Below are 56887 nucleotides of genomic sequence, written 5' to 3'. Positions count from 1 at the left end.
TGCCTCGAAACGAATAGTCACGATTGAGACGGGACCCGGTCCGGTTCAAATCAAGTTGCCGGTCCCGAAACAGGATATTTCAGGTTTCATGATCGAAGCGGACGGTGCCGAGTTCGTCCACGTCCCCATCCTCTAGCAAAAGCATTCAATTGATGCGGCGCATCAAGCTGACATCATTAGAACCGTGGGGTCGAGGCGCTGGAGCTAAGCGCAGCAGATCCGGCATGCGACTCATCATCTTCAGGACGGGTGCGAAAGTGCGCGGAGTCTGGGATCTCACGATAGGCGTCGGTCGGCGAGAGGTGTCGCGATTGGCCGACCAACCGTATCTGGCGACGTCTCTTGCCGGAAGCAATGACAGTTTGATGAGGGAATGTCCGGTGTCCACGACCGCCGCGGACGGGTATCGAAATAAAAAAGGATCGTGAGTGCGAAAGAGAGCCTTCATGGCGCAACTCGACATCTCAGCGCATTTGGCCCAATGACTCGCCCGCAGACGATCCTGTCGCAAGACGTTTCCCGCGAGGGACAGCATTGGAGACAAGCATGTCAGATTTTGACGACAGGGACGATCTTGACGCTCGACTTGCGCCCTTCATGATATCTCCCAAGTTGATGGAGCGCTTCGCTCGCGATGACAGCCCACGTCGCAGAGGGGGAGCTTACGAGCAAAAATCGATGGCACCGAGAGGTGGCGAAAGTGATGATCGGTATTCAGACGAGGTCATAACGACGCCCGTCATAATACAACTCGATCCGAAGTTCGCCGCGGGACTGGATGAAGCGCGAGAACAAACAATCTCGATCCTCCGAGACATCGGTGTAAGTGGAAACCAGCTTCGCAAGCCTAATAGCCGCTACTACGTCTTCGCTGACCTGCAACTCGCCCAGTTGAACCGGCTCGCTTCGATGGACGGCCCGCAGCCCTTCGAAAAAATCTGGGAAGACGAGAACGTGAAGCCTCTTCTGCACAGGTCGTCGGCGACAGTGAAAGCCGATGCCTGCAGAGACACCTTCGGTGCCGATGGCCGAGACATCGTCGTGGCAGTGGCAGACAGTGGTATCGATGGCTCTCATCCGCACTTCTCGCTCTACCGGAACCTGGATTTGCCATCCGGCCTTGGCCACGCAGATCTGACTGGAGAGAACGGTGATCCACTGACCGACGAACTCGGTCATGGCACACATGTCGCGGGGATCATAGCAGGAGAGACCGACACGGATGCCTTCAAGGTGGTCAACCTGAGCAAGGCAAGATCCGATGGCAAGAAGGTCGAAGTCATCGAAGAGGCAGTGAGCGGCATGCGCATACTCGGCCTTGCACCCAAAGCGAAGATCGTCAGCCTCAAGGTCGTGTCGAAGAGCGGAGAAGGTCTGACGAGTTCTCTGATCGGAGCTCTGGAAAAGGTCGAGGAACTGAATGACTACGGTCGCGAGCACCGGATCCACTGCGTAAACCTGAGCCTAGGTTACTCCTTCGACGCCACTTGGTATTCTGCGGGGCAGTCTCCGCTTTGCGTGACCGTTGACCGACTAGTCCGAACCGGTGTTGTCGTTGTTGCGGCGGCAGGGAATGACGGTTCCGCCATGGTAGTGACCGAGGGACGGTCGACCTATAGGCGCATATCCGTTCAATCCATCAACGACCCCGGCAACGCACAGAATGCAATCACTGTGGGAGCCACGCATCGTGACTCGCCCCATACGCACGGAATTTCGTATTTCTCGTCTCGAGGGCCTACGACCGACGGGCGTCCGAAGCCCGATCTCGTGGCACCGGGTGAAAGGGTCATGTCGTGTGCTGCAGCAGGCTCACGCGAACTTGGTAGGCTCCTGAAAGCCAGTGCTTCCAAAGAGAAGAGCGATGTCGTCTATTTCCGTGACGATAGCGGAACGAGCGTGGCGGCACCCCATGTAACCGGCGCCGTTGCCGCCTTTCTCTCCAAGAAAAAGGAGTTCATCGGGAAGCCCGAGGAGGTGAAACGGATTTTCGCGGAAAGCTGCACCGATCTCGGCCGGTCTCGCGAGTTTCAAGGTGCAGGCCTTGTCGATCTCATGCGCGCATTCCAGTCGGTCTAGAGACGAACCCATGTCGGTGATCGCTGGACTTCCGTTTCACGAACTGCATGTCGATGCTTCAGGCAAAATCGCGACACCCGGTCTGCCGGCCTTCGATAACGGAGTGACCGATGTGATCTTCCTGAGCCATGGCTGGAAGAACGATCACGACGCGGCGACGAAACTATACACCGACCTAATTAGCAACATGGGCTCGATTGCCCCTCAAAGGTTCAAATCTCCAGAAGTTGCGATCGTGGGAATCTTCTGGCCTGCGTTCCGTTACCGGCCGGACATGACGCTACTGCCGATCGAACACCAGTCAGATGATGCTGGAGGCGTTGCAGGATTCAGCGACGACGAGATCGAAAACGAAAAGCTAGAGGCCTATGCCAAAGGCTTCGCAAGGCATATGGGGCTGGACGCAAACCACTTTGCCGCCCTGGCGATGAGGGCAGCGGATGGTGGAGAGGCTGCTGAAAGCTTTCTGTCAGATATCAGAAAGATCCTGCTCGAGGATAGTCCCGATGCCGAGGTGAAAAGGCAACACGCTGCGCTCCTGGAGGTGCCGGGAGACGAGCTACTGGAGATACTCGCTACCGGAGGCGAGCTCACGGTCCATGATCCGGCAAGCGGAAACGAAGAAACCTTGGCGGGATTCTCCGATCGCCGACGCGGCGGATGGTTTCGGCTTTCCGGAGCAAAGGCGGCAGTTGCTTCCATCCTGAACCAGGCGACCTACTTCGAGATGAAAAAGAGAGCGGGAACCGTTGGATCGCAGCTCGGCCTCCTGTTGAAGAAATCCGGTCTTTCCGAAAAGAGGATCCATCTGGTCGGCCATAGTTTCGGTGCGCGTGTCGTGACATCCGTTGCGAACGAAATGCCCGCGAACTCAATTTCCACCCTTGCGCTGCTGCAAGGCGCGTTCTCCCACAATGGATTTGGCCGACAGATCGGGGCTGACCTTCTTGACGGGCATTTTCGCAAGGTCGTTTCCGAGAAGGTCGTCTCGGGACCGGTGCTGGTCACTCATACGCACAAGGATACCGCTGTAAGTCTCTTCTACGCTGTCGCGTCGACTGCGGCAGGCGACGTCACCGCAGGTTTTACTGGAACATCGCTGATTGGAGGACCGGACGATCTTCATGGCGGGATCGGAGCGAATGGAGCGCTGAACCTCGACGAAAGCGAGGTCGTCGATCATTCCGTAATGAAAGGCGGACAGATCGGCCTGGTCCGCGGAAAGGTGAACAACGTCATGGTTGACGAGATCGTCTCAAACCACAACGATGTGACCAATCGCGAGGTGGCGGAACTCGTCGCATCGGCCATCAGCAAGACGATGACATGAAACTGCCTCAGATGAGCGCCCATCTGTCGGACAATGACCGACAAAAGGTTGGCGCCTACGCCGATGAGCTTGGCCTGGACGCTAGCGGCCTGCTCAATCTGCTGATACGTCGTGAATTGCGACTCAAGCGAAATCTCAAGGATGTCGCAAGCATTTCGACGAACTCGGGCTCAGCGAAGGTGACAGCTCATCGGGTCCCGGAAAAATATCAGAAGGCTTTCAGGCGTCATGCCAAGAAGGCAAAGTTGAGCGTTTCAGCGGCATGCCGAGGAATTCTTCTGCGAGAAGTGGATGCCAGAGAGCTGGCCCAATGGGTTGGAATGGGTGACTCAGCTTGAGTCAAACGTGTTTTGGAGCTAGTATTGGGAAAACGGAAAGAATGAAGCGAGACTGTCATCATGGCTGATACGGTGCTGTCCAAGTTCGCGATCGGAAGCCTCGCGCTCAAGTCAGCTATTCAGATGGAACATCTGCGTCGGCAGGAGAGGGCCAACCTTTCGCCGATAAGGTTGCTTGCGGACGCGCTCGACGAAACCACTCTCGAGCGATCCGATGGGTCAGAGGCCTACGGTCTGCGCGTCGGTTTTGTCGAACCCTACGCCAAGGTCTACATTTCGTCAGGAAAGACCGCAAGCAGTGAAGGCGATCTTCAGACCTTCATCGACGGAGCCGTGGGCAAGCTGCGCAGGGTTGCCGAAGAAGATGTCGATCCGGGTCATGAAGGCCTGTCAGAGATGGTGAAGCTCTGTCTCTTCCTGCACGAGGAATTCACTCAGTATCCGGTCGAGAGGGGCAGGGATGGTCGATCAGACGACAGTCTCGAAGCTGAGACTTGCCTACGCTAGGCGCCGGATTGACGCCTTTCTCGCGCAGATCGATCAGCTGAGAGCCAGCAGCTTTCCACACAAGGATTTCGAACTCGCTCTGGACGGGCTGGAAGAGTTCGCTCGGAACGAGGCGGCAAACCTCGAACTTCCTCCCAATTTCGATGAAGAGGTCATCGACAAGGCATGTTTCCAGATCATGGAAGTCGTGGAAAGGCACACGCATTTTCTCGGTTTCATCCTTCGATCGACGAACGTGCGAAATGCATTCGAGCTTCATGATCCGCTCCGTGCGCTCATCAGGAAGGTCATCGGCGATCAGGCGCGTGTGCTGATATCGGCCGAGTGGAACTTCATACCGTTCACATATCCGCGCAACATCGACAGTCTGCCAAACTTCGTTCTCATCGGAACCCCGGCGACAGACGCTGGCAACATGCTGGTCGCCCCGCTTGCCGGTCACGAAATCGGTCACTCGATCTGGACCAGACACGATTTCGCCGAGGATCTCGAACAGCGGATTCGCAAGGAAACCTCGCAAGTTCTCGAAGCCGACGAGGCGCGGACCAGAAGGCTTCTCGACGAATTCGGCATGAACGATCTCGGAATTTCCATCGTTCAGGACACTTGCGCAAAGCGCGCACTCAGACAGCTCGAGGAAATCGCTTCCGACCTGCTCGGTCTTCAGATCTTCGGTGCTTCCTATCTGTATGCCTACGAATACCTTCTGGCCCCTTCGGGCTATCCGCAGGACCTGAACTATCCGAGTGAACGAAAAAGGCTGCATATCTTGCAGGAGCAGTCGGAAGCGCTCGGAATTGAGGTCGATGGCGAGGTCTACGAACGCTGGAAGGAGAAGCCCGTCGATTCGAGAAGGAGGGACATGTTCTCAGTCGTGAACGAGATCGTCGATGCATGCATGATGCCGCTCCGGGCCAAGCTCACGAAAACCACAACCGAACTCTCCCTCGACGCACCAACAGATGAGGACATCGCGCCAGTCCTTTCCGCCTTCGAGAAGGGCGTGCCGTATAACGGAAAGGCTTCGCTGGGAGCGATAGCAACCGCTGGCTGGAACTACACGAGAAAAAGATCGGGTCTGGCCGGCGATGACGAGGAGAAGGAGCGTCGCCTGGTAAACGACCTGATGCTCAAGACCATCGAGGTGAACGAATACAACTCGCGGATTGCAAATGCTTAGCGTAGTCCAGATTTTCGAGCGACTGAATCCCGATGCGCCGGACAATTCGCGTATCTCGATCGTTCCAGCTCCCGACAGCACTCGAGCCGTCAATCGCGGCGGCACGTCCGTAGACCTCAGGCTGGGTCGCTGGTTCCGTTCCTTCCGACAATCACAGGATCGATACTACCCTCTCTATCATTCGACTGAGAAGCAAAGGTCCACCCATCGGCCGATGAACACGAAGGAGCATTTCGTGCCTTTCGGCGAAGAATTCGTGCTCCACCCGAACCGGTTCGTGCTCGGCGTCACTCTCGAATGGCTTAGCCTGCCGGCAGACCTCTCTGGATATGTCACCGGGAAGTCCTCTCTTGGCCGTCACGGACTGGTGATCGAGACTGCCGCAGGCATTCATCCACGCTTCTCTGGCTGCCTTACCCTCGAACTCGCGAATGTCGGCGAAGTCCCGCTTGTTCTCTCGCCCGGCATGGAAGTCTGCCAGATATTTCTGCACGAAACCGCCGCGGCTGACAGTGGCACTGTCGGCACGTTTTCCGGCAGACGCAAGCCATCAGTCGAGCTCCCCAAGAAGGACGAGATATTTGACCGATTGCATGGCAGGACTGTCGACGACAGTCCTGCAGAGTGATCGAACTGTCGCGATCGACATGACGTAGACAGGGGTTTCTGCCAATTCGTAGTCGAGATGTGGAACATGCAGGCGCTCGAGAACCGACCCGATAGGCCTCGGTCGATACGATCGGCATTAGCGAGCGACCCGCCGGGCTCCAATGCGCAGATCAGCCTACTCAGCGGAGGCAAATGCCGTTTGGCGAGCGGATAAAACATTTGGTGCCCAGTGTCGTGATAGCCGTCTTCGATGGCACCCAACCGGCTGGGCTCAACAGCAAGGTGCTGTTGAATTCGAACGTTCCGACGGACTGGGCTGTGCAACGCAAGCTATACGGGTTCCCCGAACCCGAGCGCGCCATCAATCCCCGGAATCTGTTCGGTCGCGGAATGTGGCCGATCCTTGGTGAGCCTTGAGCGAGAAAAAGCGCCAGTTGGATCGTTCGTCCACAAACCTGCGAGAAATCGTCTTCAACGATCAATCGTCCTCGAGCCGGAGACTCCGGGCTCCGGCATCATGCCTCGGAGGATCGCAGATCGGCATGATCTGTCTGGAAACTTCTTCAGAAGGAAGGGGGTGGCTCTCCTGAAGAGAGCGGAAAAGGACACGCGATCCCCGCGGTCCATGGAGAAGACATATGATCTACGACGAACAGCAGGTGAAACGCATCGCAAACTATCTCGCCGGCCTTGCCCACATCCTGGGTGGCGGACCGGGGCAATTCGCCGAATTCACAACCAAGGTCGACCTCATGCTGTGTGGCCCCCTGGCCAGTCTGGCTGGTCTCATGCACTTCGCCGAACAGGTCAGGGACTCTGGCAAGCCGCTGCTGTGGATCCACCAGTCGACGGACGCCCCACAGGTTCCCCAGATCGGCGTCGTCGTGGAGATCGCCGGCCAGATGCGCTTCTACGAGAACACCATGCTCTGGCTTGGCGAGAACGACGACCGGGCGGTGCTCGTGCCGGACGGCTTCAGCCTAGGGTGTTTGCGATTCGACGACGACCACCGTCTTCATCACGTAGCGGCTTCGCCAGCGACTAACTTCGAGGATGGCAAGGAAGGGATGGTGCGTGCCTGCAACCGGCTCGCCACGATCCAGCTCGAACAGTGGAACCGCGGCGACGTCTTCGACCTCCCGCAACGAGCCATCGCTGCCTGAAGGGAAGAAGCTGCCGGGTCGTCAGAAGGCGACCCGGCGTCGCTTGCTCGCCGAGTGATCTTCGTTGGTCGAATGCCCTGAGCATAACGAAACTGCGACCAAATAGCTGCCAGAACGTTCATGGCTCAGGTTAACCGATCGCAACCTTCTGCAAGGGAACTGCCGACGGTCCCCGAAACTGTATCCAATCAGTCGGATTCCCGAAGGGCGAGAACAACGCTGTTCCTGTCCACGCCGACTTCGTTGGCGAACGCAAGAGTGAAGGCATCCACCAAGGCAGAGACGTCGACGAGAATGTTCGCGTATGATCTGAAGCCGTTCGGCTCCGAGTGCGCGGAAAGCAATTCTGCATGGTCCCGCATGATGCGGCTGCCTTCAGTCAGGACTGCTTCTCGAGATCTGTAAATTCGCAGTTCCGATCCCGGCACTGCAATCGTTGCACGACCTTTACCGCGAACCGCAAGGTCGAGCGCCTCTTCAAGATCGGCAGATCCAAGTTTCAAAGCCTCGCAGGCCGCGTGGGTTGCCATGCCTGAATCCAGCATGGCGAACCCGACCGCAAGCCGAGCCGCCTCCCGTGGGCCATAGGACACATTGAACCCTCTTCCCCGTCGTTCGGGCAGCGGAATTCCATTCTTCTTGAACTGCTTCACGCGCGCGACCAGCCGCGTCTCGCTGTCTGCCTCCCACCCGAAGATTTCCTGCAGGACGCGCACCATGCCGGCACTGCCCACTCTCAGCTGGGCGGAATCCCTCACCACGAAAATTGCTCCGAAATCAATTCACGATCGAAAGGATACATTGAATGTCGTCATCCCAACTATGCAGGTCGGGCGTCATGCCTGACAGGATCTGCGTGCTGGATCTCGAGGTTTCTCCAGACCCCAGCGCTGCCATCCTCCTCAACTCGCGCAAACCAATCCGGGAATCAAGCTGGGCGGTCTCGAGAATAGATGTGGCAACAATCCTCGTTGCTGAGAGAAAAGGCCCGAAGTGGTCCGTCGATGATCTTCTCACGATAGTCGTGAGCGATGTCGAGATTGGCCACGTTGCGCAGCTGCCAACAGAAGAGGATCTTCTTCGAGAGCTCGTCCGGCATCTTCGACCACTCCAGCCCGATCGCCGACGAGACGCGAAGCTCGTGACCTACAACGGAGAGGCGTTCGATCTACCGATCCTTAGACGGCGGGCCATAGCGCATGGGCTTTTCGACAAGGCCGGTCTCCTGAACGCTCGCAGCTTGGGCTCCTTCGATGTCATGAGGCACCTCGCTGGCGGAAGGGGAGCAAGACATCCCAAGCTCAAGGAAGCAGCAGCAGCGCTCGGTATCCCCGCAACACATCAGGTGGAACGCGGACCTCGCCTCCAATACGATCCTCGCGCGGCCAAGTGCGAGACGGACGTGTGTGCCACGTTCCTTCTCTACGCATACGAGCTGGCAGCGGCATGCGGGGACGGAAGCGTCATCGCGACGCTGTGGAGAGCGCTGGCTGATCACATCGGATACGATCGGATGGTGCCGGGTCATCTAGCGCAATTCGCGCGGCATCCGCGGTTGAGGACCATGCCATGATAAGAAGCCAAGAAACCTCAGAGAAATGCAGTGTCACTCAACCCACTGAAATGATAGTGATTATGTAGGTCGAGTGTCACTGGCTCTTCCCGATTCGCAAAAAAATGACCGCTGGAACAATCTAGGCCTCAGCACGCTTGTAGATATCTATATCTCTACCACAAGCGTTTCATGGGTGACAGATTCAACATATTCCGCTTCGACCATCGCTGGTTTGTCTCGCTGGACGATCAGATCGATCAGCAGCTCACTCGAGCCGTGAACAAATCGCTGTCGAGGCTATCGAGGGCCTGCGAGCAGTCCAATATCACGTTCCTTCAGCAGTTTCTCAATTTCAAACTCCCGTCAGACGATAAGCCTGACGCTCTCATCGCCGAAGATTTCGCCTCCGGTCGAGAGCGCATCACGGCCTTTCTCGAGAATCAGGGCTTCGAGGTTCTGCCCAGTGACAGGGAGGATTTTGCCGATTGGGTCAATCCGGGTTCCGGCAGAAACTTCGGTCGGCTCTCAATGCATCTTTCGTCCCTACACCGGGTGTATCGCGATCTGGCGGACCAAGGACTTCGCTCGAAGGTTCTCCCGACCCACGTCGATGACTTCCGCGAATGGAGCACGACCGAGAAGAACGCCAGAAAGATCGCGATCTACGGAAATGATGCCGCAGAACGCGTGAAATACTCGGGCATGCAGTATGTGATGGCCAACCTGCCGAGTTACGCCATCAGGATCGAGGATCCTCGCGAACTCAAAGCCTTGATGATCTCTGCCGCGAGGGCTGACGATTGGTGCGCTTCTGCCTTTGCCCTCCTCAACGTCATCGGAGACGCGGGAGCGAGGTTCGCCGACGCTGCTCCGACAACCGCTCTGGACTGGTGGCTTGGGAGCAGGTTCGGCGACATCATCGAATGCCCCCTGAAAGGCTCGAAAGGCGAGCGGCGCGGGAGATTAAGGCTTTCACCAGCAACTCGGCGGTCGTTGATCGAAAACTTCGATGCCGATCCCCGACGGCCCAATTTCTGCGAGCTGCAAGCCATGGCAAGCGGCGGTCTGGCCGACAGTCTGAACGAGATATTCCTGTTTCCGTCTGCAGGACAATGTCCGTTCTCCTCGCATACTTTCATAAATGATTATGTCAGGCCGACAATGGAGCGACACGCCGTGCGCATCCGGTCAAGGTGCGGTCTGATTTCCTCGATCGCAACCTTGCATCGCCTTCGAGCAGCGAGCATTCAGTGCGCAGTGGAGCGAGCATTTCACGTTTTCGAGAAGCGTGGTTTCGACGACCGAAGCAGGATTCGTCTCGCCGAGGAAATCAACGCGATCAGTCGGGACCACCATATCTACTCGAAGAAGGCGTTCGCGAGATATCTCGGCGAGATCGTAGCGGAATTCGCCAAGAAGGGCCTGCGCGAGCGATCCGATCGACGAACTGCAGCCATCGATGATCAGACCATCTTCGACGGTCTTGTCCATCACAATGGGCAGGCCTCCGTCGCGCAGCAGAGAGCGGCGTCATTGTGAGCGATGTCAGATCCCCCAGCTCGAACTCAGGTGCAATGCAACCTTCACTTATGCCGAACTCAGCGCATCCAGCAGATGATGAGGCCATCGATGCCATTGCGCTATCCTGCCAGGTGTCGTCGTCCGGTTTCAAAGGGTTCATCAACGACGGCGTCGTTCCGAAGGAAACCCTTCCTGCCTTGCTGGGCGCCATCGCGAAGGCTGCAAATCCAGAAGAGACAAGGTCATCAGTCTACGACGCGGTTTGCAGTCAACGAGATAGCTTCGCTGACTACGCAGCGTTGAAGCAACACAGGGATCTCTCGAGATTCCTCGGCATCGACAGATATCATCCTAAGGTTCTCGTCGGAATCCACGAGCTCCTGGCGCCATTCGGCGAACCCAAGATGCGTGAGGTCGAGCAGCTCATCGATGTGGCAGACGGAAAATGGCGCTCATTCAAGAGGGACATGGCATCGGCAAGAGGCGTCCTGCCTGGCCTGCTTGATACCGAGCCACGCCGCGGTAGAGCCACCTTCGAAGAGCTCCTGATCAATCTGCCATTCGACCATCGGATGCTCAAGAACACGTGCGCCGACCCGGTGAGAGGGCATAGGTTTGATGACGTCGAGCCAAACTGGTGCGATAGCGCCTCCTCCCTCCGCACCTTCCGAGATCTCGCCGTAGTCGGAATGATCGTGCTCGCTGCCCGCGGCAAGAAAGCCTGCTGGATCAACCGGTTCATTCGCGCTCTGCGGAGGCTGGATATCCTCGCGACTATCTACTCCGACGAGCTCACCGACGATCAAGACCAATTGTCGAAGCTCTGCGAAATCTACGTTCAGCGCCCGGTTCACGGCGGAAGCTTCGACAGTGACCGAACGAGGGCGGATACGATTGCTTCCCTCAAGAGGGACATTCCCGCGATACATGATTTCTTGAGTCGTAAGAACTTCGATCCAATTCGGGGAGAACTTGATTTGATAGTGCCTCGCGAGATCAATCTCGGGACGGCCACGGGGATCTACAGCGAACTCAGAAAAAGGACGCAAGCCCAAGGTTGGGATGCCCGAAAGAAGGTCACCAACCCTCAGAACGATACCCTCAACATGCGTTTTCGTTCAATGAAGGCGAGATCGTCAGTCATGAGACTGATAGGCGATGCGATCAGATCGCGTGTCGCTGACGCGCTGGAAACCGGGCGCATTGTGGACTGCAATGTGGTCGTGCCCACCCTGGACGATCACGGCGTTCCAACTATCAGCCGACAAGTCGAGCTCTTCCGAATCTGGCCGACAGAGCTCGCCATGAAGCAGTTCGGCAAGAAGCCTCGCCGCTTCGCCCCTGATGCGCCGATCACGGAACACTACATCGTAGAACATGTCGGGACCGAACCTTTCGGGTCACATCCCGAAAACGAGACTTGGACGATCACTATTGCCAAGGCGCGTGTCCATGCGAAAGTCGCACGTGCCTCTGCCGAGGTCCAGGCTGCCAGACATGAAGCGATGAGACGCTTCAACCTTCCCGGCGGTCGTCCCACTCATCGCGGCCTTTGCGTTTTCGAACGCTGGAAGGCCCAACTTGCGATCGCAGCGAAAGCACGTGGGACTATTTTCGTGCAGGTGGAAGAGATCGAGGCAGCCGTCAGGCTCGCTGCCCTCGCATGCGAGATATCCGAGCAGTCGAGAGCGAGATTTGAAAGCATCGCGCAGTTGCGACCGAAGCGTTTCAAGAGGAATGACAAGGGCGCCGCCACACCGCGTCATTCACAAGACGTCCTCCCGAAGTGGACCAAAGGGGGCAATCCGCGATCCATAAAGCCGATGGAGATAAATATTTCCGAGGCAAGCTTGGATGAGATGGTGAGCATCTGCGAGTTGCACATGCGCGCGGCAGGGTTCGATAAATTCCCGGTCATGAAGCCGCTCAAGAGTTTTGAGTGGAAGATTCCGTCTGATCAGTATGCCTTTAGCTGGAACGGGCGAGTGCTCGACCAAGTCACAGTGTCACACTGCCTCGACCTGCTGCAGGCTGGGTGGAAAAGGCTGAGTGTGCATGATCTGCGTTATTGTTTGAGCGAAGAAGCGGCACTCGATGGCGAGAGTGAGTTCGTCGCTCAGAAAAGCCTCGGACACGCCTGCGAAAAGCATACGAAGGATTATCGATACAGCGTGCAGCTTGCTGCGGTCATGCAGGCCGAAATCGACCTCCGCAGGGACGGCACGGCGGGTGCATCATGAGCGCAAACAGGAACAGGCGCCCTTCGCATGGCAAGGTTTTCGCGTCTGGAAGAGAAAGGGCGGTCGAACTCGGTATGCCCAACGGACGTTTCGGCCCGACCGTCGCCCAATCGCGCCATTCGCAGGAGGAGTATCTCGACCACGTCAGAGCGGAAACGCTGGCACGGGTCACGCAGGCAATTGCTCGAATGGTAGCAGAAGGAGTTTTTCCTTCAGCACGTGCGGTCTCGAGACTGGCCGGTTGCTCTCCAAACCTTTTCGACAGCGCGCCAGTGCACGAAGTCTATCGCAAGTCACTGGCCGATGAGCAGCGCAGGTTCGTGGAACTGCATCCCGACGCTGGCATAACCGAAAACCGGTTCATCGATCATGCGATAAGAAAGAACGCATCGGGCCAGAAGGCGTCGTCTTCCAAGGAAAACTGCAAATGTGCCGTAAGCGCGCGGCTGCGGCGAGAGAACGAAGAACTCAAACGACGTCTCAAGGCCCTGCTGAGCGACCCCATGCCCTTGCGCGAAAAGTTCGACCCGGCAAGACGCTAGATGCCGGGACCATCCTGTCGGGATGCGCATTCGCCGGCAATCACGCCTCGGGCTCACCTTGCTCGTTCCGACCTTCGTTCTCCGGAAAATACCCTCTCGCCAAGTGATGCTCGCGAAGCTGCACGGGGCGGTAGCTTCGCGATTCGTCATGCTGCACGACCGGATGACTGGCCAGCCGTTCGACCACGCTCGGGTGGAGATCAGCTTCCGGATGAACCGACCTCAAACCTTCCGGCCAGGTGATCCTGAGGTTCGCCGGCAACCACTGCTGCCAGCCTGCTTCGGCAAGTGCCTTCCTTGCGTCGTGCTGCATTCCGGCAGGATCCGGCCACAGCCTCAATCGATGACGATCAAGCAGTATCGGATGCTCGAGTTCATCAAGTTGCTCGACCATCCATTCAAGAGCGATGTCGGACAGGCGCGACTCTTCCTCCGGATGGCTTCCGCCGATGTCCGAGTGGTTGCCGGCAAACCAGACCTGACGCAGCCAGGGAGGATCGAGGCCATCCATACGCTGCACATCATGTGAGTAGGCCCAGCCTGCGACAGGGAAATGCTTGCGGTTCTCGTCGATGGCGCGAGCATGGCGTGCATAGCTTACGTTGGTATCGAGGAAACGGTCGTAGTTCTTCATTCGCCAGACCGCATAATGGACCTGCTTGTCCCCTTGCTTCGGCCAGTCCTTGATGACCTTTCGCTGGCGCAGCCGCGTCATCAGCAGCTTGTAACCGATCCAGAGCACGGGGATCGCAAAGGCAGCGGTCAGCAGTGCCGATTTCCATATGAATGCGGCCAGAGCGACGAGCAGCACAAAGGTCAGCAGGCCGACGACAATGATGCTCAGCGCACGCCCGGCTCCGAGCGAGGCAACCGTGTCGAATACACCAACGAAGTATGGAGCGACGTTGCCCTGCTCCTCGCCGTCCAGTCCCTCTCCACAGCAGTCGTGCCGGGCCCGGAAGCGTCTGGCCTTCTCCTCCCGCTCCGCCTCGTATTTCTCGCGTGGATGGCCTGAACCGTGCTCGTAGATCTCGAAAACGGCCTCTTCGGCGAGTTCTCGAACCGCGCGTCCACCTCGCGGAACAGGTGACCCGTCCGGCATGCGTGACGGCACGCCGCACAGGTTCATGACGTTTGCCACGCAGCGCGCGGTATAAGCACCTCGACTGAACCCGAAAAGGTAGACGCGATCGCCTGGCTCGTAGGCCTTGATTATCGCCTCGTAACAATCCGCGATGTTGTCGCTGATCCCGGTTCCGAACGCCGCTCCGAAAATCCGCGAGATCTTCTGCGCCCAGTTTGCACCACTCTCCCCTGTGCCAAGGCCCGCATCGTAGAAAGCCACCTGATTGGATGGATTGATCTCCGAGTCCGCGCCAGGGCGGGAAGCCCTGTAAAGCTTATAGATGTTAGAGAGGCGCTGGTCGGGCTTGAGACCACCGAACTGCCCGGTTCCGTCCGAAAAGATTAAAATGTTCTTGCTCATTTGAGCTCGATACATGCAGATCAAAAGAGGAACAAGCTGGCGACGAAAAATCCCCTGCCGTTCAGTCAAGGAGAAACACGATGGTCGAGAAGAAGACCCCTCGCACCGCCGCCGAAATCATGAAGTCGGTGGAGCGTAACGCCGCGCGGAAGAAGAAGGATCGGGAAAGGCGCGCTGCCGAGGTTGCTGCGCGCAAACCGGGCGAAGGCTACGAATCGTGTATCGTGAGCTTCATCGATATCCTGGGGTTCCGCGATCTGCTGGCGACGCGGCACGCCGACGACATCGTGGAGATACTGCAGATGCTGAGGGAGTTCACGAAGCCGGACGAAAGGAAGCCGCGACGCATGAAGGATGCTCGCCTGCACAGCCGATCGTTTGCTGAATCGGTTTCCGACGCAGTCGTTCGTGTGCGGGTATTCGATACCCAGTATCGCGACGGCGCCTTCTTCCATGAAGTGCTTGACCTCCTCCATGCTCAGGTGCGCTGCGTCGGAAATGGCGTTCTGATACGTGCCGGCCTCACCATAGGAGATGCACATGTGGGGCTTGATGGCACGGGACCCGTGTTCGGTCCCGCGATGGTGCGTGCATACGAGATCGAAAGCAGCGAAGCCGTTCAGCCGCGCATCGTGGTCGATGAAGCGGCCTACGAGATGTTCGAGACAGACGCCCGGCTGCACAAGGAAGGACATTCATCCAAGGAAGAAGCTTCCTACGTCGACAGGATGCTTCGGCTGGATGGCGATGGGACCCGGTTCATCGATTACCTCTGCGCCAGCGAATCCGAATTCGATCACGCATTCGAATATTTCTCGTTCCTCGAACAACACGGCGAGCTTGTGCGAGAAAGACTGGCGGTCGCAGAGGGGAGGGTCAGGACGAAGTTCGAGTGGCTGGCCGCATACCACAACGAGGTCGTCGACGACGTTCGCAAGGAGTTCTCCGACGGCGTCCGGTCGGCCGAAGCCTTTGGAGTTGAGACGGGGCTGGATGCAGCTTCATACTTCGAGAACATGCGGGTGACTGCATGACGCATCTCGATAACAAACTGCGTTCCGATCAGGAGGTTCAGCTCTCCCTTGCGATTACTCAAGGCGGCACCAATCTCATGCTGTGGCAGTTGCCACCGTTAGCCGAAATGCCCGCACAGCGGCGGCTTTCGTATCGCACACGGGAATCGCGAGATAGGGCGCATTGAACATACGCGATGATAGAAGACTTGCAGATGCCGTGCTCATGTTCGCTCCTGAGCGCTGGGGGCAAGTCGAGCGCTTTGCGAATCTTCATTCGGGAACATACAGCTTCACCGCTCGCGAGAGCAGTGCTCTTTCAGGCGTATCTGCGCACTTCGAAAAGGCACAGATCTTCCTCGCACTTTCCGACGAGCTAAAGTTAGGTCTGATGCTGGATCGTGACGAATTGAATGCTCACGGGTTCACCCCGGCCAACCACTCGCGGAAGATGGCAGCGGTCGTCGAAGCGTTCGTCGCGGAACTCTATTCGTCCATAGATTGCACTGCGCAGGTTCTGCGTGCCGTTTTCGGTCGCGAAACCCGCGGTTTCAGATCGTCGACCAGCTACCTTTTCACGAACTGGGACAAGATCGACGGCCTACCCCAGGCTATCACGGATGCGATCAGGGAAGCCGAATGGTATCTTCCTCTGCGTTATCTTCGCGACGAGCTCACGCATTGTGCCACAGGGCACTGTCGGCTCGATAACGAGACAGAGCTCGTCGGCTACGCGCATTACGGCATGAAGAAGGGCGACAAGCCTCTCATCTACGACGACATTCTTCGCACGATGAAGGAGAATCTGGATGCGGTGAACCTCTTCCTCGGCCAGATCTTTCACTATCTGGTGACCACTTTCGGGGACACTCCGGTGCCGCAGGTCTGTGGAATGACAAGGGGCCGCATACTGATGCGGGATGTCGTGCCTCTAGAGCCGCTCAGCTTCGATAGTGGCACCTGCAAGTCGTGGCACTGGTTCGAGCTTCCTGAAAATCCGGATTGTCCATTCGCTAGGCAATGCGGTGCCTACGCGCGGACGAAGGATTGCGATCCGCCCGAAATCTGCTCGTAGAAAAAGCTCCCGAAATCGGATGCCCTTTGGACGATCAGCTTGGAGAAGCAGCGCTTCTCAAATCGGGAAGATCCGGCCGTCCTTCCGATCGGGTGTCCAGCGGATGCGCGGTTGGGTCAACATGAGCAGGCAGTGGTCAAGAGTTTCTCTCATCGTCTCGCTCGACCACAGACCAGCTTCCGCCGCATCTGCAAAGACGCGGATGAAGGCGTCCTCAGCTACTGCAAGATTGCTTTCGTGTCGAATGGCCTCGATCCATCCAGACGTCCGCAAGCGCCGGAGCGGGAAACCCGAGGACATTGACCATTGCGCGAGATCCGCGAGGGTCGTGTGAAAGGTCCAGATAGCGGCACCGGATGATGAGCGTATGCGAATTTCCTCATCGATCGCCGGAGCCGCCTCATCGAGCAGTCGCGATCGTGCGAGTCCCGGCGCTGTGGGAGACAGCATGCGAAGTTCCGGGTTCTCGAGGTCGCCGGTTCTCCAGAAAGCCGACCAAACTTCATTGCCGCTCCTATCGAACTCACCGGAGGCATGGCTGATGGCGCAAGGGTCAGCGCGCGGCTGCGACAAAAAGAGTTTCTGGGTTATCATGATCGTGACGGCCGGACCGGAAGCAGGCGCGCATTCAGCCTGGTTCGCCCATTATGACTTCGGAATGCCGCAATCTGGCGGCCGCAAGCATGGCAGATCGTTCTTCGCGACCCAGCGACATGAAGCGAAGAGGGGCAAGCCCCGTTCCCTGATCGTCTCGTAGCCAAGCCGGTATGGACTCCCCGCCGATGAGATCTCCCATCAGGCGATCAATCTCCACAAGGACACGGCTCGCGTGTTCGCGGGCCTTCGCGTCCTGATCTCCGAGCAGGGCTTCGACTTCCGGACCCGTCAGACACCACCGTCCTGCAAGACAGTCGAACTGCCTCTGCAACGCATCGTGCTCGAGCTCGCGTTCCAACTTCATTCCAATCTCCTTGAGTATACTAAAAAGTATACTAACTACTTGGAGATCCGGTTCCCGCCGGGTAAGTGAGGATCGACCAAGGGGGCGCCGTCATGAAGGATACGACACAGATACTGACCAAGTCCGGCTTTCTCGACTTCCTTCATTGCCCAACCAGTTTCTGGCTCGCGCGGAGGCGACCTGATCTTTACGTGGCACCGGCACCCAGCGAGTTCGATCGCCTGTTGATGATGGATGGATACGCCGTCGAAGCCGCGGCGAGGGACATGCTCGGTGCAGGAATTGACAGTGAGGCCTTCGATTTCCAGTTCGATTTTGCGAGCGATGGATGTCTGGCGCGTGCCGACGCGGTGCGCCGTCTGGAAGATGGCAGGATCGAGATCTACGAGATTAAGTCGTCGACATCTGCGAACGATCACATTCAGGACGCTGCGTTTCAGCGGATCGTCGCCGAGCGCAGTGGCCACCGGGTTGCCGCTTCCTTTGTCGTGCACGTCGAAAAGAACTATCGACTTGACGGACAGCTGGACCCGGAAGCGTTCCTGACCATCACTCCGGTCGACGAGGATATCGAGCAGATCAGACATGATACCGAGACGGCCATCGACCGCGCAATGAACACGCTGGCGGCCACTGATGTCGATCTCGATGGTTGCGATTGCGTCTACAAGTCGAAGGCGCAGCGATGTTCGGGCTTCGATCAACTCAATCCCGAGGTGCCGGATCCGTCTGTCTACGATCTACCGAGGATGCACGGTGCCCGGCTTGCCGCTCTTGTCGATGACGGGCGCCTGGACATCGAGGACGTGGTCGAGGAGGATGTGACCGCAAGCCAGCTCCCTGTGCTTCGAGCATTGCGGTCTGGTGAATGCATCGTTGATGCAAAGGCCATCAGGAAATTCCTCGGCGAACTCGAATTTCCGCTGCACTTCTACGACTACGAGACTGCAGGGGGAGCGATCCCCCAAGCCGAGGGCCATGGACCGCATCAGCAGATCCCAACCCAGTTTTCCTGCCATGTCGTGCACGAGGACGGGAGCACCCAGCATCACGAATTTCTTGCACACGGGCATGGGCAGGAGGCGCAGCTGGTCGAAGCTCTGAAGGCCTGTGTCGCGAGTTCCGGGTCGATGATCGTGTGGAACGAGACCTTCGAGAAAGCCTGCAACCGCCGCATGGCTGCATTGCTACCCCAGCACGAGGAATTCCTGTTTTCGCTCAATGAGCGCACCGTCGATCTGATGAAGCCGTTCAAGGCGCACTACGTGCATCCGGACTTCCGGGGGTCGACGTCGATCAAGCGTGTGCTGCCGGTCCTCTGTCCGGAGCTCTCGTATGACGAGGAGGCGGTGCATGATGGAACCGGTGCAATCCTCGCTTTCAGAGAGATGGTCGAGAGCACAAGCCACGAGCAGGTGACCGAACTGCGTCGCCAGCTTCTCGGCTACTGTAGGCTCGATACCGAAGCCATGGTGGCGATCTACAGGAAGTTGTGCGACGCGGTTGCCTGAACCTGCTGGAATCGAGCGATCATTGACAGGATTGGGGATTTGTTCGGCAGGCCGCTCGCCTCTGCTCCTGAACGATGAGGTCACTCTCCAGCTTCAGTGCCGCAAGCCTTTCCTCGTCAGACTGAACCAGAGCGTCACCGGTCGAGGCGAGGGCACCGAGAGCGGAGGATGAGCCATCAGTCGCGCCATATGTCAGGTTCGTGAGGGTCCCGCTCTCGTCGAGAGCAAGCACGAACTCGGTGTTGCCGAACAGAGCCCCTTTCGGGACCGGGACACCGTAGGTCGATCCTAGTTGCGAGACCAGGATGCGCGATGATGACAGGTCCTCACCATCCCGTCTGATTGTCGCCGAAACCATTGCCGGATGGCGTAGTTCGAGACAGGCTTCACCTGTCGGACAAGGCAGAACGGCACGCTCGTGCATTGCGCCAGCTTCCCCGAGTGAACCTGCACGAACCGGCGCATCGAGTGCTCTGACGTCGCTCAATGCAAGGACGAGAGCGCCAATGCTGGATTCGAGCTCCTCATAGTGCATCCTGGAGGTCGGCAATGGATTGAAGCTCGCTGATGCGGGCGGGTCGGTCTGGGGGATCAACGACGCGGTTAGAACGACAGTCACGGTGCGACTCTTGGGGTCCTCACGAGCGATGAAGGCGCAAGCGTCGGGTTCCCGCTGGTCCTTGATGCCCGGGATCGGAAGGATCTCGAGGGCCGCCTCGACGATTGCCTGACCACGACCCTTGGATGAGGCGTTCACACCTTTCAAGCGACCGTCACCAAAGAACTGGAAACCTAGGGTGTTGTCGTTTCCGGGACCTGTGACACTTCCCGTTTCGAAGTATCCTCGGGAATCGAGATCAGCGCGGTGCGAAGTCTCGATGACTGGGACAAGAGACACATGAACCCGACCGCCCTCGGGACAGGATACGATCGCAGTCACGCGGGCATCCATCATGGTCTCGGCGTGATAGTAGGTCATCGTGGCGTCTGGAATGGAAGCGCACGCTCCAAGCATCAGTGCTGATACCGCCGCCGCAAGAACTCTTCCCATCAGACTGCCCCAAAAATCAGATCGAGCCACAGTAAAGCCAAGGAATAGCCGGACGCAAGAAAGACGCTCGCCCGTCGATATCCACCGTAGCAAAATCGACTTGCTCATCACCAATCGGTAGACAGGCGCCATGAGCAGCAACGAGTCGCAGAAGCCCGGGAAGGACGCTCTTGCCACGTCGCTGGCGGCGGCGATCGTGAAGCGCAGGGAAGCCGCCGGACTCGGCATGGCCGAACTTGCGAAGCTGGCCGGAATGGCACGCGCCTACCTCTGGCGCGTCGAGCATGCCGAGACGATCCCCAGTGTTCGCAATCTGGCAAGGCTTGCTGTTGCGCTGAACCTCACGCTCTCCGATCTGCTCCAGGGCGTCGACACTTCGGAAATCGAATTGCGAAATCGACCTTACGACAACTGAAGCTTGACCTTACGTATACTAATTAGTATACACTTCCGAAAGGAGATGGTCATGTCATGCAATTGTCAGAGGCAGATGCGGGGCGGTTCGGATATTCCCGCACCCGTCGCTCTGCACGAGCTTCGCCATCGTTTCGCAAACGAGCTCGCCGCCACCCTTGCCAGTCTTCAGATCGCAAAGGCGCGTGGAGACAGTGATCAGCTCATCGCGGAGGCAATCGAGCGGATCGAAGCCCAGGCCAAGCTGGCACGGTTCCTCATCGAACCCCACGGTCCGCGCTTTCAGGTTGTCGAGGGCATCCTCAACATCGGGGTCCTTCTTATCCGATCCCGGTTCAGCGGTCCCGACGTGACCATTCGCGTCAAAACAAGTCCGGTCACTCTCGATACGCGGGAGGCTGCAGACTTCCTGCCAGTCGTCAACGAGCTGCTCGTGAACGCCCTCAAGCACGTGAGTGAAGGGGTCATACATGTTTCGGTGAGGAAGAAGGAAAACCGCCTGATTTTCGCGGTGCGAAACCAGGCCGGGATTCCAGCGAGCGAACAAACGCACGAGGGTCAGGGTGTCGCGATCCTGCGCCGTTACCTCAGGCACAAGGGCGCCCGGCTGAACATCCGAGCGAGAGATAAGAATTATGCAGCCACCGTAACCTGGCCGCTGTAAGTTACGGGAAAGCAAAAATTTTTGCGGAGGTATAAATGTATTACGAGATCAAAGGAGAGCTCGGAGCGCTGGGAAAACGAATTTGCTCGACTGATCCGGAGGAGCTGGCCGAAATTGTCATAGCTTCCGGCCTTAACATGACGACCGACGTCGACGTCTCTATTGTCTACTGTGGCACGCCGTTCGCTAGTGTGAGGACGATGCTGTTTGAGGTCGCAATTTGGCGCACCGACATACGAGCCCTCCCTCGGCCGTCTTTCAAGAAGCCCATGGGAGTGAAACCGCCCTCGCGGTCAGCGTAACTTTTTTCCTGGCCGTCGCCGCGTAGTGTAGATCGCCGGCACGCTTTCGATGCGGTCTCCGTGGAAGGTATTTAGCCATTCCCGAACGACCTCCCATTGACGATGTAACGGCAAGATCTCATCGGTCGGCATAGAGGCAATTCGATCCATAGCAGCGTTGTCATCGAGCTCGTCACCCTCAATTTCGTTCAGCAACGATTTGATGGCGGGGGCCTCTGCAAAACGAAGAGCAACCTGCTGTTCAAAATCCTCACGGCTCAGACCCGATGGGACCGCAAGCGCCGTAAGGTCCTGCTCGGCTGCCGCGATCAGCGCAGAAGGTAGTCTCGATTGCAGTTCTGGGCTGTAGGCATCGTAAAGCTTTTTCGGAGCGGCCATGACGGGTAGCCAGAGGCCTGGTTTTGCCCCGTCTTCGAGATCCTCTGCCATTCCAATGGGAATATCCTTGATAGCTGCTGCCTCCGCCTCAACCCGGGTGCGCTCCTCAGCGGTTGCCAACCTGGCGCTTTCAAGATCGGACAAGCAACGCGTAATCTGCTCGGTATCTTTTCCAACTCTGAGAAGGATCTCCAGATTGCTGGGATGCGTCCATCCAAGAGCTTTCGCAGTAAGGTTTGATGACCCTACGAGACCAACGTCGTCAGCGAGATAAAGCTTAGCATGGAGGTTATCGAGCAAAAGCAATTCGGTGTCGGGCCGCTCTTGTGCAATATCGAATACCGCCAAGTCGGTCACTCCTAGGCGAACCTCGTCAGCATGCCAGCGTGTGATCATTTTTACGTGGACTGAGACCTCAACGGTTTCGAGCAAGCGTCGCACGGTGTGAAACTTCATAAACGGCGCGCAAAGCAAAATTTCTCGTTTTGCATTCGCCAAAAGCATCAGAAGTTCATCGCCTTGCGACCCCACAGCGCCTCTCACCGATCAGAGTCTTCTAAGAAGTCGCGTGCTAGTTTGCCCCAATCTTCTCGCACCCTTTCGTAAGTGCGCTGATTAGCTGCGTCTTCCCTCTCCATCCGCGCCCAAGCGGCAAAGAGTATGTGAACGGCACTGCTCGCCGCTCCTAGACGGTTTTGCAGGTCAGTCGTCGACATTGAATCAAGATCCTCGTCCATCGAAATGGTATCGAAAATTGTCTCGAACGCCGGATGCAAGCGGTTGAAGACAACCTCCGTAGCCCCCCCTCGCGGCCGGATCGTGAACAGCTCGCCAGAGCTTCCAAGCTCTTTGTCCACGAAGAGGATCTTGAGATCACCCGATTTGACGCGAGCGATGAGGTCTTCGCGCTCTGCATCGGTGCGACCATCCTCCTGAAGGTCTTCATCGAGATTTTTTACATCGTCATCAGAGGGCTTTTCATCAGTATCTGGAAGTGGCTTCTCCCTGTCTCGGTCTTTCCATTTTTCATTCGCCTTGTCAGTGGGATCGCCCTCGGGGTGGCGCTGCTTGCTTCCGCCGCGATTACCTTTGCCCTGTGCTTTCACCTTCTCGCGTAGCTGCTTGAGGTTTCTCTTGATCGTTTCGCTAAGGTTCAGGAGCACACCACGCGGATCGCCTTCTTCGTCGAGCCGGTCCTTCACCTCTTGTATGGTCGTCTCACCACCTTCGAGAAAGTCAGACCACTCGAGTTCGGCGAGTTCGGTGAAGTGCGTCGCCGCCTGCTTGTTATTCGTGACACCAAAAATTTCGTCGAGTTCAGGCGGAAATTCCACTTCACAGCCCCACCAGCGCTCGCGTGGATCATACCGAATGGTCCAAGAGCGATCGAGGATCAGCTCGCGTCCTGCCCGCATGACCGAAACCCCCATGTTGCGGTCAGCGTCTCGCCCATAGGCAGTTTTACCACGGTCATTATTCGCTTGCTCGACTGTAGCGGGGCGCGCCACCGAGTAACGCGTGGATACGGTGTGCTCTTCTCCGTTCAGAACGATGATCACGTCTTCGGTCAACGCCTGTTCGAACATCGGTTCTTTGTCGAACGGAGGAGGCAGGTTGGGAGAGGGCATGAGATACATGGGATCGTTGATTGGAACATCAAATTCCTCCTCAACGTCGTCATCCAGCACTGTTACCATCCGAACGCGAAGCGAGCTGTCGTGGATGAAATTGCGATGGGTCCGCCCGATCAGCAACGATGTGTTGCGTAATGTTGCCTTGGCGCCCTTCCAAGTAAGCCGCCCCATGCTAAGATCCGACCAAAGCACCAGCGTTCCTGTGTCACCAATAGCTGTTGATAGATTTTGCCATTCTACCGGAAGCGCGTCGGCTTGAGGGAGAGGAACCTCACGAAGTGAACCATGCGCAATTTCCTCCACATCAATATAGGTATGGAGCGCGTTCTCGGGGCCGTTTCGCCAGGTCCATACGTCCAACCGAGAAGCCTGCGCGATCGATGAGTTTGGGAGGCCCATGCCGAAACGTCCGATACCGGACCGGTCCTTCAGGCGAGTTCCGTTGCCAAATTGTAGAGCCTTTCTAAGCGTTTCAGCGTCCATACCGATGCCATCGTCGAGCACCGCGATTTTTGAAAGCTGCCGCCTTTGGCGGTGCTCTAGCTGCACCAACTCCTCTACGCAGAACAGTTGGACATCCTGCGCCTGGGCCTGAACAGAATTATCGACGAGTTCGGCTATCGCATATGCGGTATTGCGGTAACCGCTGTCTCGCATCGCCTCGATCGCGAGGTTTTGCGGAATGACATCTGCTGCATAGACATCGGTTGCGTCACTCACTCCACACGTCCTCCCAGTTGAAAAATGCTTCAGCAATATCGCCGAACCCGGGGCAAGATGGGTCGTGGACGGTGAGCACCTCGCTTTTTTCGTTACCGCCGGCCTTCAGTCCGCGCGTCGCGCGCCCGACCATCTGGCTAAAAAGAACCAGTGACCGTGTCGGCCGCGCGATAATTGCTGCGCTTGTTGCAGGCGCATCGAAACCCGTTGTCAGAACTCCAAAGTTGCAGAGCACAATCGGGTTAGCCGAACGCTTCTTGTATTTCTCGATCGTGCGACGCCTTTGCGCCGATGGTGTTTCACCGGTCACGATCGCAGATTCGATACCCTCGATATTGAGCGCGCGAGAAAGTAAGTCCGCGTGTTTAACCGATGCGCCAAAAAGGATGATACGACTGTGCCCACGATCGACCAGTTCTCGAACAGCACTGAGGATTGCAAGATTTCTATCCTTGTCCACCGCAAGACGCTCGAGCTCATCCTCATCGAAGTCGTCCTGACCTAATGTCAGCTCGCTTGAATCTTCGGCCGTGGAATATTCTATTCGTCGGAAGGTCGGTTTTGCGAGATAGCCCTCCGCAATAAGATGCTCGACGGGGTTGTCACAGCCTTTCACTTCCAGAACGACCTTGCTCTCGTGAAAAAACTCAGCAAGCTGCTCGTCGGCACCCAAGTCGTTCCAAGTCCTGCCAGGAGTTGCAGTTAAGCCAAGAAGCGCGTTGTGCTGCCCCGCTTCCGCCAAGCCCTCAATTACGGCTCTATAGGATGGCGCGATAGCCTGATGTGCTTCGTCTACGACGACAAGATGGGTCCGCGATGCTAGCCGCATAGCCATAAGATCATGGGTCGTCCGCCAATGATGCATCTTTTGGAAACCAGCAACGAGCAGACCATCATTGATTGCGTCGACGTCAGGTTGGTGATTACCCCAAAATCGATAGTTTCCCACTTCTCGATTTCCGAGAACTGACCACGCTTTTGCAAAAGCTTCGGATGCCTGCTCCAGAAGCTCACGCCCGCTCGCCAGCCAAAGGACAAGACAGGGCTCGTTTTTCAAAAGCGTTTGCGCCACAAAATGCATCGCAGTTCGTGTTTTGCCCGATCCGGTGGGCATGTGAATCAATGTGCGTCCATGACCCCCTGATAAGCGGCGTTCCGTCCTCCTCACGACAGATCGCTGATGTTCGAAAAGACCAAACTCTGGACGGACGGATGAGCTAGGCTCCGTTCTTTCGAGACTTTGGTCATCGTCGATCGGCGCACCGAGAAATGCCGCCAACTGGCGAGCGCGCCCGACATCATCAGCTGGGGGAATGCCGGCCAAACTGGCACGCTGCTCAAATTCAACCTTCTTTTCGTGAGGTAGATTACGGAAAAGAAGTTGCGACAATGACCTATCGGCTAACTGTCGCGGATCCTGCTTCAGTATCGAAACAACTGTTTCGGCCAGCTTGCTCTCTGTCCGGGTGTCGCCAACGAGTTCCACGACCTCTGGACCGATAATCGATTTCAGATCTTGCCGGGTCAGGGCTGAGAGAACATTCAGCAATTTCTCCCCCGGGGCGGTGCCCGCATAGTTTGCTGTCGAGATCATTCCCCCGTTTCCGGTGCCTTTGCCAATGCTTCGAGCGCTTGCGGCACTTGCTCAAAATTGTTCTCGGATGAAATGGGGATTACCTGAATGAGGTAGTCCTTTAGCCAACGATCTTGCTCGACCTGATTCATTTCATCGGCCGGTATAAGAGCGTAGTGGGTCGGACGACCACCCGGCTCAAAGGTATCGGATAGGTAATCGAGAAGAACGGTCAGCTCCGGATCAACGAGCGAGACGCCCACGAAAAAGATAGTGTTCAAAGTGAAGATCGAAGCCAGCAGGCTTTGATATGCGCGCTCAGAGGCCAGCCTGCGATAATCGGACACAGTAAGAATGATCCCGTTCCCAGGCTTTTCCGCATCTCCATGAGCTTTCAGCACAAAGAACTTTCGACGGTGCATCAGCCGCCTGATTTCTCCACCGTCGTTGAAGTTGAGAACACTTGGCCTACGTCCTAGTGCTTGCGTGTATGCCTGCTCGATAAGTGAGTCGTAGTTGGTCGTTATGACCATTGCCAGGCGTTCGAGGGCAGGAAGAACTTTGTGCACATGCGAAGGTTCCTTCTCGTTCTCGTGGAACGTGTCCAAGATCACCTCGTCCCAGGTCTCTCCGAGCTTGTCCTTGAGAGCGCTCGCCAAGCGAAGCTGCTTGCCGTCTTTACCAACGAGCGCCTTGTAATCTGCAGCAGCCTCTTCCGTCAGGCGATTGTCTTTGATGCAGCGGTCGATGAGTATTGTGAGAAAATCATCCCAACCGGGAAGGCCAGATGCTTGAGATGCGCCCGCTCCAACAAAAACGGCACAACGGCCCTGCTGGTATGCCTCGATTAGGCTTTTGGGGAGAGCGCTTGGATCGAAAGTCATACTACGGAGCCCTCCATTGCTCTCGCAACGACCGCCGAACGCACGCGCACGTTCTCACGCTTGCCACCCTCGACGCGAAAGGCTTGGATGTAATTGTAAAGATCCTCATCATCTTGGTCAGGCGTGCCTTCTAACAACTCTTCCGGCGTGCGATTAAATTCCAATCTTCGACTATCAAAATCAACATACAGTTCAGAAAGTTCATCCGCGTCAATGTTCTGGCCCGCTCCAAGCGTGGTCAGGATAAAATATACCAGATCACAGAAAATCCACTTCTGTTTGATGCGGTAATTTGTTGCCTCGTTTACATCGGCAAGAACTTCTAATGCTTCTGCAACGCGAGCAGAAAGTGCTGCCACCTCCGCTGGCGCCATGTCAGTAGAATCGACATACAGATCACGTAAATCAGGAGCCTTGAGATCTCGCTCGGTTCCATTGTGCGCCAAAGCGTAGACATGGGCAGTATAATCTTGATGCTTCATCCGCCTAGACGGAATACGACATTCATCGAAAAACCGGTGGGTCAAAGCCGTCGCATCTACCTCATGTCGCATTTTGCAGAGAATCGCGTTTCGTAGCTCCGCTGAATTCAACGGGGCTGCGAGCTGAAGCCGAGCAAACAAAAGGGTAATGTCCTGTGTCGGCGTCTCTGAAATTGTCGCAAGAGAGATTTTGAAGCGCCGAAGCCGTCTTCGAAGCTTATCCGAAAGCTCGGAAAAAAATTTGTTCTGAACTTCTTCACCTTCGATTGGGGCAAGTGTCTGCGATGAGCGCAACGGAAACTCACCTTCTACGAAACCCCAGATCGCGCGAAGGCGCTGTTGGCCGTCAACCACGTCGAACCGTAGCGCATCCCTTGTGTTCGCGCGGAAATAGATTTTCGGGATATCCATTCCCCGCAAAATCGAATCTATCAGTAGAACTTGCTTATGCGGCGTCCAAGCAACTCCCCGCTGCCACATTGGCGAAAGGTCGATATTCTCTTTTTCGCCGTGCAGAGCCGCAACCGACTTGCGGGTATGTTTGATTTTCACTGATGGAGCCCCTCAACCAAATCTACATCGATGGCTCACAAGGGCCATTCAGATCACCAATCTCACATCGTCATCAGTATAAGCGACAACGTCAAGTAGCTCGAAAAACCGCACATAAAGTTATTTATGGCAAGCAAGGCACGCCTTCGCTTGGCCATATAACTCGTCGATATCGATCCCTTCGTCATCCGGCCTTAAAGGATTGCGCACCCTGCGCGCTTTCGCTCGTTCGATCCGTTTCTTGTGTTCGCGACGTATCTGGTTAACCCGCTCTGGCTTCGAAAGCTCTTCCAGAGATTCCCCAGCGCTCCAAGTGAATGGTGAACCATGCTCAAGCGCACTTTTCTCGTAAGACTTCGCTTCTTCGAAGCTTTCCGGATGACGTTCCATCAGACGCACCCATTCAATTTTTTGCTGGAAAAAACAGAAGGTGCAGCCAGAACGAGATCGCCAATCGTAATAGGTTGGAAGGCCGAGGCCGCTCGCTTCCAGTATGTCCGTTACTCCCGCTTTATCAATGCCGTGCTCTCGGAAGGGCAGCGAAACGGAAAGGTTCGGATGTGTAGAGGAGTAGCCTTCACGATAATTCTCATCGGACCGAATTGCCACGTAGCTTATTATCTTTTCTCCGGCATCGAGAGAGGGCCATAGCCATTGCTCGAAGGGCCGAATTTTTAGCTGGCGAGTGCACCAGCGAGTGCGAGGGCTGGGTAGGAACGACTTGTATTGTCGTAGCCAAAAGTCGAAATCGCGATCGGGGTTCAACCTTGCAATCGGCTTGCCAAGGAAACCTTCAAGTCTGCCAAGATACTCGTAAACCTCGGGCAACTCTTTCCCGGTATCGGTAAAAAAATATTCGACCTCTATGTCGGGTCGCGTTTGAGCCATGTGGACTGCAAGTGCCGCGCTATCTTTTCCGCCGGATAGTCCCAGGACGTGGCGCTCGATTTTCATTTCTCTCTCTCCGATACGAGAATTGCTGGCGACACTTTTGATGATCGCAGTCGAGAACCCTCTGTTTTCTCGGTCGCAAGGGTAGAGGCCAGCGAAGCAGCAGCTGCAATCGCAACGTCTCGATCGATGCCTTCAGAAATCGAATCTCTCAATGTGTCCGCAATTGCACGAGCCTGTTTCAATTGCTGGGCATCGAGGTCGAGTTCCGAACTGATCACTCCGGCACTCTCGGGGTCTGATGTATACAGTGAAACCGCGAACCGGGACTGGGCGCGGCCATTCACGTAAACGAATCCTTCTGTGCGAAGGAATTCTCGAGCAAGTGCCGCCAGCTCGATCCGCGCAGCGTCGACGTCTCTATCGACCCAATCACGCGGAGGTTTATTGGCAGCAAGGCTCGCCAACCCTTCTAGAACTTCTAAACTACCGTCGTAGGAGGTTAGCCGGGTTGCGAAGGCATCAAGGCGGAAATTACCCGTGACTCCCATCACACCTTTCGAGCGCTCATGAAGCTTGGAAAAGTCATCTCGATCGTCGACGCGCAATTCCTGTAGAAGAATGCTCTCGAGATTCTGAAGCATATTTTCATATGCTGCAGTTATCTCAACGAGACCCGATCGGATAATGTCGACCACACTGTCGGAATTCGTTCCTCCTGAAACAATCGCCGGTATGTCGTCGAGCATGAACTTGTTCGGATCGTGAGCAGCGATCGCAAGATCTCTGACTTTTCGAGCATCGTCCGAAAGTCTCGATGTTCTTCTAACCCATGAAGGCGCTTCCATGACAAGAGATACCAAGCGTCGCCCGATGGTAAGGGGTTCAGCTGCCTCGATTTCGTCTCCCGTCAAATCTATAAGGACATCCGAAACGCCTCGAAGGATCGCTGCGTCATCCTTTGAAATTTCACTGTAACGAAGATGTATGCTGTCAGAGTCCTGCAATAGGCGATCAACAAGCAGATCGCCTATTGTCGAGCTAAAAACGCCATCAAGGTATACGGCGATTTTCTCCCGCCTCGATAGAATATAGGCAAGGCCAAAAACAGGATGCAGCCCTTCCTTGAGCCCATACGGGCGCCCATTCCAAAGAGAGAAGATAGCGTCGAGGCCCAACCCATCCGGACCAGCTTGTGAAACTGCATCGTCCGCCGCTTGCCACAATGGAAGAAGACCAGCGGAGTCTTCCGTAGGCTCTGCCAGCGAAAACTTACCATTAGATCCAGCACGGTGCAGGCCTGTTCTTTCCAGAAGCGACACATAAAGGCCAAGCTCGGGAGGATGCTTCTCGATGCCCAAACGCGGCTCATCAGCGCTTGTGATCATGAGGTTCATAAGAGCACGCATTGCACCAACGGCATTTGAAGATGGCTTCGCCCTGTTCACTAGCTCGTTCGGAATATGAGGCGTCTTTGGAAAAATGGCAGTCGCGAGACGAGACGCCACGACTGAGAGGTCACGGGCTGGTCCGGCGTGTTCGGCGACCTCATCTCTTATCAAGTCGGGGAGTTGCCACGATATCGCGGTTAACCCGTGGCGGAGTCGGTCTTCAAGTTCGCCTGATACGCGCGCAAGTCGGCTCGCAACTTCGCGACGAGCAACGGCATCTCCCTTCAGCTCGGGACGCGAATTCTGAACTTTCTCGAGCGCGATGAGTTCGCGGCTTAGCTCTCGCAGCATATAGCTGTCCGGGGATACACCAATCGCAATCGGTCGATCACCGATGCTTTGAGCGAGCTTGCTCAACTGTCGCTTCAAGGCCGTCTTTGAGTTTCCTCCTTCGTCAATTAGCAGGAGAAACAGGCCTGCCGCGCCATCATCTTGGTCAAAGGCTTGGATGCGCGATCCCGCATCGTCCAGACCCGATATGTCCACCTCGAACCATCGCATCGCGCCGGTCTCGTGGTATTCTCGCTTCGCGAGAACTGGCGACAGCGCACCTGTCCCCTTCAGTTTGGTAAAGTCGCATTTTGCCGTCGAAGAATAGGCATCTTCAATCGCTCGTTCGATATCAAAGTCTGAGCCGGCATAGAGAGTGAAAGCGTCTAGATGTCGCCTGTAGATGATGGCGGCTTTTTCCCGCAGGATTTGCAAAGCGGTCGATATCTCACCTGCGGACAGCTGCGGTAAAGCCGCGGCCAGGATATCCTTCGATGCTACCAGCCCTGATCGTTCGCGGAACATGTCCAAGAGCGCCACCGCACGAAGGACGGATAGGGCGGAGGCTTCTACGCCAGCAGTTTCACAGCGATCGATGGCATCCAGCGCGAGAGACCACCGATGCGAATCTGGCGATGCCATGATTGAAGGTTCGAGATTGGCTTGGAGATACCGCCAAAACCAGTCAGTATCATACGGTGCTGCGTCGACCGTCCTGGTTGTCTCAAGATAATCTTGGAAGCCGTATGGTTCGGCGGATGTGAGGAAGCCAAACAGACTTCGTTGGTTTTGGCCAAATCGGCGCCGCGACAGCGGGCCTAAAAGGCAGGCCACCACCGGGCCGAGTGGCCAGCAACCTTTGAGCCTTGTGCTGATAGACCCTGCAACAGATGTGTCGCCGAGCGATTCAGCAATTGCGGGAACTCCGATATACTCTTGCGGGGTGAGATCGCAGTCGATCGCCTTTGAGAGAAGATCGACCTGTTCCTCACTGCTAGGATTAAGAGGGATGTCGACCCACCGGCCCTGTATCTTCAACCAGTCGTCGCGTGTCTCCCGAGCAAGGCGATACGCGTAATCATCGAATGCTTGGTGCAACACACCGATAACGATGAGCTTTCCATCCGAGCGCGAAGCCGCCTCCGCTAGCTCCTGAAAAAAGAAGGCGTCGCCATTTTCGGAAGCAGCATGCTCAAGCACCTTCCCCATCTCGTCGATGAGAACCAAGGTGCCGACACCCTTTTTAGAGTGCGCAACAAGACGGGAAATGGGATCACCACGCCCACCCACCCCTGCGTCATCAAGGGCCTCTCTGATAAGATCGGAAGCGTCGCGACGCTGGCCCATCAGAGAAACTACACTCCACCCGCCTTGAGCCAAGTGCATCTCCTCGACGAGCTTCGATTTCAGTTCGGAGGGGAAAACCTCGAGTGCGCGCTGACGGTCGTCGTCGTTGTGACCGACTGCGGCAGCCAGAACGGTAGCAAGACTCGATTTTCCGCATCCATACGGTCCAGTCCAAGTGAAGGCCCCGTGCTTGTGTGCAGCTACGTGATTGATTGTAGTTTCGATCGCTCGGGCAGCGGTAAGAGTGCATATAAAGCCGGTCGCGGCATCAGAAGCGTCATCGCTAAGTCGAACTGAGCGCCGGAATCGACGCGCAACTGCGACATGGCTCGAAAGGAACTCAGTCATGCAGCCTTCTCCAAAGGCGCATACAGCGAGACCAGGAGTCTTAGTGGGTCTACCTTATCGAAGGCTAAACGACGCGTGACTTGGCGGAGACCGCCGCCCTCGTCCCAAGATAGCATACCGCCGGTAAAGTCTTCTATCCGCTCAAGTCTTTCAACCAGCGAATCCTCGTCCAGCAAGAAGACGCGGCCAGGAGAGCCTGGTTCGTGGGCGATGGTCTCCACCGACAATGCTCCTCGAGAACCAAACTGCCCTGCCCAGAACTCGAGAAGTGCGAAGCCGAATACCTTATCAGAGAGGGTCGGCTTGGGACCGCGGCGGAATTGAAGCGCTCCACCGGCCATGGGCGTGAGAAGACCTAGTTCCGTAAAAGGACTTTCAAGCCCATCCTCGATGCCTTTCCGGCGCTGACCGCGGGTCACATAAGTTCTCACCAAGCATTCTGCGTCTCGAGCGACGGTCGCCTTTGCGATTCTGTTGTTTGTGAGCTTTCCAGTCTCCCGCAGTTCATCGAGACGAGTCCATAGGCGCTCTGCGAGCGTGTCTTTCGTGAAGACGGGATCGTTGAATTCATTGAACGCATAATACCAAGTCGTGGCTCGCCCGGGCAGCGCAGCTAACCTCCAATGTAGAATCCAAACTGAGGACGGCAGCTCGAGATAGGGGTCGGAAGAACCGAATATGAGCTCGCCGAGAGCCGTTGGCTCTAGCAATTCAAGGCGGCCGAGACGCTCCCCCACAGGTTGTAGGACCCCGCATGCGAGCGCCCAGTGCCGCATCGACGCAACCATGTTTTTCCCCACGCCGAAATCGGCAATCGCCGTGTTCGGGGAAAAAGCATGCTGCCTACCATCGGGTTCGGTCATGATCTCAGAGCGAACAGCATCATAGGATTTTTTGAGCCAACCGTAGCGGCACGGAAATGTCTCGTGACCGGCAACCTGCAGCTTCGATTCATGGCGGTCTAACAGGCTTCGCAAATCTTATCCCTTAGCTGGACAAACTCACCAGTGATGTTAGCTGTAGGGGTCACTGGTGACAATCACCAGTTTGTAAGTTTCACCATCCCTCAGCGATATGCGAATGATTTATCTCGACCATCAAGCCTCGACGCCGATGCTGCCGGAAGTGATCGATGCGGTCTGTGAGCAATTCAGGTTGGGCTATGCAAATCCGCACTCGGAAGGGCATGCGGCAGGATGGGCCGCGTCCGAGGCAGTCGAGGCCGCGCGCGAAGGCATTGCACACGCCATCGGGGGCATGAGCGACGAAATCATATTCACATCCGGCGCAACGGAGGCGAACAACCTTGCGCTTTTTGGGGGTGCTCAGAAACAGCAAGGCCGAAATAAGATCATCGTTGGAGCTACCGAACACAAGAGTGTCCTTGCCCCCGCGCGAGAGCTGCAGGGATCTGGTTTCGACGTCATTTTGGCGCCTGTCGACGCCGCGGGGGGTATCGATCTCGAGGTGCTGTCGGATTTAGTAGACGATGAGACGCTTTTGGTGTCGGCAATGCTTGCAAACAACGAGGTGGGAACCGCTCATCCGACAAGACGGATTGCAGATATCTGCCACGAGGTGGGGGCCATCCTTCACTGCGATGGGGCGCAGGCCCTAGCTTGGAAGCATATCGATGTCGAAGAGTCAGACATCGATATGCTTAGCTTGTCCGCTCACAAAGCCGGCGGGCCGAAAGGTATCGGGGCTTTATGGGTTCGCCAGGATCTAAAGAGAGATTTGCGGCCGATACTTCATGGTGGCGGTCAAGAGAGCGAGCTCAGGTCGGGAACCGTTCCTGTTCCTCTCTGCGTGGGTTTTGCCCTCGCTTGCGAGCTTCGCCCGGACGAAAATGCGGTGGCCAATTGGAGAAGAGTCACTGATCGATTGCGCGCGAGCTTAGCTGCTTCATTTCCCGACGCCCGGTTTCTCGGCGAACACGGGGCGGGGCATCCTGGGAACATCTGTGTCAGACTTCCTGGCATAGATGCCGAGCAGCTCATCACGCTCCTGCAGCCCCAAATTGCGATCTCGACTGGTTCAGCATGCACCTCCGGGATTCGCGAACCGAGTCACGTCCTCAGAGCTATGGGGTTAAGCGTCCAGCAGTGCTCGGAGACATTACGTCTCAGCACAGCACGCGATACGTCCATCACAGAGATCAACGAGGCTGCGAGCATCATGACGCGAGAAGTGCACCGGCTAAGAGCGCTCTAGGGCGCATGATTGCCATTCTCATTCTCAGCGAACACTTTCTTGGCGATTTGCATGGCGTTCAAGGCGGCAGGAAAGCCGGCATATACAGTCATTTGTATAATCACTTCCTCAACTTCCTGCCGTGTCACTCCGACATTCAAGCCGGCTTGGATGTGAACCTCCAATTGCGGTGCCGCATTACCCATCGCAGTTAGCGCAGCGATCGTTGCGATCTCGCGATCGCGTAAAGCTAGGCCAGGGCGATCATAAATGTCGGCGAAAGGATATTCGATCGTATAACGAGCGAGATCTGGCGAGATGTCGGCAAGGCTCTCTATGACCTTCTCTCCTGCCTCGCCATCGATTTTGCGCAAATTGGCGAGGCCTTTTTGCATTCGTTCGCTCATGAAAATTTCTCCAGTAATTTGCTCGCGAAAGTTTGCATTCGCGGAGCCAGGACGAGGCTGATGAATGGGACGAGAAGGGCTGTGAGCAGAAATGTCTGCAGACCTAGGTGGAGGCCTTGCGCAAATTCGGCGATGAGCATGAGTAGTCCTGTCACAAGCGGCCAAACGGCTGCCCAGATCAGCACAGTTTGGAGGACGGTCAATCGCATGTCGGTCACCTCTCGGCCTTCATGGCTTGATTGAGGATGGCGAAATAACCCGGCAAAAGCGCCTCGAGCTTCTCGCGTCCTGCCGGTGTTAAGTAGAGCATCCGCGAGCGGGCATCTTCTGGATCTTGTTTCGATGACAGCAGGTCGGCTTCCTCCAGACGCTGCAATGTGCGGGTGGTCACGGGTCGTGAGACATCAAGCCGGTCGGCGATCTCGCTTGCGCGCAGACCGTTTCTTCCAGGTTCGCGATCAATCAGTATCAGCGTTAGGAAGCGAAGCTGAGAGAGGTCATGTGAAGCGAAATAGGCTTCGAGCTTACGAATGAGCAGGCTTGCTTCCCGCATTAGCTTCAAGGCGCCTACCACCCGATCGGGAATGACATTATCGAAGCGCTCGGCATAGCCTTCGACCATGTCGGTGCTCGGGAGGTCCTTGAGAAAAAACATCGTTAAGCCACCGGCTTCAGGTGAAGAATTTCTGGCTCCTCAGAGAGCCAGCTCTCGTAGGCTTCGAACACAGCCACTGTGTAGGACTGAGCATGATGGTGTGCTAATGCTTTCGGGTCCGCCCATTCCTCGTAGAGGTGCAGGACGCCCGCATCCTCATCCTCAGCGAGTTTGAAGGTAAGGCAACCTTCTTCTGCTCTTGTGTCTTCCAGAATTGCCCGAATGGCTTCTCGAGCTTCGTCGAGATGTTCCCTCTTCGGCGTGATACGCGCGAGCACGATCAATCGATCAGTCATGCATTCTCCATTTAGTTACCATGATAATCATATGGGATGAAAGATGGTTTCTTCAAGGGGGGAGACAAAAATGGCGGTTGGATACGGCAGTGCCCGCAGCCTAGCGCGCTTCATCTTCGGTCTTCGAGGATCATTTTCCCATTACTGTCAGCGCAACGGTGGCGAGGATGATCACATGCCAGAGGAGCAATAATCCAAATTCTAGCCGAAGCAGAAAGGGGTTTCTGGCTTGCCTTTGGGCTTCATGAACACGCTTCATTCTCGACGGTCCTCTAGGAGAGCGTCAATCGAGCCACCCCATGACCCAATCGGTGCCTTTGTTGAGCTCATCATAGTGAATGCCGACCGTGCGTTCTCGTGCGACAACCATGGAAACTCCCGTGCTTGTCGGTCCATGAAACACGAGGTCGCTGACCAATGCGTGGACTGCCGACATCACCTTGGACCTCGCCTCGAAACGAATATCCTCGTTTTCGGCGTCGAGCGATTGCCGTAGCTTGTGGATACGATTCCACTGCTCTTCGCGCGTTGGCTCATGTGCGAGGCCCAACAGTTTCTCACGGGCACGATCGAGCTCGGTTTGCGCCGCGTCCGCTTTAGCCGCCTCTTCAGACCAGGCGTTTCTCGTATCGGGGCGATCATTCTCTATGGCTATGCTCAAAGCCGTAGCCGCCTTGCGTTTTGCCAAGTCACAAACTCGATCCAGTCGAGCAATTTCATGCTCGAGTTGCCGAATTTCGGCCTGAGAGGCGTCGTGATTCTCGCGCAGCGCCTCGAAGATAATCGGGTCAAGGATGCCGGCCTCCCAGATCGCGTAATTGAAATGCACGCCATTCTCGCATCCGCGCCCGCGCTGGTATCCATCACAGACGAGATAGTCTTCGTTGACCCATGATCCGTCCGCTCTCTGTTTGCGGCCTTTCCCGCGGAACGTCATCTTCGACCCGCATTCGGCGCAACGCGCTAATCCTGAGAACAGATTGACCAGTTTCCGTCCACGGCCAGTGAACTTTCTGGCACGTTGATCCATCGCCCTCAGAGCTCGCTGATGCAGGCCGAAGTCAACGACTGGGGGATAGTAATCCAATACGACATCGCCGGTCGATTGGCGAGGAGAGCCGCGAGCTTTGCGAGCTGGATGAAGCTCCCCAATTACAGCAGGATTACGAAGAATTTTCTGGACATAGGAAGCATGCCAGCCCTCGGCGCGACCGAACGGGGGAATGCCATCTCGATTCAGGTTCCTTGCTATGTGGTGTTTGCCCAATCCAGATACCGTTTCTTGAAATATCCGTCTCACAACCTCCGCTCGGTCAGGTTTCAATACAAACCGCGGCGGCGTTCCAACAACGTCCAGCCATGCAGGGATACGGCGCGTCATTACGAACCGCTCGCCTTCGTTTAGGCGACGACGCTTCGCGGCCCAGGCAGCCCCCAAACGTTCGCTCTTCTTCTGCGACTCCTCATGGCTCAGCTGCGCCTTCACGATGACTTCGATGATGGAGGCCATGTCGAAGTTACCCTGCGAATACCTTCGAGCACCATCGACTGTCGCCACGGTGACGCCGGCGTCGGTGAGACTTATCATCCAGAGGAAGACTTTGCTCGGCTCCTGCCGTGACAACCGGTCTAGCTTCTCACAAAGAAGTATGACGCCGTCTGGATAACCGCCTGATTGAACTTCATTCACGAACCTACCAAGAGCGCCGGTTAGGGCATGCGCTCCCTTGAATGCGCTAACTCCGTCGTCCACCAATTCATCAACAATTGTCCAACCATTCTCCGAAGCGTGGCGCCGGCAATCTTCGCGTTGCCTTTCCAAGGTGGAGCCCTTGGATTGTTCGGTGCTCGACCACCGCATGTAGATGACGCAGTCCATATGCTCCCGCTATCGAATTTTCCGATTAAAGTGTAGGCATATCTTATCTGAGCATGTTGTGACCGCCGGCGGCGGCGATCTCCAAAGCACGCTTGGCTGTTTCCTGTCCCTTCACCTGCGCCAGATCCGGCCCGTGCGGGGCTTGCTCGACTTCGCCCCGCGCCGGACTTGGCAATTGTCGGTCGCCTTTGAGATGCGCGAGGAGGGCGGTGAGGTCGGGCGCCGCGACGATCGGTACGTCGCTCGCCCACTGGGCTTCGGACCCTTGTGCGGCGGGACAGATCAGGCCGCATTCCTGTTCGCTGGCATAGAGCGCCGCCAGAAGGACGCCGGGGGAGGGGGCGATCCGCGCGTCGAGCGACAGTTCGCCCACCGCGATCCAGTCCGCCAATTGCTCGGCATCGGTGATGCCCATCGCCGCAAGCACGGCAAGGGCAACCGGAAGGTCGTAATGCGAGCCTTCTTTCGGCAGATCGGCGGGCGACAGGTTTATGGTGATGCGCTTGGGCGGCAGGGCGAGCCCCATCGACGACAGCGCCGCACGTACCCGCTCCTTGCTTTCGCCGACCGCTTTGTCCGCAAGGCCGACGATACCGAAATTGGGCAGGCCGGGCGCCATCGAGCATTGGACCTCGACGGCGCGCGCTTCCAGCCCGAGATAGGCGACTGTACGGACGGTGGATACCAAGGCTGCGATCCTGCTATGAAACTTCCGATGGCTCCCTAGGGCCAAGCTCTTAACAAACCGGATTGCCTCGAAAATCCTTGACCGCGATGGACGATCTGCCTATTCGCGCGGCCTTGCAGGCGGTCGCCCATGCGGCGGCCCCTTTTCGTTGATGCGATTCGCAAATTGCTGGCCGCGCGACGATGAACCGGATTTAGTTTTAGAGGAACGCGCCATGAAGCGGACATTCCAGCCTTCCAATCTCGTACGTGCGCGCCGCCACGGCTTCTTCGCACGCAAGGCGACCCCGGGCGGTCGCAAGGTCCTGCGCGCCCGCCGTGCGCGTGGCCGCAAGAATCTTTGCGCCTGATCTGGGTGTGACGGGGCGGGCCGGAAGGTTCGCTTCATCTCTTTAGACAGGACACGACTGCACGGGCTCCCGTTCGGGGGCCCGTTGTCGTATAGGCGTATGGTGAGCGACCCCCTTTTCGTAATGCGGCGCCGCGCCGATTTTCTCGCTGCCAATCGCGGTCTGCGGGTGGCGCGCCCGGGTTTCGTTCTGCTTGCTCACCCCAATGGTGGACACGGCAAGCGGTACGGCATTACGGTCACCAAGAAGATCGGCAACGCCGTAGTGCGCAACCGCATGAAACGCCGCTTCCGAGACTTGTTACGGGTCAGCCTGCCGGAACTAGGCCTGCCGGATCACGATCATGTCCTTATCGGCCGCGAAACCGGCGTCGAGCGCGAGTTTTCAAAGCTCGCTGAGGAATTGCGCGCTGCCCTGTCGCGCGCCGCACACGGCAAAGGCGATCCACCCCGCCGCCGTCCGCACAAGCGCCGCAGCCGCCGCGCATGAGCCAGTTCTTCATCCTCATCGCGAAGCTCTGGCAATGGGGCCCCAGCCGCATCATGCCGCCCACCTGTCGCTTCCAGCCGTCGTGCAGCCATTACGCCATTGAGGCCTTGCGCAAATACGGCACGATCAAGGGTGGATGGTTGGCGTTCAAGCGGCTAATGCGCTGCCACCCGTGGGGGGGCTGCGGGCACGATCCGGTGCCGTAGGCACGTTTACGAGGTGTCTTGACCATGTATGACACCTTGCCCATCTAATTCAGGTTACTCTTAGGACCGACCTTGCAAGACCATCGCAACATCCTTCTCGCCATCCTTCTTTCCGTACTCCTGCTGTTCGGCTGGGACGCGGCGATGAACTATCTCTACCCGCAGCCGGAAGAAGTCGCGCGGACCGTCGAGAAGGTAGACACGCCGAGCGAGCAGGTCGCGGCGCAGCATTCGCGCACCGGGGGCCTGGTCGACCCGGCGGAACTTGCGCGCGAGAAGGTGGACGTGGCGCAGGCGCTGGCTTCGCCCGACCGGGTGCGGATCGATTCGCCGAAAGTCGCCGGTTCGATCAACCTGCGCGGTGCGGTGATCGACGATATCGTCCTCAAGGATTACGACGAGAATACGGATGCCGACAGCGATCCCGTGCGGCTTTTCAGCCCGCGCGGTACGCCGGCGCAGCAATTCGCACAATTCGGCTGGGTCGGCTCGAACATCGCGGTGCCCGATGCAGATACGGTCTGGGAAGCGGAGGGCGGCGTCCTCGGCCAGGGGCGGCCCGTCACGCTGCGGCACGATAACGGGCAGGGGCAGCAATTTGCCATCCGTTTAACGATCGACGACAATTACATGATCACCGCCCAGCAAAGCGTCGCGAATGTGGGCGGTGCGCCGATTGTCGTCCAGCCCTTCGGCCTGATCAACCGGACGAGCCGCACCGCGAGCGAGGATCTCTGGGTCGCGCATTCCGGGCCGATCGGCGTGTTCGGCGATGCGGCGGATTACGACATCGACTATTCGACGCTGGACGAAGACGGCCGCGTAACGCCGCAGGGCAGACCGAGCTGGCTCGGCTTTACCGACATCTACTGGCTGTCTGCACTCGTACCGCAGGACGGCACCAGCCCGAATGCGACGTTCCGTCCCCTCGGCGGCGAGACGTACCGGTCGGACATGATCTACGAGCCGGTCACCGTGCCCGCGGGCAGTTCGCTATCCACCACATCGCGCCTGTATGCCGGTGCGAAAGACAGTACGGTCCTCGATTCCTACCAGGATGCGGGGATTGCGCAGTTCGGCCTCGCCATCGATTGGGGCTGGTTCCGCTGGTTCGAGAAGCCCTTCCTGTGGCTGCTGAAGAACATTTTCGCGCTGGTCGGCAATTTCGGCGTGGCGATCATCCTGCTGACGATCATCGTTCGCGGGGCGATGTTCCCCGTCGCGCAGAAGCAGTTCGCAAGCATGGCGTCGATGAAAGCGATCCAGCCGAAAATGAAAGCGCTACAGGAAAAGTACAAGGACGACCGGCAGAAGCAGCAGCAGGAAATCATGGCGCTCTACAAGCGCGAGAAGGTCAACCCCGTCGCAGGCTGCCTGCCAATGCTGTTGCAGATCCCGATCTTTTTCGCGCTGTACAAGGTTCTGATCTTGGCGATCGAAATGCGCCACCGCGACTTCCTCTGGATCAAGGACCTTTCGGCGCCCGATCCCGCGACAATTCTCAACCTGTTTGGCCTGTTGCCTTTTCAGCCGCCCGGCTTCCTCGCGATCGGCGTGCTCGCCTTGCTGCTCGGTTTCACGATGTGGCTGACCTTCAAGCTCAACCCGAACATGGGCGATCCAATACAGCAGCAGATATTCAACATCATGCCGTGGATTCTCATGTTCGTGATGGCGCCCTTCGCCGCCGGGTTGCTGCTTTACTGGGTAACCTCCAACGTGCTCACGCTGGCGCAGCAGAAATACCTGTACTCCAAGCACCCGAAACTGCGTGCGCAGGCGGAGAAGGAGCAGGCCGAAGAAGCTGCGGCAAAGGCGTGAGCGACGCCGCGGAAGAAAAGGCGCAGACCTTGCGCGAAAAGCAGGCGGAACGGCTGTTCTCCGGCCGGGTCGATTTCCTGCTTTCCGCCCCGCAACTGAAGTTCCTCCCCGATCCCACGGTGCCGGAAATCGCCTTTTGCGGACGGTCGAACGTCGGCAAGAGCACGCTTCTCAATGCCCTGACATTGCGCAAGAACATTGCGCGTGCCTCGGTCACCCCCGGGCGCACGCAGGAACTCAATTTTTTCGAAGTCGGCGAACCCACGCAATTCCGCCTGGTCGATATGCCCGGCTACGGTTTCGCGAAAGCGCCCGTCAAGGTGGTCGAGAAGTGGAAGCAGTTGGTGCGCACCTATCTGCGCGGACGGCAGGTTCTTTCGCGCACGCTGGTCCTCGTCGATAGCCGGCACGGGTTGAAGGACGTCGACCGCGAAATGATGAAAATGCTCGACGAGGCGGCGGTCGGCTACCGCGTCGTTCTCACGAAGGCGGACAAGATCAAGGCCAGCGAACTGGCGAAAGTCGCAGCGGCTACCGAAGCCGAGGCGAAGAAGCACGTTGCAGCCTTCCCCGTACTGCATGTGACCAGCGCCGAAAAGGGCATGGGGATCGCCGAATTACGAGCCGCGATTCTCGCGGATGCGGGCGTTCAGCCAAACTGAAAAGCTTCAAAGCAAGAGCCGAGCGATGACGGTCACCGATCCTTCTCGCCATCAATTCGCCTTATTCTGCACTCGTGTTAACCATTTCGGCAAGCCGGTTGCCTTTCGTATTCATGCGAACGACAGGCTAATCTGGAATGCCGCCGCCCTCGACACACGGCGCCGGCGTCCTGCTGCGCGTCGTCGAGTAAGGTTCAAAAAGTGTCCCGACCCTCAGCTTGGAAGCGAGCTGTGCGGAACCGATTTCCGGTTCGACGGTCGGAAGGCAGTTGAAGGAGTATGACGATGAAGACCATTCTCAAGAGTACGAGCGGCCTTGCCGCCATCGCCATGTTGGCAAGCCCGCTTACGACCGTGTCCGCACAGTCGCAGGACTCCTACGGGCAGAACATGCCGATGGAAACGCAGAGCGACGACATCACCGTCTTCGGCGATGTCCCGACAGACCTTTCCGACATGCCCGAAGGCCCCACGGTCGAAGGGTTCATCTCCGGTCGTGACGGCAACCGCGTTCGCGTGACCACTGCCGATGGCCAGAACATGATTTTCGCGCTCAGCTCGGCAACCGAAATTCGTTCGAGCGGCGGGTTTCTCGGTCTCGACAAGGATCGCCTGGAACCGGCGTCGCTGATGAGCGGCCTTCCTGTCGATGTCGACACGGTCCAGTGGGGCAGCAATCTCGTCGCGAGCAAGGTCGCGGTGAAAAGCAAGGACCTCAAGACTGCGGCAATGATCCACAACGGCACTAACGAGCGGTTCGAAGAGCAGGCGGCCGCGACGGAAGCCTTGCGCGGCCGGGTCGGCGATATCGACAAGTACAACATCAAGGGCACGACCAACGTCTATTTCGACACGGGCAAATACAACCTGTCGGATCAGGCCCGCATGGATCTCTGCAACGCCGCGCAGCAGGCCAATGCGACCGACAACGCCCTGCTCCTGGTCGTCGGCTACACCGACAATACCGGCAATTACGAGATCAATCAGGACTTGAGCGAAAAGCGCGCGACGCGGGTGGTGAACTACCTCCAGCAGCAGTGCGACTGGGCACCTTATCGCATGTTGACGCCGACCGGCATGGCCGAGTCCGATCCAATGGCGAGCAACGATACCGAAGAAGGCAAGGCGCAGAACCGCCGCGTGGCCGTCAACATTCTCGTGAGCAAGAGCGTGGATGGGTTCTAAAACCTATTTACACGCCAGTAGGATTGAGCGGGGTCGGCTGCGAAGCCGGCCCCTTTTTGTTGGCGCTCTAGGTGTCTCATCTGGACACCACACCTCCTTTTACCTACGTTGCCGGAAGGGAACAGGAGGTAGATTATGAAAAAGACTGCGATAGCCGCCGCTCTTGCCGGAGCCGCCATGATGCCCGGCGTCGGCCATGCCGAGCATCATGCACTTTCCGAATACGAACTGATCGACCGGTCCGAATTGTTCGGCAATCCGGTCGCTTCGCAAGGCCGCATCAGCCCCGATGGCGAATGGGTCAGCTGGATCGCGCCCGACGAAGGGGTGATGAACGTGTGGGTCGCGCCCGCATCCGATCCGGCAAACGGTAAGGTGGTTACCGATGATCGCCATCGCGGCATCTCCAATCACTTCTGGAGCACGGACAGCCGCTACGTCATGTTCGTGAAGGACAATGACGGCGATGAGAATTTCCACGTCTATGCGACCGATCCGCGCAGCGGGGAAACGCGCGACCTCACACCGGTCGCCGAAGGCGCTCGGGCGGACATTATGGGTGTTAGCAAGGATCGCCCGGGCATCATCCTTGTCGGACTGAACGAACGCAACCCCCAGCTCACCGACCTGTACGAAGTGAATATCGAAACCGGCGAGCGGACGCTGATCGCCGAAAATCCCGGCTACGCCGCATGGATTACCGACAACACCTACAAACCGCGCATGGCGCTGGCGCCTAAGCCCGACGGCGGAATGAACGCCGTGTACCTCAACGAGGATATGACGCCGGGCGAAGTATTCGCCGATATTCCGAGCGAGGATATGCTCAACACCAATGTCGTCGGCTTCTCGCGCGATAACAGTACGGTCTACATGATCGACAGCCGCGAGCGGAACCTCGCCGCCGGTATCGCCATCGACCTGACGAGCGGCGAGCGGCGCGTGATTGCCGAGCCGAGCAAGGCCGATTTGAGCGGCATTCTGACCGACAATGAAACCTACGAGCCTATCGCCTACTCGACGAATTATCTGAAAGACGAGTGGACGGCGCTGAACGACGAAGCCGCGGCCGAGATCGCGTTCCTGCAGGAGAACCTTGAAGGCGAGTTCTCGATCTCTTCGCGGACCGAAGACGATAACACCTGGATCGTCTACGAGGGCGCGGCCGAAGCGCCGGGGCAGTATTACGTATACGACCGGACGGCCGATACGCTGACGCCGTGGTTCGCGACGCGGCCCGATCTCGCTGATGCGCCGCTGCAGCCGATGCATCCGCTCGAGCTCAAATCTTCGGACGGCAAGACGCTGGTGTCCTACCTTACTCTGCCGCCGGGTAGCGATCCCGATGGCGATGGCCGGCCCGACGAAGCCGTGCCGATGCTGCTGTGGGTCCACGGCGGCCCGTGGGCACGCGATGCCTATGGCTACAACACCGTGCATCAGTGGATGGCCAATCGCGGCTATGCCGTGCTCAGCGTGAACTACCGCGGCTCGACGGGCTTCGGGAAGGATTTCACCAATGCCGCCGTCGGCGAATTCGCCGGCAAGATGCATTCCGACCTGACCGATGCAGTCGACTGGGCCGTGTCCGAGGGCATCGCGCAGAAGGACAAGGTTGCGATCGGCGGGGGCAGCTATGGTGGCTATGCGACTTTGGTCGGCGTCACCTTCACGCCCGATACCTTCGCATGCGGCGTCGATATCGTCGGCCCGTCCAGCCTCGCGACGCTGATCGAAAGCTTTCCGGAATACTGGAAGCCTTTCCTCGCGGGCACCTGGTTTCGCTATGTCGGCGATCCGTCCGACCCGGCCGCGCGCGAGGCCATGATCGAACGTTCGGCCATCAGCCGGATCGACGATATCCGCGTTCCGCTATTGGTCGGGCAGGGCGGCAACGATCCGCGCGTGACCAAGCCGGAAGCGGACAATCTCGTGGAAGCGATGCAGGCAAAGAACCTGCCCGTGACCTACATCAACTACCCCGACGAGGGGCACGGCTTCCAGAAACCTGAAAACCGGCTGAGCTTCTTCGCGGCTATGGAAGGCTTTCTCGGCACCTGCCTTGGGGGCCGCGTACAGCCCGTTGGCGACGCGTTCCAAGGCAGCTCCGGACAGGTGCTTGCCGGTGCCGAGTATATCGACGGCCTCGAGACCGTTTCTTCGGGCGGCTGATTACGCTTGCGTAAAGGGAAGGGCGCGGCATTCGTAACGGACGCCGCGCTCTTTTCGTTTCAGCCGCCGTTCGACGTCACCAGCCCTAAATTGAGGCTATCATCGTCCGCGTTCGTGAATTGCGGTTCGGGGCGATCCGTCGCCTCGTCACCGTCATATGTTATGCGGTAAATGATCCCGTTTTCATCGTCCGAAAGATAAAGAGCGCCATCCGGACCCTGAGCCATGCCGGCGAGGCGGCCCATCTGGCCCCATCCCGTCGGACTGCCACTGTCTTTCATCAGAAAACCGGTAACGAACGGCTCCATTCCGACCGGCTGTCCGTCTTCGAAATCGACCCGTAGCACTTCGAACCCCGAAGGCGGATTGCGATTCCACGATCCGCGCAGCGCGATAAAGGCGTCTCCAGAATATTCGCCCGGTAGAGCGCTAAGTGTATCGAACACCATTTGCATGGGCGCGGAATGGGGAGTGTGCAGCCCGATCGGTTCGACGCTGTCGGCGGCATATTCGCTGAAGCTGCTATCGGGCGGTGTGTCCTGCGGATTGAACCGCGACATCGCATAGACGTAGGGCCAGCCATAACGCTGACCTTCGTTCAGCCGGTTGAACTCCTCGTGCTGTTCGTTGTCGCCAAGCCAGTCGATCCCATGGTCGAAGCCGTAAAGCTGGCTGGTGGTCGGCTCGAATGCGTAGCCAATCGTGTTGCGCAGGCCGGATGCGAAGATGCGCCGGTCCGACCCATCTGGTGCGAGCGATACGATCGTCGCGTTTTCCTCGTTCGTTTCGCCGCAAGCGTTGCAGGTCGAGCCTACGGATACATACAGGCGCCCGTCCGGCCCCATCACGACCATGCGGTTGGGGTGCTGCCCACCTTCGGGGAAGCTGTCGGCGACGAGTTGCAGATCGTTTAAGGTACCGTCTGCCTGTCGTTCGGCACGGTAAAGGTCATTCACGGTCATCAGATAGATCGTATCTCCGACAATCTCGATGCCGTGCATTTCCTCTTTAGTGGCGACGACCTGCTGGATATCGGCTTTGCCGTCTCCGTCGGTATCGCGCAGCATCATTACGTCGCCTTGCGCACGGCGGGTCAGATAGACGGTGCCGTCATCCGCTACTCGCATCATTCGGGCATTTTTCAGATCGCGCGCGAAGACGTCGATGGCGAACCCATCCGGCAAAGCGAGTTTCGCCATGCGCTCTTCGCTCCACTCCAAGGGTATCGGTTTGAGAACGTGCCCGGTTATTTCCACGCCCTTGCGACCGCGATCCTCATCCGCCGAGGGTTCGCTGCTTCCGGCACCGGCTTGCGCTAATGCGGGACCGGCCGAGGCGATAAGGATGGATGAGGCAAGCAAGGCAGCGAAACGGCGCATCGAAAATCTCCGGAGAAAGCAAATATCTTCCTACCGATAGCGGGCGGTAGTGCAGGCGGTTCCCGCTCGCCTTTTACCAGGCCATGCGCTTCCAGATCTTCCAGCGGCGCATTAGGCGGTCCTTCCAGATTTGCGGACGCCTCCTGTATTCGTCGCCATACCACGGCATGAGGCGGAGCCCGTCCTCGCCGCGATTGCGGTAATAGTTCGGCACCGGGTGGAAGTTGCGCATCCGCATGTGAAACATATCGTGCGCGGAATGGGCTTGCGGCGGCACGAGCCAGCGCCAGTCGCCCGCGACACGGCGCGAGGCGCGCTGCTCGCGGGCGTGAAATTCCATGTATTGCCGCGCCGCCGTGTGATGGTCGAGAATGGTGACGCCCGCCTGCTGGTATGAGTGCAGGACCGCGCGGTTGAGTTCGGTCAGCGTTTCGTCGATCCAGAGCGGATTGAACCGGCTATGCACGATGTCCAGAGCCTGCGCGGCGTCGGCAAGCAGGTCGTATCGCTGGACGTCGGCGAAATTACGCGAGGCGATTTCCGTGCCCATGTAAAACCCGTTGAACGGGGCACAGGGATAATCGACGCCGCCGATCGTGAGGATCATGCCGCTCACAACTGGAACGGCATACCATTTGAGGCCGAGCTCTGCGAAACCGGGTCGGTCGGGATGGACGATATCGACTTCGCGGACGGAGCCGGGCCGAAGATCGTAGCGAATGCGCCGTCCCTGCCGATCCCGCAGGAACCATGGCAACAGGTCGAACTTGCCGGGCTCGCCTTCAGGTTGCCACCCCATGGACTTCGCGATCTGCGTGGCTTCGATATTCTGCCGGTCGCCCAGCCACCCGCCGCCCGGTATCTGGTGGCAGGCGTATTGCGTAATCTGTTCGCTTTCGATCCAGGCCGGCACTTGCTCCCCGGTAACAGGTGCGAAGACCGAAATGATCGAGCGAATGCGGCCATCGGCGGACGCGTTCCTCAAATGCACGTCGACCCTGTCGGCTATCGCGTCCGGCTCCGCGACCTGGCGGCAGTCGAACACTTCGAGGCTTTCCCAGAACAGGCGACCGATACATTTGCCGTGGTTGCGCCAGGCGATGCGCGCGCCATAGGCCAGTTCCTCCGGCGTATGCTCGTAATGATTGCGTTGGGACAAGTCGCGCCGGACCTCCGCCCAGCGTGCGCGGAAGGCGGCATCACCCTTCTTATTTTCATTGAAATACGCGCGAAGAAAGGCGCGGGCTTCCTCGCGCTTTTCCATCGGAGAGATCTTTCGAAGGCGGCGATGCAGCGGGCTTCCCGAGGCGGCCTGCGCCGTCCTCAACCGCGAGAAAAAAGCGCGCATTACATCAGGCCGTCGAACTGGCGGGCGGAATCGCGCAAGGGCTGGCGATTGATTTCGTAAACGGTACGAAGGGCGCGCGCCTTGGCCTTGCGATACGCCTTGGTTTTCGCTTGGCGGTTGCGATAGCGGCTGTTTCCCCGGCGATCGTCCAACCGTTCGATCTCGAACGCCCCTTCCGATCCCGCCGTATTTACGTCGTCCCATACGGGCGTATCAGGCATCAGCGTAAAGTCGTTGAAGCGGATCCGGTCGATATATTGCGCATGTTGTTCGAGAAAATCGGCGGTCGCTTCCATATCCTCCGCCGTTTCCCCCGGATAGCCTTTGAACATCGTGCACCGTAGCGAGAGGCCGGCATCGTGCGCCTCGCGCAGGAATTGGCTGTTGCGTTCCACGTTACATCCCTTGTTCGCCGCGTCGAGAATGCGCTGGCTGCCGCTTTCCAGACCGAAAGAGACACGGCGAAGCCCGCCGTCCGCCGCCATATCCAGATCGCGTTTGGACAGGCCGTTATCCTCGCGCTGATCGACGTGAACGGTCCCGATCCATTCCGCACCGGGCACGAGGCGCTGGATACGCTGGGCAATACCGCGGATCATGTCGGGCCATGAATTCAACTTCAGGTCGAGGAAGAGGAAGTTCGAGGTCGCATGCCGCCGCGCCTGTTCCTGCATTTCGAGGAGGACGCTCTCGACGCTGCGGGTCCGGAATGTCCGGCCCGATACGGAGATGACGTCGGAACAGAAGCGGCACTTGTCCCACTGGCACCCGCGGCCCGACATGATCGGGACGATGCGGTTGGGATAGCGGTCCCACGGGAAGTCGCGGTAGTCGGGTATCGGTGTATCGTCGAGCTTGCGGAGCGGCGCGGCGGGTACGGAGCGTGTGCCGTCGGGCAGGGTCACGCCGCGAAAGGCGAGCAGATTGTCGCCCGAGATAGCGGCCCGGACGAAGCCCGCGATATCGCGATCCATCTCCGCGCCGACGATCGCCGTCAGGCCTTCGATGGCGCGCCAGTTCTCCGATATTCGGCCAACATTGAACATCGGGCCACCGAGGATAACCGGTATTCCGCGCTGCCGGGCCGCCTTCGCAATTTCCTGCACGCTTTCGTACTGGCGCAGATAGGCGGATAGCAGGACGACGTCGGGCTGCCGATCAAGCGCGCGCCGCACTTCGCGCATGACGATGCCGCTGCTTTTCTCGATCCATTCGCGCCGCAGCGATCGGGCGGCTTCGCGAAAGGCGCGGAACCGGGGATGGTCGGACAGGTGGATCCGGCGCATGACATGATCGTGAAACCGTTCCTGCCGCTCACGCTGGGAGGCCGGGGCGTCGAAGGCTAAAGGCGCGAGGACATCGACTTCCAGCCCCGCATTGCGCATGCTCGCCGCAAGCAGACCGATTGCCATAGTGGGAAAACTGGCGAAGATATTGAGATCGACGATCAGCACCTTAGGCTGCGCGACGGGGCGCGAGCCCGCATCGGCAGCCACGGTAGTGAAACGGTCGATAGCGCGACCCATGAAGCCTCTTCGATTTACGCGAATTTATCTATGAGGCTCGCTGGTGAATTAAGCGTGATCAACCTTTTTGTTTAGAAATCGGGTCTTTTCCCGAAACCGATGCATCCGCGCATCCGACCCGGGGCTTCAATTCGGTTATTTGGCAAAGAGCATCGCATCGTCGGCGAAAGCCTTCATTTCGAGCGCATTACCGCTCGGGTCGCGGAAGAACATCGTCGCCTGTTCGCCCGGCTTGCCTTCAAAGCGCATGGTAGGCGGAATGATGAATTCCGTGTCGCTCTCGCGCAACCGATCGGCAAGGGCCTGCCAGTCCTCCATGGTAAGGACGACGCCGAAATGCGGTACTGGAACATCGTGCCCGTCAACGGCATTCGCGGCACGGTCACCCGCCTCTCCGCCTAGATGGGCGACGATCTGGTGGCCGAAGAAATCAAAGTCGATCCATTCGTCGGACGAGCGCCCTTCCGGGCAGCCGAGGAGCTTGCCGTAGAAGGCACGTGCTTCCGTAAGATCGCGGACGGGAAAGGCGAGATGGAAAGGGCGCAGGGTCATGGGATGCTGCGTATCCCGTCCGGTGCGCCTTTCCTATCCGAATCCTCTTTTAAGGCAGATCCCGCTCAGGCGCTTCAGGCTCCAACGTGTCCGCCTTCGCGGCGAGCATTCTGAACTGATCGCGGAGCGGCCCGGTTGCGCCGCGCTTCGCCAGGTCCGCACTGTCGGCAAACCGCCAGCCGTTCAGATGCGTGTCGCCGCGCAGTTTCTGGCCGTAGCCCGCAACGGCAATGGCAAAGGCCATGTCGCCTTGGGCCATGGCGGCGCGCTGGAGGGAGGCGGCGGGGACGATCTGCTCGATCAATAATGATTGCTCGCCGTCTGGCAATTTGTAGCGCAACCGGATCTGCGCCATTTCGCCCGAACCCGTGCCCGCTGCTTCCGGCCGCTGGTTCGCGGCATAACGTCGTTCGGGCAGCCAGCCTTTCGCGCCTGCCGGAACCACCTCGTACAGCGCCGTGACCTGATGGCCCGCGCCGATCTCGCCCGCATCGACTTCGTCGTTGCTGAAATCCTCTTCCTCCAGCGCGCGGTTCTCGTAGCCAAGCAGGCGGTATTCCGCGACATAGGCAGGATTGAACTCGACCTGGATTTTCACGTCCTTGGCGATGGTGAAGAGGGTCGAGGCAAGCTCGTCGTCGAGCACCTTGGCCGCTTCGGCCGGACCGTCGATATAGAAGTAGTTGCCGTTCCCGTGATCGGCGATCTGCTCCATCATCGCTTCATTGTAATTGCCCGTGCCGAAACCGAGCGCGGTGAGGCTGATACCGGCCTCGCGCTCGCGCTCCACCATATCGATCAACGCGTCGCGATCCGTAATGCCGACATTAAAATCGCCATCGGTGGAGAGGAGGATGCGGTTGACCTGCCCTTTCCGGAAATTCTTCCGGGCTTGGTCGTAAGCCAGTTCGATGGCAGCGCCCCCCGCGGTCGATCCGCGGGCGGTAAGTTCGCCGATAGCGTCGATCACCTTGCGCTTGTCCGATGTTGGTTCCAGCGCGACGCGCGTGCTGCCCGCATAGGTGACGATGGAGACACGATCCTCGGGCGCCAGCCGTTCCGCAGTCAACGCTAGGGCGCATTTCACCAGCGGCAATTTGTCCATTGACTGCATCGATCCGGACGTATCGACCAGGAATACGAGATTTGCCGCCGGACGCTCCGCCTGCGGCAGATCGTATCCAGCAAGTCCGATCCGCAGGATGCGTGTGTCGTCGTTCCACGGCGTCCGCGCGACATCTGCGGACACGGTGAAAGGCACGTTATCGGTTTGCGGACGCGGATAATCGTAACGGAAGTAATTCAGCATTTCCTCGGTTCGCACTGCGGCGGAAGGAGGCAGGCGGCCTTCGCCGATCATCCGGCGGACATTAGCATAGTTTCCTGTGTCGACATCGACCGAAAAAGTCGAAACGGGTGTCTCCGCGACCCGCTCGATGCCGGAAACGGGTGCACCATCGTAACGTTCGCGATTTTCCGTCTGTTGCCGCGATAGACGTTGCGCAGTTACGACAGTGACCGGCGAAGGCGAAGTTTGAACGCTTGCCGCCGGTGGCGGTGGCGGTGGCGGTGGCGGTGGTGGCGGCGGCGGTGGTGGAGGCGGAGGTGCCATTGCGGGTGATTGCAGAACCGCGCCGGTCACGACGATGTTCGCCGCATCGTCCTCATATTCGCGCATTTTTAGATACGGCGCGCAAATCTCGTCCGCACTGCGGACCGGTTCGGTCTGCGCCGCATGAGCCATCTGGACCGGCATCGCCGGCGTAATGGTCATGCCGAGTGCGGCCAGCCAAGCCGTCAATCTGCCGAAAGCCATATCTTCTCCCCTTCTTCGCAACTCTATATCTGCTTGCGCAAAAGGAAAGTACGAAACCTTAACAAGGGGTCTTCGACGTCGACAGCAGGCCGGCGAGCTCCTAAGCGCGGGCAGCAGCAAGGTGGGCAGCGCATGAAATTGATCGTCGGGAACAAGAACTATTCGAGCTGGTCGCTGCGCGGCTGGCTGGCGGCTAAGCAGTCCGGCCTGTCGTTCGAGGAAATTACCGTGCCGATGTTCGGCGACGAGTGGCAGAGCCTCCAGCAGGACGATGGCGGCACGCAGCCCTCTTCCGGCAAGGTGCCGATCCTGTGGGACGGCGAAACCGTTGTTTGGGACAGCATCGCGATCTTGGAATACCTCGCCGACAAGGTGGGGCGCGACCGGTTCTGGCCGAAAGACGATACCGCGCGCGGCATGGCACGATCGATGGTGGCGGAAATGCATTCGTCCTATCAGGCGCTGCGCCGGGAATGCCCCATGAACATGCGCAAGCGCGTCGAGGGATTGGAGCCTTCCGCGGAATGCCGGCACGACATCGTGCGCATCCTCGGCCTGTGGGCGGAGGCGCGGGCGAGGTTCGGCGCGGGCGGGCCCTTTCTATTCGGTACCTTCGGCGCGGCAGACGTGTTCTACGCGCCGGTCGTCAGTCGCTTCACCACGTACCAGATCCCCGTTCCCGGCTTCGCCGCCGCCTATATGCAGGCGGTGTGGGAGCACGAATGGATGCAGGGGTGGATCAAATCGGCTGAGGACGAAGAATGGGTTATCGAGCAATACGAAACGGTTGGCTGACGGCGCTCGCGCTGGCAGCACTGCTGTTGCCCGCATCGGCGCAAGCGTGGGGGTTCTACGCCCACCGGACAACGGCTGAGATTGCCGAAGCCAATATACGGCCCGAGACCCGCGCCGGGATCGCCAAGCTGCTGAAGGCGGCGCCGCTGCTCGGCACGCCGGACTGTCCGTTGCGCGATATCGAGGACGCGAGCGTCTGGCCCGATTGCCTGCGCGGCGAGGGCTGGCGTTGGGGTTACACCTTCGCGTGGCATTACCAGACCGAACCGATCGACGAGCCTTACGATGCGCGCAAGAATTGTAGCGGCGGTGCCTGCGTCAGTGCGCAGGTGGAGCGCAATGCCCGCATCCTTGCCGACGAGAACCTGCCCGATCCGGTGCGGCTGGAGGCACTGGCCTTCTTCGTCCATTTCGCGGGCGACATCCATATGCCGCTCCATTCCGGCGACAAGGACGATCGCGGGGGCAACGACCGAGAGACGGCCTACGGCATCGCGCCGGGCCTGAACCTGCACTGGGTGTGGGACGGCCCGCTGGCCGAACGCGCGATCAGCAGCGCACGGCCCTCGCTGGTGCGCCGCTATTCGCCCGCCGAACGGGTCGTATTGGGCGGCGGCGCGGCAGCGGATTGGGGTAGGGAGAGCTGGGAAACCGCGCGCGATTTCGTCTACCCGAACGCTTTCGATTGCGACCCCTGCGAGGGCGACCTCCCCGATGCGACGACCCTCACGCAGCAGGACATCGTCGCAGCGATCCCGGTGGCGGAGCGGCGGGTTACGCAGGCGGGCTTACGGATTGCCGAGTATCTCGATCGGGCTTTTGCGCCGGGGCCGTGGCCGGAAAGCGACTGACCCAACCCGCCTCCCCTTACCCTGTCGAAGGGTTGTCTTCACTTCTGAAACAATACGGGAAGAAGAGCGAAGCTTCGACAAGCTCGGCACGGGCGGACTGTACCTCAAGGCAGGCGTTTCGTCGCGTAAGGCGTCCCATCGCGTTTCGCATAGCCGTCCGGTCCGAACACCATGTCGATATCGGAGTAGCCGCCATGGTCCTGCTCCTTGTCGCCCGCCGAGATCGCAACGAACACGCAAGGCACCTCGCCGCGGTTGTGCAGTCCGTGGCCGTTGCGTGCACCCGCTGGAAAAGCGAGCACATCGCCCGGCCCGACGATTGTCTCCCCCTCATCCTCGATCAGCACCGCTTCGCCTTCGAGCATGACGACCAGTTCGTCCTGCCCCTCGTGCCAGTGGCGCTGCGAGGAATAGGCGCCGGGCTTCAGCGTCACATGGCTTGCCCCCATCTTGTCGAAGCCGACCACCGGCGCGAGGCGGCGATACCAGCGACCATCGACGTCCGCATCGAAGGGCGGCGGGTAGCCGGTGAGATTGGTTTGCGGGATGGCATCGAGATCGAGCTTGGGCATCGGGCGGCTCTCCTGCTAGCGCTGCGATCATGACGCAGGTTCTCGAATTCGCCAAGCGCCTGATGGCCGCCGAAAGCGTAACGCCGGCTACCGGCACCGTGTTCGACGAGATGGAGGCAATGCTTGTCGCTCTCGGTTTCGAGGTGACGCGCTTCACCCGGGGCGAGGGCGAGCGGGGCACGCCGGAAGAACCGGTCGAGAACCTCTTCGCCATCCGAAGGGGTGGGCAGGGCGGGAAGCATTTTGCCTTCGCCGGGCATCTCGACGTGGTGCCGCCGGGTGATGGCTGGACCAGCGAAGCCTTCGCGCCCGAGATACGCGGCGAGCTGCTTTACGGGCGCGGCGCGGTCGACATGAAGGGCGCGATCGCTTGCATGGTCGATGCCGCCGCCGCCGTGCCGCAGGATGCGGGTACGCTCAGTTTCGTTATCACGGGCGACGAGGAAGGCCCGGCGCTCCATGGCACCCGCGCGTTGATCGATTTCATGCGCGCCGAGGGCCATCAGCCCGACCTGTGCCTCGTGGGCGAACCGACCAGTGTGAACCGGCTGGGCGACATGATGAAGATCGGGCGGCGCGGCTCGCTCAACATTTGGCTGGAGGTGGAGGGGACGCAGGGCCACGTCGCCTATCCTCAGCTCGCCGACAATCCGATCCCGAAACTCCTCGCGATGCTCGCCGAACTCGATGCGCTGACGCTGGACGAAGGCACCGACTGGTTCCAGCCGTCCAATCTCGAAATAACCGAGATCGACGTGCCGAACCAGGCGCATAACGTCATTCCTGCAAAGGCGAAGGCACGGCTCTCGATCCGGTTCAACGACACCCATACCGGTGCTTCCTTGTCGCAGAAGGTGGCCACCATCGCGGAGAAGTACGGCGGCACCGCCCTGCCGATTATTTCCGGCGAGCCATTCCTCACCCCGCCCGGGACTTTCTCGGACATTATCGCGCAAGCCGTCGAAGCAGAAACCGGCATCGCGCCCGAACCCTCCACCACTGGCGGCACGTCCGATGCCCGCTTCCTTCGCAACGTGTGCCCAGTGATCGAGTTCGGCCTCGTCAATGCGACGATGCACAAGCGCGACGAAGCTGTGGCCATCGCCGACCTTTCCGCGCTAAGCCGCATCTACGCACGCATCGCGACAGACGTGCTGGGATCGTGAGGGGTTCGACAGAATGAAGACGTGGTTCGCCATTCCGCTGTGGCAGCGGGTGATCGGGGCTTTGATACTCGGCATCATCGTCGGCCGCCTGTGGGGGCCGGATGCCGAAAGCATCAAGATCATCGGCGACATTTTCATTGCGGCGATCAAGATGCTGGTCGTTCCGCTGATCTTCTTCAGCCTGGTGGCCGGCGTCGCCGCAATCGGCGATTTGCGCAAGCTGGGCGCGGTCGGCGGTCGGGCCATGCTGCTGTTCGTGGTGACCGGGCAGATATCGGTCTGGCTTGGCCTGTTTCTGGGTACGGTGATTGCGCCCGGAAGCGGCGTCGATACGAGCGCGATCGAGCTCGGCAGCGTTCCCGAACCCAATGAGACCACATGGCGGCAGATGGTCCTGGAGATCGTACCGCAAAGCCCGGTGCAGGTGATGGCCGACGTCAACGTGCTGCCGCTGATCGTGTTCTCGGTTCTCCTCGGCATCGGCATATTGATGGCGAAGGAAGATGGCGGACCGGTGCAAAAGGTGTTCGATTCGGGCGCCGTCGTCATGCAGAAGGTCACCATACTGGTAATGGAACTCACGCCTTTCGGTGTATTCGCTTTGATGGCGTGGGTTGCGGGGACACTCGGCTTCGATGCGCTGATCGCCTTGTCGAAACTCGTCGCCCTCAATTACGCAGGCTGCCTCCTGATCATCTTCGTGATGTATTCGGCGATGATCAAATTCCTCGCCAAGTTGCCCGTGCGCGATTTCTTTCGCGGCATCATCGATGCGATGGCGGTGAGCTATTCCACCGCTTCCTCCAACGCGACCCTGCCGGTCACCCTGCGCTGCGCGGAGCGCAATCTCGGCGTTTCGAATTCGGTAGCGAGTTTCGTGATCGCACTCGGCGCGACGATCAACATGAACGGCACCGCGATGTATCTCGGCCTCGCCACGCTGTTCGGCGCGCAGATCTTCGGGGTGGACCGGATCATGGACATGATGCGCACCACCACAAACGTCAGCGGCGATGCCGCCGTGGCGACGACGGTTGCGGTGATGACCGGCGAGATCGATACCGGCGAAATGATTTCGGCGGACGATGTCTAGGATTGCACCAAGCTGCATGGCATTCGCGATTGCGATACTTCTCGCGGGATGCTCGGTGAACGAGGCCACGGCGGACTGCAACGGAACCGTCCTGACCGTTCCGGCGGAAGGGGCCAGCCTACCGCAAGTGATGGCGCACGCCACCGCGATGGGCATGGATCGGCAGGAAGCGGAAACGCTGCTTTATCTGGAAGGCATTACGCCTCAGGCTTCGCTCGAACCCGGACGGACGATCTGCCTCGAAGGCCAGCCGGACTGACGCAGCCTACGGCAAAAAACGGGGTCGGCCGACGGCGCATTTTATCTTGCGGAGATACCCGCCAACTGAAGTCAGCGGCGCTTGGGCCGCTCAAGCACTTTCTTGCGATAGCTGCATAGGTCCACCACCGGGCAGCGCCAGCATTCCGGAGTGCGCGCCTTGCAAAGATAGCGGCCATGCAAAATCAGCCAGTGATGCGCACCGAGGCGGAAAGGGGCAGGCACGCGCTTCTCCAGTTTTGCCTCGACCTGTTCCGGTGTCTTTCCCTTGGCGAGACCGGTACGATTGCTGACGCGGAAGATGTGCGTGTCGACCGGAAACGCCTCGGCTTCGAACCAACAGTTGAGGACGACATTGGCCGTCTTGCGGCCGACGCCCGGCAGGCGGACGAGATCGTCGCGGTTCCCCGGCACCTCGCCGCCATAGTCGGCGATCAGCATTTCCGACATGGCGATAA

The 56887-nt window shown here is 58.3% G+C and carries 54 protein-coding genes and 1 pseudogene (2 of these 55 running past the window's edge); 30 read left to right on the top strand and 25 right to left on the bottom strand.

Features of this window, described 5'->3' with window-relative positions; translation table 11 throughout:
* From E3U23_RS07635 to E3U23_RS07600, 8 genes are all read left to right on the top strand, one after another.
* On the top strand, positions 1–136 hold the end of the coding sequence (locus tag E3U23_RS07635; RefSeq protein WP_279350638.1) for an NADPH-dependent FMN reductase. It extends 1001 nt beyond the left edge of the window; 136 of the gene's 1137 nt are visible here — the last part of the coding sequence; its start codon lies beyond the left edge, outside the window; the stop codon is at positions 134–136.
* 410 nt (positions 137–546) lie between these two features.
* Positions 547–2079, top strand: a complete 1533-nt coding sequence (locus tag E3U23_RS07630) for a S8 family peptidase (protein ID WP_279350637.1) — start codon at positions 547–549, stop codon at positions 2077–2079.
* 10 nt (positions 2080–2089) lie between these two features.
* Entirely contained in the window at positions 2090–3409 is a 1320-nt protein-coding gene (locus E3U23_RS07625) for a hypothetical protein (RefSeq protein ID WP_279350636.1), read from the top strand.
* Positions 3406–3747, top strand: coding sequence for a hypothetical protein (locus E3U23_RS07620; RefSeq protein WP_279350635.1), 342 nt, complete (start codon positions 3406–3408; stop codon positions 3745–3747). The genes E3U23_RS07625 and E3U23_RS07620 overlap by 4 nt, the downstream gene beginning before the upstream one ends.
* A 60-nt stretch (positions 3748–3807) precedes the next feature.
* Positions 3808–4254, top strand: a complete 447-nt coding sequence (locus E3U23_RS07615) for a hypothetical protein (protein WP_279350634.1) — start codon at positions 3808–3810, stop codon at positions 4252–4254.
* Positions 4208–5434 (top strand): hypothetical protein, encoded by a 1227-nt coding sequence (locus E3U23_RS07610; RefSeq protein ID WP_279350633.1) that lies wholly within the window; start codon positions 4208–4210, stop codon positions 5432–5434. The genes E3U23_RS07615 and E3U23_RS07610 overlap by 47 nt, the downstream gene beginning before the upstream one ends.
* The gene (dcd, locus tag E3U23_RS07605) at positions 5427–6062 is read left to right on the top strand and encodes a dCTP deaminase (protein ID WP_279350632.1); all 636 of its coding nucleotides are present in this window, start codon (positions 5427–5429) and stop codon (positions 6060–6062) included. Before E3U23_RS07610 ends, dcd begins: the two co-directional genes overlap by 8 nt.
* Positions 6063–6681: 619 nt before the next feature.
* Complete coding sequence (locus E3U23_RS07600) at positions 6682–7206, top strand: hypothetical protein (RefSeq protein WP_279350631.1); 525 nt, start codon at positions 6682–6684, stop codon at positions 7204–7206.
* 188 nt (positions 7207–7394) lie between these two features.
* On the opposite strand, the gene E3U23_RS07595 is transcribed toward E3U23_RS07600, so the two are convergent.
* On the bottom strand, positions 7395–7964 hold the full coding sequence (locus E3U23_RS07595) for a hypothetical protein (protein WP_279350630.1): 570 nt from the start codon (positions 7962–7964) through the stop codon (positions 7395–7397).
* 80 nt (positions 7965–8044) lie between these two features.
* Here E3U23_RS07595 and E3U23_RS07590 point away from each other — a divergent pair, with 80 nt between their 5' ends.
* The 4 genes from E3U23_RS07590 to E3U23_RS07575 all read left to right on the top strand — a co-directional run bounded on the left by E3U23_RS07590 (position 8045) and on the right by E3U23_RS07575 (position 13064).
* Positions 8045–8779 (top strand): ribonuclease H-like domain-containing protein, encoded by a 735-nt coding sequence (locus tag E3U23_RS07590; RefSeq protein ID WP_279350629.1) that lies wholly within the window; start codon positions 8045–8047, stop codon positions 8777–8779.
* Positions 8780–8950: 171 nt separating this feature from the next.
* Positions 8951–10300: a hypothetical protein gene (locus E3U23_RS07585; RefSeq protein ID WP_279350628.1), complete on the top strand. Its 1350-nt coding sequence runs from the start codon at positions 8951–8953 to the stop codon at positions 10298–10300.
* 35 nt (positions 10301–10335) lie between these two features.
* The gene (locus E3U23_RS07580) at positions 10336–12522 is read left to right on the top strand and encodes a hypothetical protein (protein WP_279350627.1); all 2187 of its coding nucleotides are present in this window, start codon (positions 10336–10338) and stop codon (positions 12520–12522) included.
* A gap of 74 nt (positions 12523–12596) precedes the next feature.
* Positions 12597–13064, top strand: coding sequence for a hypothetical protein (locus E3U23_RS07575; protein WP_279350626.1), 468 nt, complete (start codon positions 12597–12599; stop codon positions 13062–13064).
* Between the two features lie 40 nt (positions 13065–13104).
* On the opposite strand, the gene E3U23_RS07570 is transcribed toward E3U23_RS07575, so the two are convergent.
* The gene (locus E3U23_RS07570) at positions 13105–14550 is read right to left on the bottom strand and encodes a DUF2235 domain-containing protein (protein WP_279350625.1); all 1446 of its coding nucleotides are present in this window, start codon (positions 14548–14550) and stop codon (positions 13105–13107) included.
* A gap of 80 nt (positions 14551–14630) precedes the next feature.
* Here E3U23_RS07570 and E3U23_RS07565 point away from each other — a divergent pair, with 80 nt between their 5' ends.
* Complete coding sequence (locus E3U23_RS07565) at positions 14631–15584, top strand: hypothetical protein (RefSeq protein ID WP_279350624.1); 954 nt, start codon at positions 14631–14633, stop codon at positions 15582–15584.
* Between the two features lie 205 nt (positions 15585–15789).
* Positions 15790–16638: a hypothetical protein gene (locus E3U23_RS07560; RefSeq protein ID WP_279350623.1), complete on the top strand. Its 849-nt coding sequence runs from the start codon at positions 15790–15792 to the stop codon at positions 16636–16638.
* A gap of 57 nt (positions 16639–16695) precedes the next feature.
* Here E3U23_RS07560 and E3U23_RS07555 read toward each other — a convergent pair whose 3' ends face one another.
* Positions 16696–17088, bottom strand: coding sequence for a hypothetical protein (locus E3U23_RS07555; protein ID WP_279350622.1), 393 nt, complete (start codon positions 17086–17088; stop codon positions 16696–16698).
* Positions 17089–17266: 178 nt separating this feature from the next.
* Entirely contained in the window at positions 17267–17599 is a 333-nt protein-coding gene (locus E3U23_RS07550; RefSeq protein WP_279350621.1) for a hypothetical protein, read from the bottom strand.
* Positions 17600–17691: 92 nt separating this feature from the next.
* On the opposite strand from E3U23_RS07550, the gene E3U23_RS07545 reads away from it, so the two are divergent.
* A complete protein-coding gene (locus E3U23_RS07545) occupies positions 17692–19110 on the top strand; it encodes a DUF2779 domain-containing protein (RefSeq protein WP_279350620.1) in 1419 nt (472 codons plus the stop codon).
* Between the two features lie 19 nt (positions 19111–19129).
* Here the strand turns inward: E3U23_RS07545 and E3U23_RS07540 are convergent, their stop codons facing one another.
* Positions 19130–20161 (bottom strand): hypothetical protein, encoded by a 1032-nt coding sequence (locus tag E3U23_RS07540; RefSeq protein ID WP_279350619.1) that lies wholly within the window; start codon positions 20159–20161, stop codon positions 19130–19132.
* Between the two features lie 130 nt (positions 20162–20291).
* Between E3U23_RS07540 and E3U23_RS07535 the strand changes: the two genes are divergently transcribed.
* Positions 20292–20576, top strand: a complete 285-nt coding sequence (locus E3U23_RS07535; RefSeq protein WP_279350618.1) for a helix-turn-helix domain-containing protein — start codon at positions 20292–20294, stop codon at positions 20574–20576.
* Between the two features lie 51 nt (positions 20577–20627).
* Complete coding sequence (locus tag E3U23_RS07530; protein WP_279350617.1) at positions 20628–21239, top strand: hypothetical protein; 612 nt, start codon at positions 20628–20630, stop codon at positions 21237–21239.
* Between the two features lie 293 nt (positions 21240–21532).
* Here E3U23_RS07530 and E3U23_RS07525 read toward each other — a convergent pair whose 3' ends face one another.
* The 8 genes from E3U23_RS07525 to E3U23_RS07490 all read right to left on the bottom strand — a co-directional run bounded on the left by E3U23_RS07525 (position 21533) and on the right by E3U23_RS07490 (position 33048).
* Entirely contained in the window at positions 21533–22423 is an 891-nt protein-coding gene (locus E3U23_RS07525; RefSeq protein ID WP_279350616.1) for a phospholipase D family protein, read from the bottom strand.
* Between the two features lie 35 nt (positions 22424–22458).
* Positions 22459–24273, bottom strand: coding sequence for an ATP-binding protein (locus E3U23_RS07520; protein ID WP_279350615.1), 1815 nt, complete (start codon positions 24271–24273; stop codon positions 22459–22461).
* The gene (locus E3U23_RS07515; RefSeq protein ID WP_279350614.1) at positions 24266–25867 is read right to left on the bottom strand and encodes a DEAD/DEAH box helicase; all 1602 of its coding nucleotides are present in this window, start codon (positions 25865–25867) and stop codon (positions 24266–24268) included. Before E3U23_RS07515 ends, E3U23_RS07520 begins: the two co-directional genes overlap by 8 nt.
* The gene (locus E3U23_RS07510) at positions 25864–26730 is read right to left on the bottom strand and encodes an SIR2 family protein (RefSeq protein ID WP_279350613.1); all 867 of its coding nucleotides are present in this window, start codon (positions 26728–26730) and stop codon (positions 25864–25866) included. The genes E3U23_RS07515 and E3U23_RS07510 overlap by 4 nt, the downstream gene beginning before the upstream one ends.
* Complete coding sequence (locus E3U23_RS07505; RefSeq protein WP_279350612.1) at positions 26727–27764, bottom strand: DUF262 domain-containing protein; 1038 nt, start codon at positions 27762–27764, stop codon at positions 26727–26729. Before E3U23_RS07505 ends, E3U23_RS07510 begins: the two co-directional genes overlap by 4 nt.
* A gap of 120 nt (positions 27765–27884) precedes the next feature.
* Positions 27885–28718, bottom strand: a complete 834-nt coding sequence (locus E3U23_RS07500; RefSeq protein WP_279350611.1) for a phosphoadenosine phosphosulfate reductase family protein — start codon at positions 28716–28718, stop codon at positions 27885–27887.
* Positions 28715–32071 (bottom strand): hypothetical protein, encoded by a 3357-nt coding sequence (locus E3U23_RS07495; protein ID WP_279350610.1) that lies wholly within the window; start codon positions 32069–32071, stop codon positions 28715–28717. The genes E3U23_RS07500 and E3U23_RS07495 overlap by 4 nt, the downstream gene beginning before the upstream one ends.
* Positions 32068–33048 carry a DUF4007 family protein gene (locus tag E3U23_RS07490; protein WP_279350609.1) on the bottom strand — a complete coding sequence of 327 codons (981 nt, stop codon included), beginning with the start codon at positions 33046–33048 and terminating at the stop codon, positions 32068–32070. Before E3U23_RS07490 ends, E3U23_RS07495 begins: the two co-directional genes overlap by 4 nt.
* A gap of 103 nt (positions 33049–33151) precedes the next feature.
* Between E3U23_RS07490 and E3U23_RS07485 the strand changes: the two genes are divergently transcribed.
* On the top strand, positions 33152–34285 hold the full coding sequence (locus tag E3U23_RS07485) for a cysteine desulfurase family protein (RefSeq protein WP_279350608.1): 1134 nt from the start codon (positions 33152–33154) through the stop codon (positions 34283–34285).
* Here the strand turns inward: E3U23_RS07485 and E3U23_RS07480 are convergent.
* The 5 genes and pseudogenes from E3U23_RS07480 to E3U23_RS07460 form a co-directional block, all read right to left on the bottom strand.
* Complete coding sequence (locus tag E3U23_RS07480; RefSeq protein WP_279350607.1) at positions 34282–34671, bottom strand: carboxymuconolactone decarboxylase family protein; 390 nt, start codon at positions 34669–34671, stop codon at positions 34282–34284. The two genes, E3U23_RS07485 and E3U23_RS07480, sit on opposite strands and share 4 nt — an antisense overlap.
* A 214-nt stretch (positions 34672–34885) precedes the next feature.
* Positions 34886–35293, bottom strand: coding sequence for a MarR family winged helix-turn-helix transcriptional regulator (locus E3U23_RS07475; RefSeq protein ID WP_279350606.1), 408 nt, complete (start codon positions 35291–35293; stop codon positions 34886–34888).
* Positions 35294–35328: 35 nt separating this feature from the next.
* A complete protein-coding gene (locus tag E3U23_RS07470) occupies positions 35329–35622 on the bottom strand; it encodes a putative quinol monooxygenase (RefSeq protein ID WP_279350605.1) in 294 nt (97 codons plus the stop codon).
* A 283-nt stretch (positions 35623–35905) separates the two neighbouring features.
* A complete protein-coding gene (locus E3U23_RS07465; protein WP_279350604.1) occupies positions 35906–37501 on the bottom strand; it encodes a recombinase family protein in 1596 nt (531 codons plus the stop codon).
* A gap of 49 nt (positions 37502–37550) precedes the next feature.
* A pseudogene (locus E3U23_RS07460) lies at positions 37551–38189 on the bottom strand (magnesium chelatase domain-containing protein); the annotation flags it as partial.
* 214 nt (positions 38190–38403) lie between these two features.
* Between E3U23_RS07460 and rpmH the strand changes: the two are divergent.
* From rpmH to E3U23_RS07425, 7 genes are all read left to right on the top strand, one after another.
* Complete coding sequence (gene rpmH / locus E3U23_RS07455; RefSeq protein ID WP_006833929.1) at positions 38404–38538, top strand: 50S ribosomal protein L34; 135 nt, start codon at positions 38404–38406, stop codon at positions 38536–38538.
* Between the two features lie 123 nt (positions 38539–38661).
* Positions 38662–39027 (top strand): ribonuclease P protein component, encoded by a 366-nt coding sequence (gene rnpA, locus E3U23_RS07450; protein WP_431732671.1) that lies wholly within the window; start codon positions 38662–38664, stop codon positions 39025–39027.
* Positions 39024–39233, top strand: coding sequence for a membrane protein insertion efficiency factor YidD (gene yidD, locus E3U23_RS07445; protein WP_279350602.1), 210 nt, complete (start codon positions 39024–39026; stop codon positions 39231–39233). The genes rnpA and yidD overlap by 4 nt, the downstream gene beginning before the upstream one ends.
* A 72-nt stretch (positions 39234–39305) precedes the next feature.
* Complete coding sequence (gene yidC, locus E3U23_RS07440) at positions 39306–41054, top strand: membrane protein insertase YidC (protein WP_279350601.1); 1749 nt, start codon at positions 39306–39308, stop codon at positions 41052–41054.
* Positions 41051–41716 carry a ribosome biogenesis GTP-binding protein YihA/YsxC gene (gene yihA / locus E3U23_RS07435; protein ID WP_279350600.1) on the top strand — a complete coding sequence of 222 codons (666 nt, stop codon included), beginning with the start codon at positions 41051–41053 and terminating at the stop codon, positions 41714–41716. The genes yidC and yihA overlap by 4 nt, the downstream gene beginning before the upstream one ends.
* Positions 41717–42001: 285 nt before the next feature.
* On the top strand, positions 42002–42901 hold the full coding sequence (locus tag E3U23_RS07430) for an OmpA family protein (protein ID WP_279350599.1): 900 nt from the start codon (positions 42002–42004) through the stop codon (positions 42899–42901).
* Positions 42902–43036: 135 nt separating this feature from the next.
* Complete coding sequence (locus tag E3U23_RS07425) at positions 43037–45073, top strand: S9 family peptidase (protein WP_279350598.1); 2037 nt, start codon at positions 43037–43039, stop codon at positions 45071–45073.
* Positions 45074–45132: 59 nt separating this feature from the next.
* Here E3U23_RS07425 and E3U23_RS07420 read toward each other — a convergent pair whose 3' ends face one another.
* The 5 genes from E3U23_RS07420 to E3U23_RS07400 form a co-directional block, all read right to left on the bottom strand.
* Entirely contained in the window at positions 45133–46452 is a 1320-nt protein-coding gene (locus E3U23_RS07420) for a PQQ-dependent sugar dehydrogenase (RefSeq protein ID WP_279350597.1), read from the bottom strand.
* A 73-nt stretch (positions 46453–46525) separates the two neighbouring features.
* Positions 46526–47716 carry a nitric oxide synthase oxygenase gene (locus E3U23_RS07415; RefSeq protein WP_279350596.1) on the bottom strand — a complete coding sequence of 397 codons (1191 nt, stop codon included), beginning with the start codon at positions 47714–47716 and terminating at the stop codon, positions 46526–46528.
* A gap of 83 nt (positions 47717–47799) precedes the next feature.
* Positions 47800–49326, bottom strand: coding sequence for a B12-binding domain-containing radical SAM protein (locus tag E3U23_RS07410; RefSeq protein ID WP_279350595.1), 1527 nt, complete (start codon positions 49324–49326; stop codon positions 47800–47802).
* Between the two features lie 135 nt (positions 49327–49461).
* Entirely contained in the window at positions 49462–49878 is a 417-nt protein-coding gene (locus tag E3U23_RS07405) for a VOC family protein (protein WP_279350594.1), read from the bottom strand.
* Positions 49879–49927: 49 nt separating this feature from the next.
* Positions 49928–51694 carry a vWA domain-containing protein gene (locus tag E3U23_RS07400; RefSeq protein ID WP_279350593.1) on the bottom strand — a complete coding sequence of 589 codons (1767 nt, stop codon included), beginning with the start codon at positions 51692–51694 and terminating at the stop codon, positions 49928–49930.
* Between the two features lie 132 nt (positions 51695–51826).
* On the opposite strand from E3U23_RS07400, the gene E3U23_RS07395 reads away from it, so the two are divergent.
* Both E3U23_RS07395 and E3U23_RS07390 read left to right on the top strand, forming a co-directional pair.
* Complete coding sequence (locus tag E3U23_RS07395; protein WP_279350592.1) at positions 51827–52489, top strand: glutathione S-transferase family protein; 663 nt, start codon at positions 51827–51829, stop codon at positions 52487–52489.
* A complete protein-coding gene (locus tag E3U23_RS07390; RefSeq protein WP_279350591.1) occupies positions 52456–53340 on the top strand; it encodes a S1/P1 nuclease in 885 nt (294 codons plus the stop codon). The genes E3U23_RS07395 and E3U23_RS07390 overlap by 34 nt, the downstream gene beginning before the upstream one ends.
* Before the next feature lie 104 nt (positions 53341–53444).
* Here the strand turns inward: E3U23_RS07390 and E3U23_RS07385 are convergent, their stop codons facing one another.
* A complete protein-coding gene (locus tag E3U23_RS07385) occupies positions 53445–53912 on the bottom strand; it encodes a cupin domain-containing protein (protein WP_279350589.1) in 468 nt (155 codons plus the stop codon).
* Between the two features lie 29 nt (positions 53913–53941).
* Here E3U23_RS07385 and dapE point away from each other — a divergent pair, with 29 nt between their 5' ends.
* Genes dapE through E3U23_RS07370 form a run of 3 tightly spaced genes read left to right on the top strand, consistent with a single transcriptional unit; the run spans position 53942 to position 56430 of the window.
* Positions 53942–55078, top strand: a complete 1137-nt coding sequence (gene dapE, locus E3U23_RS07380; RefSeq protein WP_279350588.1) for a succinyl-diaminopimelate desuccinylase — start codon at positions 53942–53944, stop codon at positions 55076–55078.
* Positions 55079–55091: 13 nt separating this feature from the next.
* Positions 55092–56171: a dicarboxylate/amino acid:cation symporter gene (locus E3U23_RS07375; RefSeq protein ID WP_279350587.1), complete on the top strand. Its 1080-nt coding sequence runs from the start codon at positions 55092–55094 to the stop codon at positions 56169–56171.
* Positions 56172–56187: 16 nt separating this feature from the next.
* Positions 56188–56430 carry a hypothetical protein gene (locus tag E3U23_RS07370; RefSeq protein ID WP_279350586.1) on the top strand — a complete coding sequence of 81 codons (243 nt, stop codon included), beginning with the start codon at positions 56188–56190 and terminating at the stop codon, positions 56428–56430.
* A gap of 71 nt (positions 56431–56501) precedes the next feature.
* On the opposite strand, the gene nth is transcribed toward E3U23_RS07370, so the two are convergent.
* A protein-coding gene (nth, locus tag E3U23_RS07365; protein ID WP_279350584.1) for an endonuclease III crosses the window boundary here: on the bottom strand, positions 56502–56887 show its 3' portion. 265 nt of this gene lie beyond the right edge of the window; the window shows 386 of its 651 coding nt (coding positions 266–651); the start codon falls outside the window, past its right edge — the gene reads right to left on this strand; it ends in the stop codon at positions 56502–56504.

The organism is Erythrobacter litoralis, from assembly GCF_029760855.1.
GTDB classification, from domain to species: Bacteria; Pseudomonadota; Alphaproteobacteria; order Sphingomonadales; family Sphingomonadaceae; genus Qipengyuania; species Qipengyuania litoralis_A.
This window is presented reverse-complemented; position numbering and strand designations above follow the sequence as displayed.

Excerpts from the sequence above, each read along its gene's own strand:
- E3U23_RS07630 (WP_279350637.1), top strand. The coding sequence starts at position 547 with ATGTCAGATTTTGACGACAGGGACGATCTTGACGCTCGACTTGCGCCC.
- E3U23_RS07625 (WP_279350636.1), top strand. The coding sequence starts at position 2,090 with ATGTCGGTGATCGCTGGACTTCCGTTTCACGAACTGCATGTCGATGCT.
- E3U23_RS07620 (WP_279350635.1), top strand. The coding sequence starts at position 3,406 with ATGAAACTGCCTCAGATGAGCGCCCATCTGTCGGACAATGACCGACAA.
- E3U23_RS07615 (WP_279350634.1), top strand. The coding sequence starts at position 3,808 with ATGGCTGATACGGTGCTGTCCAAGTTCGCGATCGGAAGCCTCGCGCTC.
- E3U23_RS07610 (WP_279350633.1), top strand. The coding sequence starts at position 4,208 with ATGGTCGATCAGACGACAGTCTCGAAGCTGAGACTTGCCTACGCTAGG.
- dcd (WP_279350632.1), top strand. The coding sequence starts at position 5,427 with ATGCTTAGCGTAGTCCAGATTTTCGAGCGACTGAATCCCGATGCGCCG.
- E3U23_RS07600 (WP_279350631.1), top strand. The coding sequence starts at position 6,682 with ATGATCTACGACGAACAGCAGGTGAAACGCATCGCAAACTATCTCGCC.
- E3U23_RS07590 (WP_279350629.1), top strand. The coding sequence starts at position 8,045 with ATGCCTGACAGGATCTGCGTGCTGGATCTCGAGGTTTCTCCAGACCCC.
- E3U23_RS07585 (WP_279350628.1), top strand. The coding sequence starts at position 8,951 with ATGGGTGACAGATTCAACATATTCCGCTTCGACCATCGCTGGTTTGTC.
- E3U23_RS07580 (WP_279350627.1), top strand. The coding sequence starts at position 10,336 with ATGCAACCTTCACTTATGCCGAACTCAGCGCATCCAGCAGATGATGAG.
- E3U23_RS07575 (WP_279350626.1), top strand. The coding sequence starts at position 12,597 with ATGCCCAACGGACGTTTCGGCCCGACCGTCGCCCAATCGCGCCATTCG.
- E3U23_RS07570 (WP_279350625.1), bottom strand. The coding sequence starts at position 14,550 with ATGAGCAAGAACATTTTAATCTTTTCGGACGGAACCGGGCAGTTCGGT.
- E3U23_RS07565 (WP_279350624.1), top strand. The coding sequence starts at position 14,631 with ATGGTCGAGAAGAAGACCCCTCGCACCGCCGCCGAAATCATGAAGTCG.
- E3U23_RS07560 (WP_279350623.1), top strand. The coding sequence starts at position 15,790 with ATGTTCGCTCCTGAGCGCTGGGGGCAAGTCGAGCGCTTTGCGAATCTT.
- E3U23_RS07555 (WP_279350622.1), bottom strand. The coding sequence starts at position 17,088 with ATGCTGTCTCCCACAGCGCCGGGACTCGCACGATCGCGACTGCTCGAT.
- E3U23_RS07550 (WP_279350621.1), bottom strand. The coding sequence starts at position 17,599 with ATGAAGTTGGAACGCGAGCTCGAGCACGATGCGTTGCAGAGGCAGTTC.
- E3U23_RS07545 (WP_279350620.1), top strand. The coding sequence starts at position 17,692 with ATGAAGGATACGACACAGATACTGACCAAGTCCGGCTTTCTCGACTTC.
- E3U23_RS07540 (WP_279350619.1), bottom strand. The coding sequence starts at position 20,161 with ATGGGAAGAGTTCTTGCGGCGGCGGTATCAGCACTGATGCTTGGAGCG.
- E3U23_RS07535 (WP_279350618.1), top strand. The coding sequence starts at position 20,292 with ATGAGCAGCAACGAGTCGCAGAAGCCCGGGAAGGACGCTCTTGCCACG.
- E3U23_RS07530 (WP_279350617.1), top strand. The coding sequence starts at position 20,628 with ATGTCATGCAATTGTCAGAGGCAGATGCGGGGCGGTTCGGATATTCCC.
- E3U23_RS07525 (WP_279350616.1), bottom strand. The coding sequence starts at position 22,423 with ATGCTTTTGGCGAATGCAAAACGAGAAATTTTGCTTTGCGCGCCGTTT.
- E3U23_RS07515 (WP_279350614.1), bottom strand. The coding sequence starts at position 25,867 with ATGATCTCGACAGCAAACTATGCGGGCACCGCCCCGGGGGAGAAATTG.
- E3U23_RS07510 (WP_279350613.1), bottom strand. The coding sequence starts at position 26,730 with ATGACTTTCGATCCAAGCGCTCTCCCCAAAAGCCTAATCGAGGCATAC.
- E3U23_RS07500 (WP_279350611.1), bottom strand. The coding sequence starts at position 28,718 with ATGAAAATCGAGCGCCACGTCCTGGGACTATCCGGCGGAAAAGATAGC.
- E3U23_RS07495 (WP_279350610.1), bottom strand. The coding sequence starts at position 32,071 with ATGACTGAGTTCCTTTCGAGCCATGTCGCAGTTGCGCGTCGATTCCGG.
- E3U23_RS07485 (WP_279350608.1), top strand. The coding sequence starts at position 33,152 with ATGATTTATCTCGACCATCAAGCCTCGACGCCGATGCTGCCGGAAGTG.
- E3U23_RS07480 (WP_279350607.1), bottom strand. The coding sequence starts at position 34,671 with ATGAGCGAACGAATGCAAAAAGGCCTCGCCAATTTGCGCAAAATCGAT.
- E3U23_RS07475 (WP_279350606.1), bottom strand. The coding sequence starts at position 35,293 with ATGGTCGAAGGCTATGCCGAGCGCTTCGATAATGTCATTCCCGATCGG.
- E3U23_RS07470 (WP_279350605.1), bottom strand. The coding sequence starts at position 35,622 with ATGACTGATCGATTGATCGTGCTCGCGCGTATCACGCCGAAGAGGGAA.
- E3U23_RS07465 (WP_279350604.1), bottom strand. The coding sequence starts at position 37,501 with ATGGACTGCGTCATCTACATGCGGTGGTCGAGCACCGAACAATCCAAG.
- rpmH (WP_006833929.1), top strand. The coding sequence starts at position 38,404 with ATGAAGCGGACATTCCAGCCTTCCAATCTCGTACGTGCGCGCCGCCAC.
- rnpA (WP_431732671.1), top strand. The coding sequence starts at position 38,662 with ATGCGGCGCCGCGCCGATTTTCTCGCTGCCAATCGCGGTCTGCGGGTG.
- yidD (WP_279350602.1), top strand. The coding sequence starts at position 39,024 with ATGAGCCAGTTCTTCATCCTCATCGCGAAGCTCTGGCAATGGGGCCCC.
- E3U23_RS07430 (WP_279350599.1), top strand. The coding sequence starts at position 42,002 with ATGAAGACCATTCTCAAGAGTACGAGCGGCCTTGCCGCCATCGCCATG.
- E3U23_RS07425 (WP_279350598.1), top strand. The coding sequence starts at position 43,037 with ATGAAAAAGACTGCGATAGCCGCCGCTCTTGCCGGAGCCGCCATGATG.
- E3U23_RS07420 (WP_279350597.1), bottom strand. The coding sequence starts at position 46,452 with ATGCGCCGTTTCGCTGCCTTGCTTGCCTCATCCATCCTTATCGCCTCG.
- E3U23_RS07415 (WP_279350596.1), bottom strand. The coding sequence starts at position 47,716 with ATGGAAAAGCGCGAGGAAGCCCGCGCCTTTCTTCGCGCGTATTTCAAT.
- E3U23_RS07410 (WP_279350595.1), bottom strand. The coding sequence starts at position 49,326 with ATGGGTCGCGCTATCGACCGTTTCACTACCGTGGCTGCCGATGCGGGC.
- E3U23_RS07405 (WP_279350594.1), bottom strand. The coding sequence starts at position 49,878 with ATGACCCTGCGCCCTTTCCATCTCGCCTTTCCCGTCCGCGATCTTACG.
- E3U23_RS07400 (WP_279350593.1), bottom strand. The coding sequence starts at position 51,694 with ATGGCTTTCGGCAGATTGACGGCTTGGCTGGCCGCACTCGGCATGACC.
- E3U23_RS07395 (WP_279350592.1), top strand. The coding sequence starts at position 51,827 with ATGAAATTGATCGTCGGGAACAAGAACTATTCGAGCTGGTCGCTGCGC.
- E3U23_RS07390 (WP_279350591.1), top strand. The coding sequence starts at position 52,456 with ATGGGTTATCGAGCAATACGAAACGGTTGGCTGACGGCGCTCGCGCTG.
- E3U23_RS07385 (WP_279350589.1), bottom strand. The coding sequence starts at position 53,912 with ATGCCCAAGCTCGATCTCGATGCCATCCCGCAAACCAATCTCACCGGC.
- dapE (WP_279350588.1), top strand. The coding sequence starts at position 53,942 with ATGACGCAGGTTCTCGAATTCGCCAAGCGCCTGATGGCCGCCGAAAGC.
- E3U23_RS07375 (WP_279350587.1), top strand. The coding sequence starts at position 55,092 with ATGAAGACGTGGTTCGCCATTCCGCTGTGGCAGCGGGTGATCGGGGCT.
- E3U23_RS07370 (WP_279350586.1), top strand. The coding sequence starts at position 56,188 with ATGGCATTCGCGATTGCGATACTTCTCGCGGGATGCTCGGTGAACGAG.